Source organism: Marinomonas posidonica IVIA-Po-181, assembly GCF_000214215.1.
GTDB classification, from domain to species: Bacteria; Pseudomonadota; Gammaproteobacteria; order Pseudomonadales; family Marinomonadaceae; genus Marinomonas; species Marinomonas posidonica.
The window spans coordinates 2,533,566-2,591,236 of sequence record NC_015559.1; the positions used below are offsets into that span (position 1 = coordinate 2,533,566).

Annotated in this window: 50 protein-coding genes (2 of these 50 cut by a window edge); 25 read left to right on the plus strand and 25 right to left on the minus strand. The window is 45.0% G+C overall.

The window, feature by feature from the left end; genetic code table 11:
* From MAR181_RS11775 to MAR181_RS11795, 5 genes are all read right to left on the minus strand, one after another.
* Positions 1–456, minus strand: partial view of a branched-chain amino acid ABC transporter permease gene (locus tag MAR181_RS11775; protein ID WP_013796820.1) — the 5' portion only. The gene continues 453 nt to the left of window position 1, outside the view; 456 of the gene's 909 nt are visible here — the first part of the coding sequence; the start codon lies at positions 454–456; its stop codon lies beyond the left edge, outside the window.
* Complete coding sequence (locus MAR181_RS11780) at positions 453–1,172, minus strand: ABC transporter ATP-binding protein (RefSeq protein WP_013796821.1); 720 nt, start codon at positions 1,170–1,172, stop codon at positions 453–455. Before MAR181_RS11780 ends, MAR181_RS11775 begins: the two co-directional genes overlap by 4 nt.
* A complete protein-coding gene (locus tag MAR181_RS11785; RefSeq protein ID WP_013796822.1) occupies positions 1,159–1,905 on the minus strand; it encodes an ABC transporter ATP-binding protein in 747 nt (248 codons plus the stop codon). Before MAR181_RS11785 ends, MAR181_RS11780 begins: the two co-directional genes overlap by 14 nt.
* A 10-nt stretch (positions 1,906–1,915) precedes the next feature.
* A complete protein-coding gene (locus tag MAR181_RS11790; protein ID WP_013796823.1) occupies positions 1,916–3,205 on the minus strand; it encodes an ABC transporter substrate-binding protein in 1,290 nt (429 codons plus the stop codon).
* A 72-nt stretch (positions 3,206–3,277) separates the two neighbouring features.
* On the minus strand, positions 3,278–4,783 hold the full coding sequence (locus MAR181_RS11795; protein WP_013796824.1) for an aldehyde dehydrogenase: 1,506 nt from the start codon (positions 4,781–4,783) through the stop codon (positions 3,278–3,280).
* Positions 4,784–4,934: 151 nt separating this feature from the next.
* Between MAR181_RS11795 and MAR181_RS18120 the strand changes: the two genes are divergently transcribed.
* Positions 4,935–5,825, plus strand: coding sequence for a helix-turn-helix domain-containing protein (locus tag MAR181_RS18120; RefSeq protein WP_013796825.1), 891 nt, complete (start codon positions 4,935–4,937; stop codon positions 5,823–5,825).
* Between the two features lie 382 nt (positions 5,826–6,207).
* Positions 6,208–8,205: a methyl-accepting chemotaxis protein gene (locus tag MAR181_RS11805; protein ID WP_013796826.1), complete on the plus strand. Its 1,998-nt coding sequence runs from the start codon at positions 6,208–6,210 to the stop codon at positions 8,203–8,205.
* A gap of 371 nt (positions 8,206–8,576) precedes the next feature.
* On the opposite strand, the gene arfB is transcribed toward MAR181_RS11805, so the two are convergent.
* Positions 8,577–8,990 (minus strand): alternative ribosome rescue aminoacyl-tRNA hydrolase ArfB, encoded by a 414-nt coding sequence (arfB, locus tag MAR181_RS11810; RefSeq protein ID WP_013796827.1) that lies wholly within the window; start codon positions 8,988–8,990, stop codon positions 8,577–8,579.
* 139 nt (positions 8,991–9,129) lie between these two features.
* On the opposite strand from arfB, the gene hisA reads away from it, so the two are divergent.
* The 4 genes from hisA (at position 9,130) to MAR181_RS11830 (ending at position 12,764) form a co-directional block, all read left to right on the plus strand.
* Positions 9,130–9,891 (plus strand): phosphoribosylformimino-5-aminoimidazole carboxamide ribotide isomerase, encoded by a 762-nt coding sequence (hisA, locus tag MAR181_RS11815; RefSeq protein ID WP_013796828.1) that lies wholly within the window; start codon positions 9,130–9,132, stop codon positions 9,889–9,891.
* Positions 9,892–10,042: 151 nt separating this feature from the next.
* The gene (locus tag MAR181_RS11820; protein WP_013796829.1) at positions 10,043–10,795 is read left to right on the plus strand and encodes a hypothetical protein; all 753 of its coding nucleotides are present in this window, start codon (positions 10,043–10,045) and stop codon (positions 10,793–10,795) included.
* A 56-nt stretch (positions 10,796–10,851) separates the two neighbouring features.
* The gene (locus MAR181_RS11825; protein WP_013796830.1) at positions 10,852–11,163 is read left to right on the plus strand and encodes an antibiotic biosynthesis monooxygenase family protein; all 312 of its coding nucleotides are present in this window, start codon (positions 10,852–10,854) and stop codon (positions 11,161–11,163) included.
* Positions 11,164–11,408: 245 nt separating this feature from the next.
* Positions 11,409–12,764, plus strand: coding sequence for a sigma-54 interaction domain-containing protein (locus MAR181_RS11830; RefSeq protein WP_013796831.1), 1,356 nt, complete (start codon positions 11,409–11,411; stop codon positions 12,762–12,764).
* 57 nt (positions 12,765–12,821) lie between these two features.
* Here the strand turns inward: MAR181_RS11830 and MAR181_RS11835 are convergent, their stop codons facing one another.
* Positions 12,822–13,145, minus strand: coding sequence for a hypothetical protein (locus MAR181_RS11835; protein WP_013796832.1), 324 nt, complete (start codon positions 13,143–13,145; stop codon positions 12,822–12,824).
* A gap of 1 nt (position 13,146) precedes the next feature.
* Between MAR181_RS11835 and MAR181_RS18495 the strand changes: the two genes are divergently transcribed.
* The 5 genes from MAR181_RS18495 to MAR181_RS11860 all read left to right on the plus strand — a co-directional run bounded on the left by MAR181_RS18495 (position 13,147) and on the right by MAR181_RS11860 (position 19,257).
* Positions 13,147–13,302 (plus strand): hypothetical protein, encoded by a 156-nt coding sequence (locus MAR181_RS18495; RefSeq protein ID WP_171810321.1) that lies wholly within the window; start codon positions 13,147–13,149, stop codon positions 13,300–13,302.
* Between the two features lie 213 nt (positions 13,303–13,515).
* On the plus strand, positions 13,516–15,381 hold the full coding sequence (locus MAR181_RS11840; RefSeq protein WP_013796833.1) for a cation:proton antiporter domain-containing protein: 1,866 nt from the start codon (positions 13,516–13,518) through the stop codon (positions 15,379–15,381).
* Between the two features lie 76 nt (positions 15,382–15,457).
* Positions 15,458–15,985 (plus strand): menaquinone-dependent protoporphyrinogen IX dehydrogenase, encoded by a 528-nt coding sequence (hemG, locus tag MAR181_RS11845; RefSeq protein ID WP_013796834.1) that lies wholly within the window; start codon positions 15,458–15,460, stop codon positions 15,983–15,985.
* A gap of 421 nt (positions 15,986–16,406) precedes the next feature.
* Positions 16,407–17,831, plus strand: coding sequence for an SLC13 family permease (locus tag MAR181_RS11855; protein WP_013796835.1), 1,425 nt, complete (start codon positions 16,407–16,409; stop codon positions 17,829–17,831).
* A 70-nt stretch (positions 17,832–17,901) separates the two neighbouring features.
* Positions 17,902–19,257 (plus strand): YdgA family protein, encoded by a 1,356-nt coding sequence (locus tag MAR181_RS11860; protein WP_013796836.1) that lies wholly within the window; start codon positions 17,902–17,904, stop codon positions 19,255–19,257.
* Between the two features lie 90 nt (positions 19,258–19,347).
* Here the strand turns inward: MAR181_RS11860 and MAR181_RS11865 are convergent, their stop codons facing one another.
* Both MAR181_RS11865 and MAR181_RS11870 read right to left on the minus strand, forming a co-directional pair.
* Positions 19,348–20,127, minus strand: a complete 780-nt coding sequence (locus tag MAR181_RS11865; RefSeq protein ID WP_013796837.1) for an SPOR domain-containing protein — start codon at positions 20,125–20,127, stop codon at positions 19,348–19,350.
* Positions 20,128–20,207: 80 nt separating this feature from the next.
* Entirely contained in the window at positions 20,208–20,639 is a 432-nt protein-coding gene (locus tag MAR181_RS11870) for a YqaA family protein (RefSeq protein WP_013796838.1), read from the minus strand.
* Between the two features lie 158 nt (positions 20,640–20,797).
* On the opposite strand from MAR181_RS11870, the gene MAR181_RS11875 reads away from it, so the two are divergent.
* The 4 genes from MAR181_RS11875 (at position 20,798) to glgX (ending at position 30,261) form a co-directional block, all read left to right on the plus strand.
* Positions 20,798–22,408 (plus strand): methyl-accepting chemotaxis protein, encoded by a 1,611-nt coding sequence (locus tag MAR181_RS11875; protein WP_013796839.1) that lies wholly within the window; start codon positions 20,798–20,800, stop codon positions 22,406–22,408.
* Positions 22,409–22,860: 452 nt separating this feature from the next.
* A complete protein-coding gene (locus tag MAR181_RS11880; protein WP_013796840.1) occupies positions 22,861–25,986 on the plus strand; it encodes a glycoside hydrolase family 15 protein in 3,126 nt (1,041 codons plus the stop codon).
* Positions 25,987–26,009: 23 nt separating this feature from the next.
* Complete coding sequence (gene glgB, locus MAR181_RS11885) at positions 26,010–28,202, plus strand: 1,4-alpha-glucan branching protein GlgB (protein ID WP_013796841.1); 2,193 nt, start codon at positions 26,010–26,012, stop codon at positions 28,200–28,202.
* A gap of 28 nt (positions 28,203–28,230) precedes the next feature.
* Complete coding sequence (gene glgX, locus MAR181_RS11890) at positions 28,231–30,261, plus strand: glycogen debranching protein GlgX (protein ID WP_013796842.1); 2,031 nt, start codon at positions 28,231–28,233, stop codon at positions 30,259–30,261.
* 32 nt (positions 30,262–30,293) lie between these two features.
* Here the strand turns inward: glgX and MAR181_RS11895 are convergent, their stop codons facing one another.
* Complete coding sequence (locus tag MAR181_RS11895; RefSeq protein WP_013796843.1) at positions 30,294–31,862, minus strand: methyl-accepting chemotaxis protein; 1,569 nt, start codon at positions 31,860–31,862, stop codon at positions 30,294–30,296.
* A 199-nt stretch (positions 31,863–32,061) separates the two neighbouring features.
* Here MAR181_RS11895 and MAR181_RS11900 point away from each other — a divergent pair, with 199 nt between their 5' ends.
* Genes MAR181_RS11900 through MAR181_RS11910 form a run of 3 tightly spaced genes read left to right on the plus strand, consistent with a single transcriptional unit; the run spans position 32,062 to position 36,317 of the window.
* On the plus strand, positions 32,062–33,327 hold the full coding sequence (locus MAR181_RS11900) for a response regulator (RefSeq protein WP_144011240.1): 1,266 nt from the start codon (positions 32,062–32,064) through the stop codon (positions 33,325–33,327).
* A 60-nt stretch (positions 33,328–33,387) separates the two neighbouring features.
* On the plus strand, positions 33,388–34,356 hold the full coding sequence (locus MAR181_RS11905) for a serine/threonine protein kinase (protein WP_013796845.1): 969 nt from the start codon (positions 33,388–33,390) through the stop codon (positions 34,354–34,356).
* Positions 34,356–36,317, plus strand: a complete 1,962-nt coding sequence (locus MAR181_RS11910; RefSeq protein ID WP_013796846.1) for a RecQ family ATP-dependent DNA helicase — start codon at positions 34,356–34,358, stop codon at positions 36,315–36,317. Before MAR181_RS11905 ends, MAR181_RS11910 begins: the two co-directional genes overlap by 1 nt.
* Before the next feature lie 51 nt (positions 36,318–36,368).
* Here the strand turns inward: MAR181_RS11910 and MAR181_RS11915 are convergent, their stop codons facing one another.
* From MAR181_RS11915 to MAR181_RS11930, 4 genes are all read right to left on the minus strand, one after another.
* Entirely contained in the window at positions 36,369–36,773 is a 405-nt protein-coding gene (locus MAR181_RS11915) for a VOC family protein (protein WP_013796847.1), read from the minus strand.
* 84 nt (positions 36,774–36,857) lie between these two features.
* Positions 36,858–37,175: a GIY-YIG nuclease family protein gene (locus tag MAR181_RS11920; protein ID WP_013796848.1), complete on the minus strand. Its 318-nt coding sequence runs from the start codon at positions 37,173–37,175 to the stop codon at positions 36,858–36,860.
* A gap of 18 nt (positions 37,176–37,193) precedes the next feature.
* Positions 37,194–37,796 carry a LysE family translocator gene (locus MAR181_RS11925; RefSeq protein ID WP_013796849.1) on the minus strand — a complete coding sequence of 201 codons (603 nt, stop codon included), beginning with the start codon at positions 37,794–37,796 and terminating at the stop codon, positions 37,194–37,196.
* 9 nt (positions 37,797–37,805) lie between these two features.
* On the minus strand, positions 37,806–37,997 hold the full coding sequence (locus MAR181_RS11930; RefSeq protein ID WP_013796850.1) for a hypothetical protein: 192 nt from the start codon (positions 37,995–37,997) through the stop codon (positions 37,806–37,808).
* Between the two features lie 236 nt (positions 37,998–38,233).
* On the opposite strand from MAR181_RS11930, the gene MAR181_RS11935 reads away from it, so the two are divergent.
* Positions 38,234–39,643: an aminotransferase-like domain-containing protein gene (locus MAR181_RS11935; RefSeq protein ID WP_013796851.1), complete on the plus strand. Its 1,410-nt coding sequence runs from the start codon at positions 38,234–38,236 to the stop codon at positions 39,641–39,643.
* Between the two features lie 66 nt (positions 39,644–39,709).
* Here MAR181_RS11935 and MAR181_RS11940 read toward each other — a convergent pair whose 3' ends face one another.
* The 5 genes from MAR181_RS11940 to MAR181_RS11960 form a co-directional block, all read right to left on the minus strand.
* A complete protein-coding gene (locus MAR181_RS11940) occupies positions 39,710–40,510 on the minus strand; it encodes an ABC transporter ATP-binding protein (protein WP_013796852.1) in 801 nt (266 codons plus the stop codon).
* A gap of 46 nt (positions 40,511–40,556) precedes the next feature.
* Positions 40,557–41,636 (minus strand): FecCD family ABC transporter permease, encoded by a 1,080-nt coding sequence (locus MAR181_RS11945; protein WP_013796853.1) that lies wholly within the window; start codon positions 41,634–41,636, stop codon positions 40,557–40,559.
* The gene (locus MAR181_RS11950; RefSeq protein WP_013796854.1) at positions 41,633–42,652 is read right to left on the minus strand and encodes a FecCD family ABC transporter permease; all 1,020 of its coding nucleotides are present in this window, start codon (positions 42,650–42,652) and stop codon (positions 41,633–41,635) included. The genes MAR181_RS11945 and MAR181_RS11950 overlap by 4 nt, the downstream gene beginning before the upstream one ends.
* A complete protein-coding gene (locus MAR181_RS11955) occupies positions 42,652–43,599 on the minus strand; it encodes an ABC transporter substrate-binding protein (protein WP_013796855.1) in 948 nt (315 codons plus the stop codon). The genes MAR181_RS11950 and MAR181_RS11955 overlap by 1 nt, the downstream gene beginning before the upstream one ends.
* A 175-nt stretch (positions 43,600–43,774) precedes the next feature.
* Positions 43,775–44,839, minus strand: a complete 1,065-nt coding sequence (locus MAR181_RS11960; RefSeq protein ID WP_013796856.1) for an MBL fold metallo-hydrolase — start codon at positions 44,837–44,839, stop codon at positions 43,775–43,777.
* A 131-nt stretch (positions 44,840–44,970) separates the two neighbouring features.
* Here MAR181_RS11960 and MAR181_RS11965 point away from each other — a divergent pair, with 131 nt between their 5' ends.
* On the plus strand, positions 44,971–45,885 hold the full coding sequence (locus MAR181_RS11965) for a LysR family transcriptional regulator (protein WP_013796857.1): 915 nt from the start codon (positions 44,971–44,973) through the stop codon (positions 45,883–45,885).
* A gap of 66 nt (positions 45,886–45,951) precedes the next feature.
* Here MAR181_RS11965 and MAR181_RS11970 read toward each other — a convergent pair whose 3' ends face one another.
* The 4 genes from MAR181_RS11970 to MAR181_RS11985 form a co-directional block, all read right to left on the minus strand.
* Positions 45,952–47,673, minus strand: coding sequence for a tannase/feruloyl esterase family alpha/beta hydrolase (locus tag MAR181_RS11970; RefSeq protein ID WP_013796858.1), 1,722 nt, complete (start codon positions 47,671–47,673; stop codon positions 45,952–45,954).
* Positions 47,674–47,780: 107 nt separating this feature from the next.
* Positions 47,781–48,584, minus strand: a complete 804-nt coding sequence (locus tag MAR181_RS11975; protein ID WP_013796859.1) for a cyclase family protein — start codon at positions 48,582–48,584, stop codon at positions 47,781–47,783.
* Entirely contained in the window at positions 48,574–49,569 is a 996-nt protein-coding gene (locus tag MAR181_RS11980) for a fumarylacetoacetate hydrolase family protein (RefSeq protein ID WP_013796860.1), read from the minus strand. The genes MAR181_RS11975 and MAR181_RS11980 overlap by 11 nt, the downstream gene beginning before the upstream one ends.
* A gap of 29 nt (positions 49,570–49,598) precedes the next feature.
* Positions 49,599–50,822, minus strand: a complete 1,224-nt coding sequence (locus MAR181_RS11985; RefSeq protein WP_013796861.1) for an MFS transporter — start codon at positions 50,820–50,822, stop codon at positions 49,599–49,601.
* 269 nt (positions 50,823–51,091) lie between these two features.
* Here MAR181_RS11985 and MAR181_RS11990 point away from each other — a divergent pair, with 269 nt between their 5' ends.
* Entirely contained in the window at positions 51,092–51,997 is a 906-nt protein-coding gene (locus MAR181_RS11990) for a LysR substrate-binding domain-containing protein (protein WP_013796863.1), read from the plus strand.
* 66 nt (positions 51,998–52,063) lie between these two features.
* Here the strand turns inward: MAR181_RS11990 and MAR181_RS11995 are convergent, their stop codons facing one another.
* The gene (locus MAR181_RS11995; protein ID WP_013796864.1) at positions 52,064–53,215 is read right to left on the minus strand and encodes a porin; all 1,152 of its coding nucleotides are present in this window, start codon (positions 53,213–53,215) and stop codon (positions 52,064–52,066) included.
* A gap of 415 nt (positions 53,216–53,630) precedes the next feature.
* The gene (locus MAR181_RS12000; RefSeq protein WP_013796865.1) at positions 53,631–54,536 is read right to left on the minus strand and encodes a LysR family transcriptional regulator; all 906 of its coding nucleotides are present in this window, start codon (positions 54,534–54,536) and stop codon (positions 53,631–53,633) included.
* Between the two features lie 176 nt (positions 54,537–54,712).
* Between MAR181_RS12000 and MAR181_RS12005 the strand changes: the two genes are divergently transcribed.
* The 4 genes from MAR181_RS12005 to MAR181_RS12020 all read left to right on the plus strand — a co-directional run.
* Positions 54,713–55,699 (plus strand): 2Fe-2S iron-sulfur cluster-binding protein, encoded by a 987-nt coding sequence (locus MAR181_RS12005; protein WP_013796866.1) that lies wholly within the window; start codon positions 54,713–54,715, stop codon positions 55,697–55,699.
* A gap of 109 nt (positions 55,700–55,808) precedes the next feature.
* The gene (locus MAR181_RS12010; protein ID WP_013796867.1) at positions 55,809–57,065 is read left to right on the plus strand and encodes an aromatic ring-hydroxylating dioxygenase subunit alpha; all 1,257 of its coding nucleotides are present in this window, start codon (positions 55,809–55,811) and stop codon (positions 57,063–57,065) included.
* 2 nt (positions 57,066–57,067) lie between these two features.
* Positions 57,068–57,541, plus strand: a complete 474-nt coding sequence (locus tag MAR181_RS12015) for an aromatic-ring-hydroxylating dioxygenase subunit beta (RefSeq protein WP_013796868.1) — start codon at positions 57,068–57,070, stop codon at positions 57,539–57,541.
* Positions 57,542–57,563: 22 nt separating this feature from the next.
* Positions 57,564–57,671, plus strand: partial view of a non-heme iron oxygenase ferredoxin subunit gene (locus MAR181_RS12020; protein WP_013796869.1) — the start only. Its footprint extends 207 nt past the window's final position; the window shows 108 of its 315 coding nt (coding positions 1–108); it begins with the start codon at positions 57,564–57,566; its stop codon lies off the right edge, out of view.

Here is a 57,671-nt window from a genome sequence, read left to right on the forward strand (position 1 = left end):
AATCACCACAATGGCGCTGCCTAAGATGATGACGGGCAACTTGCCAATCCATAGACCAAAGAATTGATAGGATTCCCAGCTTAAATCGCCTACATAGGAGGCAAGGGAACGAGTATTGGCACCAAAATGTTGAAACAACAGGTTATCAATCACAATCGATAGACCAAAGGTGCTCAAGACTGGCAGTAGCTCTCCGCCCTTGGTGGCCCGCTCTAAAATAACGCGCTGTAATAACCAACCAATCAGCGCCATGATAGGCAATACCAAAAGCAAAGAGGTAAAAGGTGATAAGGCCAAAGCGTCGGTAATCATCCACACCATATAGGCACTTAAAATAGCGAGTGAACCGTGCGCCAGATTGATAATGCGCATTACTTGAAACATAAAGGCAAGACCACAGGCAATGAGCGCATAGTAGCCACCTAATAAAATCGCCTGCACGAGACTATTGATCATGAAGCCTCCTGCGTCGTGTTTTTTTGCAAACCAAAATAGGCCTGAGTGATTTCATGACGGTCTGTATCCACCGTGAGTTTATCCAGCACGATGCGGCCTTCCAGCATGCAAACAGCACGTTTAGCAAAGCTTATTGCCCTATCTAATGCCTGCTCCACTAAGATAATCGTGGTACCTGTGTCACGCAGTTTTTCTATAGAGGCATAGACCTGATCAACGACCAAGGGAGATAAACCTAAACTGACTTCATCCAAAATAAGCAGCTCAGGATTGGACATCAAAGACCGACCTATGGCGGTAGCCTGTTGCTCACCTCCTGACAAACTGCCCGCTTTGGCGTAACGTCTTTTGACCAGATTAGGAAAGGTCTCAAATACCCGCTCAAGGTCCCACTCCCCAGGCCTATGAATGGTTTGACCCAACAATAAATTCTCTTCGATGGTCATGTCGGTAAACAAGCGACGGCCTTCTGGTACCAATGACAAACCTTGTTTAACCCGATCACAGGAAGGCGCATGAGTGATGTCATCCTGTTTGAATAACAAGGCCCCAGAATGAATGGGCAAGGCCCCAGCAATGGCTCTTAACAGGGTGGATTTACCCGCCCCATTCGCACCAATTAAGGCAATCGTTTCGCCCTGTTTCATCTCTAGGGACACCTCACGTACCGCTCTAAATTGTCCATAGCGCACATCTAATGCTTTAGCCAACAACATCAATGCTTCCTCCCATGTACGCCTGTATGACCGCTTGATCTGACATCACCGCCTGCGGTTTGCCTTGGGCAATGATCTGGCCGCTGTCCATACAGATGAGGCTTTTCACCACACGCAGCAGGATATGAACAATATGCTCGATCCACACTATGCCAATGCCGCGCTCTATTAAGATCAAAATGGTATCCACCAGCTCCAGGGCTTCTGCTTCCGTGAGGCCGCCACCGATTTCATCGAGGAACAACAGCTTAGGCTGAGTCGCCAAAGCACGAGCCAGTTCCAAGCGCTTGCGATCTAACAGACCTATGCTGTCTGCTTCGCGATTCGCAAGCGGCAACATGCCACACAGCTTGATCGACTCCAACGCTATGTCATAAGCCTCTTCACGGTTATTAGTCGCCGCATGAATCGCGGCGACAAAAACGTTTTCAAACACTGTGATGCCAGAAAAAGGCTTGGGGATTTGATGCGTTCTAACCAACCCCTGCTTCGCCCTTTGACGGGCTGGGGCATGGGTAATATTTTGATTATTCAGAATAATCTCGCCTTCACTTGGCGCCTGCGCCCCCGACAAAACACTCAGTAAGGTGGACTTTCCTGCCCCATTGGGTCCAACGATGCCAATGGCATCCTTGGAGTCCATTGCGAAATCGATTCCATTCAACACTTGCACTCGACCGAAAGACTTATAAATTCCCGTCGCTTGGAGTTGTGAATAAGAGGTATTTTCCACGAAGTCGCTCCTAGCGGTTATACGGAAGAAGCTTATGGGTAACCGGCACATTCGTATCGGTTACATTCTCTGTAATCACATAGTCTAATTTGTGCTTTCCTGCGCCTTTCACCCACTGGGCACCAATAATTGGACCGGGAGATACGTTAGGGACAGGGCCTGAAGTGAAATCGACTTTCCCGCCTATGGTCGTCACATTCAATGCAGCAATGGCATCACGGATGTCGGTATGTGAGGTCGGACTTTTAGCCCGTTTTAAGGCTTCTGTCGCAGCGTCCAATAATGACAAGGTTGCCCCTAATTGCTGAGTCCATTGCTCACCGGATTCTTGCTCCCATAGGTTCGCTAGTTGCGTACCATTTTGGCCCGTTAATGTAGAGGTATAAGGAAAGCTTTTATGCCAGTAGGCGGCAGAAGCAATTTTTGGCCCCAATGACCCTAACACTTCAATGTCAGCTGGAAACAACCCTGTCTTAGCAACTTGGATGATCTTCACCTGACGGTTAAGCCCCTGTTGTGCCGCTTGACGCCAGAAAGCAGCAAAGTCCGGTGGAATCGGAAAAGTATTAATAATTTCAACGTTTTCGGCTTTAAATGTCGCAATCTGGCTAGAGAAGTCCGTGGTGCCCGTTTCATAAGCACCTGGGTCTATTACGGTATAACCCGCCTTTGTAAAACGTGGCACTAAGGCCCCTCGAATCGCGCTGCCATCCGCATCATTCGGGTACATTACACCGACTTTTTTATTTGTGTCGAGTAACGCCCATTGAGACATATAGGTTTTGTAAAATTCACCTGTCCCAAAGCCAAAATGATACGTCCATTTGAATGGACTAGGCTGACCCGGTTTTGCACCTCGACCGTAATACCAAGCTTCCCATGGCATGACAGTCGATAAGGTAGGAACGCCCGCCGCTTCGCCAGCATCGGCAACAGGGTTAATGACCTCAGGGGTTGAAACCGCCAACATTAAATCCACCCCTTGGTTAATTAGCTCCTTCGCTAATTGTCCTGCCCGAGCAGGGTCTGATTGGCTATCACGATCAAGAATGTTGACCTTATAATGCTTACCCTGAATGGTCATGCCATCCACTAAGGCTTTACGCGCTTGTTCTAAAATAAAGCCATCGGTTTTACCAAAGCTTGCCAAAGGACCTGTCCTTGGGCTAATAAAGCCGATGTTAATGGTATCGTCGTCTGCTGCGATGACACTGCCAGACAAGGTTAAGCTAGCCGCCAACGCTGGAACCAGTAACTTGGTAAACCTAGCACTCAGGCTATTTCGTCTATTACTTTTCATAAAAACCTCTTATTATTTTTGTGGTTAAAGTATTTTTATTCACTTAACGACATGGCTTTAAAGACACAGCGCTTAAGTCTGTCGGTTCACTGTAATCCAGCGTACCTCGGTAAACTCATCGACACAGGCATCACTACCAAAGCGCCCATAGCCACTCGACTTCTGCCCGCCAAAAGGCATAAAGGGGTCATCCTTTACCGTGGCACCATTAATATGACAGATGCCAGATTCAAGTTGATTTACTAACGTTTCCGCCAATTTCAGATCATTCGTAAAGACGGCGGCGGCTAAGCCATACTCGCAATTATTGGCCACCGTAATGGCTTCTTCTGGGGAATCAACACGATAGATGCCCGCAATAGGACCAAAGCATTCTTCAGAGTAAATGCGCATCATAGGGGTGATATGATCCAGCAGCGTAGCGTCTATAAATTGACCTCGTCGGGACGCCCCTGTCAGCAAGGTAGCACCTTTATCAATGGCATCTTCAATCAGAGCCGATAACCGCGAGGCAATCGAAGGGGTGGCGACTGGTCCCAGCTTGACGCCTTTACGCCGTGGGTCGCCGGCCACCAACTGAGCTGCCATGTCGGTTAATAGATCGATGAATTCATCGGCAATGCTTTGCTCGACTATGATTCTGTCCGTTGCCATGCAAATTTGCCCTTGATTTAGAAAAGCACCATAGGCTGCCTCTTTGGCGGCTAATGCTAAATTGGCATCTTTCAAGACAATCAATGGCGACTTGCCGCCCAGCTCTAAAAGACAGCGTTTCAAATATTTGGCAGCAATGCTGGCGATGATTCTTCCAACCCGGGTCGAACCAGTAAAATTCACCCGACGTACCGATGGATTGGAAATTAAGCTGGTAATCACTTCTTCGGAATGCTCTGAAGCATTGGTCATCACCCCAACCACCCCATTCGGGATCCCCGCCTCATGAAGTAATTCGGCTAACAACACATGCGTACCAGAAGAAAGCTCCGAGGCCTTCAAAATCACTGTATTACCAAAAGCCAACGGAAATACAATCGCTCGCATACCGAGCACGATAGGCGCATTCCATGGAGCAATGGCAAGGCACACACCAGCGGGTTTGCGAAGGATGTAAGAATCTTTAGATTGGTGAGATAGGCATTGCTGAGAAGCCGCTTTCGGTTTTTTTTCAGGACACTCTTCAGATAAATGGTAAACCGCCAGATCAACCGCCGCATCAATGGCGTCCATTGCAACTGTCATATTAAAATCTACCCATTCCTGCGTCGCGCCGATTTCCCTTAACATGCATTGTGCAAAGCGATCGCGATATTTAGGCATCAGGGTTTTAGCGAAAAGAAGTATTGCAGCACGTTCTTCCACCTGAGTAGCAGACCAGGCTGGAAAACTCGCCGTTGCGATAGCAACCATGTGCTCGGCATCGTCACGTCGGCCACAGGCAACACGAGAAGCAAGCAAATCGTTGCTCGGATCCAGACGGTCAAAATACCCCCCCGCCATCGCTGGCTGGTGCTGACCATCAACAAACAAATTTACTTCAGGGACGGGACAAGCGCCCATGCTTTCACTGGCAATGTTCAAAATGTCATGCTCCCTATTATTAGATTTTTTGTAGGTAGATGAGCTAGTAACAAAAGATTAGCAGCAATCCTCCCGATAAAAATGTCAATTTATGGGTTATTATTGCTAAATAATGGTTTGTTGATGGGCTCTGTTAATAAAAGGTGAGTGAATGCTGACGAATATTATTGGCTCTATGGTGCGTTTCGAAGCAATTCAACCGGGACTGCAACCTCGTACTTTTAGCACTGGCAGCGGAAATTTTACCAACTTTAATTTGATTGGTGTGGTACAACGAGGCGATGTTTCCGTCCTCTATGAGGACGAACAACATAATGTGATAGGGTCATCTATTTTCTGCCTACCCCATAAAGCCAGTGCCAAAATTTTGGTCCCCGCTGGCAGTCAAATTTGGCTCATTGGCTACAGCAATGAATTGACCAGCTTGGTCATGGGAACAGAGTTAGACAGTACCAAGCTAGAAATATTAATGCATCAACTTACCCTTACCCAATGTCAAACAAGCGATATTAATGACACTTTTTTGCCCCTGTTAAAACTGCTTAACCTAGAAATAAGCTTTACCAAGAACCGCTCTCAAACCATCATTTGTGCCATCATTCGTATCCTGCTCATCAACACTTACCGACTCACCAATATCCAATCCATTAAGCTCAACAACTCCCCTGATGAACTGGTGTTACAACGCTTCAGACAGCTGGTCGAAATCGAATTTAAAAACCGTCAGCCCGTGAGCTATTATTGCAATGAACTCAATGTGACCTATGACCGTCTGCATGCTATTTGTCAGCGTAACTTGCAAAAACCCCCATTACAGCTAATCAATAATCGAGTGCTGATTGAAGCCACCAACCGCTTAAAAAAACCATCTGATTCCATACAAATGATTGCCAGCCAATTAGGCTATAGCGATGCGAGCCAATTCAGCCACTTCTTTAAAAAAGAAACTCGACTTTCACCAAATCAATTCAGAAAAAACAACACCACAAAGGGCACCTTGAAGGGATCAAACTATGAATACAACTTTTTTGACTGGCCATAAAGACATGGACTTGGGGTCAGATAAACAACATCACTATTTTTCATCGGTACTCAAACCTACAAATTCAACGACCAAAATCCCTGTTTTCTCTTCCAGTATTACTGAATTAAAACGTTAACTCGCCTTAATGTATAACATCCAAAACAACAATGGCGAAGCCAGTCAACTGTCAGAACGATGCGACCTTGTATAAACGCGATTAAGAATATGTCTAATCAAATTGACGAATCAAGAGTGTTATACCATTTTTAATATATGCAAAAATGACATACGTCGATTCTATAAAATACTGTTATAGATAAGGTTCTTTTCATGCATATCACAAATAGGGCTATTTTTCGTAATCGTTAATTAGATTTTATCTGAGTAACAAGGAGCAAATATGAAATCCTTTTTGAGTCAGTTAAAAGTGTCTCAAGCCATCGCCCTCGTGGGTCTAATTCAGTTTCTATTAGCCACCACAGTCACCGCCATTTTGATTTATCTCTTGATGGAAAAAATACGAGAAGGAAAGATAGCAGAAGACATGGTGATCATGTCGGAAGTGCTGGATGCCATTGCACACAATCATGCTGTGGAGCGCGGCTTAACCGCAGGATACCTAGGATCTAACGGCAATAACGGAAGAGAAAAACTGACTCAGCAACGTATAAGAGCTGATCAAACGGAACAAGTACTTCGCTCACTTAGCTCAAAGGATTTCAATCACATTGGAGACGCTTATATCGATAAAATCCGTGCTCCTATATTAAGTCGATTGGCAAAAAAAGATCAGATAAGGCGTTCCGTTGATGCACTCTCTCCTAGTAGCGGCGCATTTGCGTATTACTCTGATTTAAATGCCCATGCTCTAATTGAAATCCGACTTCTAGCATCCAATATCACGGATCGTAATGTGACGCAGGCACTTGAAGCACGCTTAAGCCTACTTTGGATGAAAGAGCGCATTGGACAATATAGAGGCGCATTGAATGGCGTGTTTGCATCAGGAAAAGCCACGGCCGTGCAAAAAAGCAAAATCGCGTCGTTCTTACAGGAAGAACAGAACTGGCAAGAAAACTACGAAGAGATCGCGACACCAGATAAACTCGCATTGTTTGAGAAAATCAAAGATTCTACAGATTGGAAAAATGTAGCGAAAATAACAAGTGATTTCAGATCGTTAACCGATTTAGACAATGTTCCTTCTGTTCCTAACTGGTTTTCAATGGCCACGGCTAAAATTGGACTGACCAAAAACGTTGCAGATGAAATTGGCTCACAAATTAAGGCTCAAGCAACCAAATTGGTTCAACAAGGTTACCAAAATGTCATCTACCTAGTGATTGCTTTTGTTGTCGCCGCAATTCCTACCATCTGGATCATGTTAGCTGTCATTAAATCCATTTCAGGCCGTGTTCAACTAATCCAAAACGCCCTTAATCGAATTGCAGAGCAAAAAGATTTAACCCATAACATTCCTAATACAAGCAATGATGAAATAGGTATCATCATTGATGCCTTTAATCGACACCTTGAACACCTATCCGCTACCTTCAGTCAACTGCAACAAAAGTCCAGCCATGTAAAATCCAGCATGGATTATTTATCAAGCAAATCAAAATCAGCGCTTAAAGAAAACCGTGAACAGCAAAATCGAACCGACCAAATAGCCGCAGCAGTGAATGAAATGTCGTCTACCAGCGCCGTTATTTCACAAGATATGAGCCTAGCGTCAGACGAAACACTCAATATGCAGGAACAAAGCACGGTTGGCCGAGATCGCATGCAGGCTATCCTAACGTCAATTGACTCTCTTAGTGAAGAGGTGGCTGGGGGCTTCAAGTCTGTCGAGGTCGTTACCAGTCAAACCGATGAGATTGGATCCATTCTACAAACGATAGAATCCATTGCAGAACAAACCAACTTGCTGGCGTTAAACGCCGCAATTGAGGCGGCCCGTGCTGGTGAGCAAGGGCGCGGTTTTGCGGTTGTGGCTGATGAAGTTCGGAGTTTGGCTAAACGAACTCAAGGCTCTACAGATGAAATACGAAAAATGATTGAGTCTCTCATCGAAAGCAGTGGCAGCGCACTGACATCCATGAAAACTTGCTCTACTATGTCAACAGAAACCGCCAGTACAGTCTCGGAGAATGTTGTCATGATTCAGGCGTTGTTCAACTCAATTGACTCCGTCAATCAAGCAATTGAAAGAGTCACATCCGCATCGGAATCACAGTCTCAAGCCTCAGAAGAAATCAATAAAAACGTTCAGAATGTAAATGAGCGATCTGAATTTATTCTTGAAGCCGTGTCTGAAGTGGAAAACACAACGAATTCTGCAAGTGACCACATATCTGATGTCATCACAGAAATCGAATCTTATAAGTTGAAATATTGACCTCTATGGAGGCCCATTATTTGCAAGAACAAGATCGAATAAGAAACGCTAACCTTGAATTGATAACCAGCTACCCATTATGATCAAAAGGCATGCGTCTACGCCACCTATGGCTCAAAACCGGACAAAACAAAAGGCGCCTTCTATTTGGGAGCCAACCCCATGCCCTCCAAACGCAGCAGAATGTCTGTTTCTTGAGTCTGAGCGGTTGCCGAGGAGCACATTGCCGTAGCCAGTGAACTTGTTCGTACCTGCCATAAACGCCCTGTTGCGTTCCTTGAGATAAAAAGGGTTTGTGGCGCTACTCGTTATTTAAAATAAAGAAGTCACCCGCTCAGAAGAAATCAAAACACTCTCGGCAGAGAAAAACCCTAATCCCAATTACTCCTTCTTAGGCTCTTAATCTGTCCTTTTTTCTTTTTGCTATCAACACGCTTCTTCTGTGAAGAACGAGTCGGTTTCGTTGGACGTCGAGCCTTCTGTACCTTGATGGCATCCAGGATGAGTTCTTTCAGACGTGCTAAGGCGTCTTCTCGGTTCAGTTCCTGAGTACGATGCTGCTGAGCTTTGATAACAATGTCGCCGTCTTTGGTGAGACGTGAGTCTTTCAACGCGAGCAATCGTTCCTTATGAAATTCCGGCAAGGAAGAGCTGGCAACATTGAAGCGTAAATGGATGGCCGATGACACCTTATTTACGTTCTGTCCCCCTGCTCCTTGAGCACGTATGGCGGTCAGTTCGATTTCATCGTCGGGAATGGCTACCGCGAGGGATATTTGCAACATAAGTCTGTTATTTCTTTGTCTATTTAATTGATAACAAAGAGTATATCAGTAAACGCACTTTGTGACGTTGCGGCATCGTGTCGGACAAAATTATCCGCTATACTGATTGTTTTATTTCGGCCAAATTTAGGGGTGATGTGTGACTCAATTCCGTCCTTGTATCGATTTACACCAAGGCAAGGTAAAGCAAATTGTCGGCGGCAGCCTGAATGATCAAGGTGCTAAAGAAAATTTCATCAGTGAGTACAGTGCGGAACATTACGCCCGTTTGTACCGAGAGCATGGCTTAACCGGAGGTCATGTTATCGCGCTTGGCAAAGGCAATAAAGACGAAGCAATGAGCGCCCTACGCGCTTACCCTAATGGCCTGCAATACGGCGGTGGTGTAAAAGACAGTAACGCCGCCAACTATTTAAAAGCGGGGGCATCCCATGTCATCGTCACCTCGTATTTGTTTGAGAATGGCGAATTCTCTTGGGACCGCTTAGATAAGATTAAACGTGAGACGGGCACAGATAACCTTGTACTGGATTTAAGCTGTCGCCGTACAAAAGATGGCTGGTTCATTGCCACTGATCGTTGGCAAACCATTACCTCGACTCAAGTCAATCACGATAACTTGGTGGAATTGGCCAATCATTGTGATGAGTTTTTGATTCACGCGGCCGACGTAGAAGGTTTGCAAGCAGGCATTGACGAAGACTTAGTCAGCCTACTGGGTCAAGCCTGTCCAGTGGCGGTAACGTATGCCGGTGGCGCACGCGCTTTGCAGGATTTAAAACGTGTTCATGAATTGTCCGCTGGCAAGGTGGACTTAACCATTGGCAGTGCGTTGGATATTTTTGGCGGTAAAGGTGTGACGCTGGATGAGTGCATCCAGTGGAATCAATCCCAAGCCTAACGATTCGCCGTAGCGATAGGAGAGCACTAACAAGCTTTACACTTTATTTAATCAAATCCGACTGGGATCTCGGCTTGGCTTATCTCGACATCAAGTACAGCATGCCGCATACTTGGTGTCTGTATTTTTTCCTAATTGTCAGGACGGTTAGATGTCAATATTTCGTAGTGGCCTGTTGCTTGTAACGCTCTTTTTGAGCGCTTGCTCGATGCCCATGTTATCTCCTCAACCAGACACCACGGACCAAGCAGAAAATACCACAGCAGATTTGATTACACCGAATCAGCGAGGTGTGGTTATTGAAGAACCCGCGAAAGCTACAGGCTACGTGGAAGCTACAGGCTACGCGGAAGACTTGGCCGATTTAAACAAGTATCAACTAAGTGCTAAAAAACATTATCAGGCATTAAATGATCGCCTTGGTAGTGCGACTAAGCCACCAAGAATCATTGAAGCCAATCTGTTGTCCCGTGAAGCTTTACAAGCCAGTATTCAGCAGTTACGCACTTATACCAGTCAAACCAATACCGAATTAGCCGCGCTGGATGCCCGCATTCGCGAACGCCAAAAAATGCCGATCAATGGTGATCTGGTACGTTTGTTTTTGTCTGAAACCACAGTCAACGAAGCGGTGGCCAGCTTTAAAGCGCAGCCTCTGATTGGTCAATGGGTACGTGGTGAATCTCGGGTAATACGCTTAAAAGACAACTTTTTGTTTGAAAGCCCGAACTCAGAAGACGTGACCATTACTTTTTCAGAACGTTATCAGGTTTTAATTAATGGCCAAGTGGTGATGACGGTGTCACCACAAAGAGCCAAGAATACAGCTAAGTTCCAAGTCCCTACGCAAGATCAAACCGGTTCACTGATTGGTAAATTGGATTATCGTTTGGTTAACCACTAATCGCTTACCCTTTAATGTCATCACTTGTTTTAACTTGGCTGCAGTATGGAGTTTGTATGATAGCAAGAGAATGGAAAGCAACTTGTCCGAAAGAGCATGAAGAAGGGTTTATTGCTTACCTATACAAAACCGGCATCAAAGACACATCAGGCACCAAAGGCTTTCTTGGGGCGCAAATACTGAATCGAGATTTAGAGGGTGATGCTGAAATCACCTTGCTGACCTATTGGGAAGATCTTGATTGCATTAAAGCGTTTGCTGGTGAAGATATCAGTGTGGCTAAGCTGTACCCAGAAGACGATAAATACAAATTAAACCCTGATCACCATGTAAGCCATTATCACGTCCGAGAAAACATGTGGTTATAAGACAGGCATCAAACAGGACTTAGCGCCCGTGACGTTTTCTTCTTTAGTCCCATGCGTCTATCATTTTTTCGCCATGATGTGTGACGTTCTTCTTTCCAAAAGTTGTTTTCAATAAAGGGTGAACTTTGTGCAAACAAGTTTAAATAAACGGAGAGTTAGCGCAAAGTCTCAAGGGGTTACCTAGGCTTATTCCCTGCGCTTATGATTTCATTGAGCTTGGTTCATTAAACTGACGCAAGGAAATCATGAAAACAGCGCCGAAGTTATTCTTACAAATCCAACAACCAGAGCTCGCTACCGAGTTACTCGCTCTGCCCAGCCTGCGGCAATTTGAGCTGACCATCAGCCAACAAGGACACTGTTGGTTAGCACAACTGGCCGACAGCCAATGCGATCTGGCGATCATCGAAGCCAATGCTGAACAGCAAAATCAACTTCAAGCACTCAGTCAAAGCTCAGTCTTGGATAAGGTGCAATGCCTCTTCCTTAGCCAAGGAGAACCTTCTATGATCATGGATCATTTAATGGGACAAGGGGCTGGTGTTCACTACCGAGCGCCTTTTAACTTCACGCAACTCAAAGCCAATCTGGATGAGTTATTTTGGGCATTAGATCCATCACCACAAGCCCCTTCGCCACAAACTAGTTATCTCGATCAATTCGGTTTGCTCGTTGGCTCTTCACCTTGCATGCATCAGCTGTATCGAACACTGCGTAAAGTCGCCGCCACTAACGCCAATACTTTTTTAATTGGAGAAAGCGGAACGGGCAAAGAACTGGTTGCCAATACCTTGCACTTATTCAGCCAAAGGTCTGATCAAGCTTTCATTGCAGTAAACTGCGCAGCGTTAAGCCCAGAGTTAATCGACAGTGAACTCTTTGGTCATGTTAAAGGTGCGTTCACCGGAGCGCATAAAGACCATATTGGCGTGTTTGAACAAGCCGAAGGTGGCACCCTGTTTCTTGATGAAGTGACCGAAATGCCCTACGAGCATCAAGCTAAACTATTACGGGTGTTGGAGTCTGGCGAATATCGCCCGGTTGGCTCGCAATCCTTCAAACAAGCCAAGGTGCGCGTGGTTGCCGCCACCAATCGAACACCGAAAGACGCCATTGATGAAGAGAAGTTCCGCGAAGACTTATACTTTCGTCTCGCCCACTTTCCCATTCAAGTTCCTCCTCTACGTAACCGTCAGGGTGACGCCGTTGGTCTTGCCCAACATTTTTTGGCGTACCGCAATACTCAAGATCACAGCAATAAAGCCCTGTCTTCTCAAGCAATCAATAAAATTGCTCAATACCAATGGCCTGGTAATGTACGTGAACTGAAACATACCATTGAACGCGCTTTTATCTTGGCGGAACAAACGATATTGCCCGAACACATTGTGACCGGTGGTTTGGCTGATGCGGCCAGCGATTCTCAATCACACATTCCAGCGGGCATGCCGCTAGAAGACATTGAAAAAATGGCCATTTTAAAAACCTTGGCGGACAACCAGGGCAATCGTAACAATACCGCACAACAACTTGGCATCAGTGTCAAAACCCTCTACAACAAGTTAGACAAATACGGGACTGACTCACTTGCTCATGTCTAACGAAAGAAAAAGACTTAAAACAAACAAGGACTCAAATGAGCCCTTGTTTGATTGGCCTTAGCAATTTGTGTCTTTGCTGTCCATTTTCTCTTTTACTTTCTCACAAGTATCTTCCACAGCCTTGCTCGCATCTGTCATGGTACTTTCTAGATTGTCACCCGCTTCATCCATAGTGTCCTGCACGCTTTCACCCGCACTGTTTAGCGCGTCACCGGCATGAGATAAAGAGTCTTCAACGTTACTCGATAAAGAGTCTTCAACGTTACTCGACAAAGTGTCTTCAGCGGTGTTTTTGTCTTCCGCATCCTGACCACAAGCCGCCAATGTTCCTGCCGTTACCAAAACCAATGCGGTGTTTAAAAGTGTACGTTTGATGTTCATAATGTTCTCCATTTTAGTTTCTCGTCCTTTAGTTTCTCGTTCAAGAACGATCATTCAGGCCAAATCGGCTGTGAGTATTAAAACGCTTATCATCGCAATCGATGTCTTACCGATTCGCTGTAATCTGTATATTGCTAAGCCTGTGCCAATTCCTTAATAAAAACATAAGGTATTGTTTTTATTTATAATAATTTATTTTAAGGGCGTTTTTAGGGCCTTGTTCACGGGGTTCTATCGGTTATTTTTACGGATTAGCTCGGTAACAATTTCCGTCGAATAAATGTAAAGACGCAAAAAATATGGCAAAGTCCGGAGTTACTGGTTGACGCTATGACTCGCCACCTTTGATGTTCACAGAATAGGATCCTCCATGACTGATGCATTACTGCTGACTTTTATATTTCTCGTTGCTGGTGTGGTTTCAGTTCCCATCGCGGCACGTTTGGGTCTCGGGTCAGTGCTGGGTTATCTATTGGCGGGGATTTTAATCAGTCCCCTATTATCTTGGTTTCATGTGGACATAGTGTCACTGCAACACTTTGCAGAGTTGGGTGTGGTGCTGATGCTGTTTTTAGTCGGACTGGAGCTGCATCCGAAAAAACTGTGGTCGATGAAAGCCCGCTTGTTTGGTTTAGGCGGCGGACAAGTCTTGTTCTGTACTGGCTTTATTATGGCGGTAGCCCTGCTGTTCGATTTGCCTTGGCAATCCAGTTTGGCGATTGGCCTAGTGCTGGCTCTATCTTCAACCGCCATTGTCATTCAGTCATTAACCGAAAAAGGCTTGATGAAGTCCGATGGTGGTCAATCATCTTTTGTGGTCTTGTTGGCGCAAGACATTCTCGTCATTCCTATGTTGGCAGTCATTCCATTATTAACCCTACCTGAGCTACAACATTTAGCACAAGCAGGCGATGCTGCAGATCATAACGCCGTGTTATTAGCAGGCTTAGCTTCTTGGCAAGTGCCCTTGGTAATCATTGCCGCCATCGGGGTCATCATCATAGGTGGCAGTTATCTGGTCACGCCCATTTTTCGTTTTATTGCAGTGGCGCAACTGCGTGAGCTATTCACCGCCACGGCCTTGATGTTTGTGGTTGGCACCACTTTGCTGATGTCTTTAGTCGGTTTATCACCCGCATTAGGCACCTTTTTAGCGGGCGTGGTGTTAGCCAACTCGCCTTATCGCCATGAGTTAGAAAGTGACATTGCGCCATTTAAAGGCTTGTTACTTGGCCTGTTCTTTATGACAGTTGGTGCTGGCATAAATTTTGGCCTACTGACGGATAAGTTATTCCTCATTGTTAGTCTGACGTTAGGATTAATTCTACTCAAAGGCTGCGTGCTTTGGTTACTCGGTTGGGCGTTTAAGATCCGTGGTTCTAATCGTTGGTTGTTTGCGCTGGGCTTGGCTCAGGCTGGTGAATTTGGCTTTGTGCTCTTGTCTTTCACTGTCAGCAACGGTGTGATTGCTGACGCTGTTGCGGATGTGCTGCTATTGGTGGTGGCCATTTCCATGCTGCTGACACCAATACTGTTTATTCTGTACGATAAAATCATTGCGCACCATTACGCCAAAGATAAAAGCGCCAAGCCATTCGATGACATGCCAGACGGCAATAAGATTCTAATAGCTGGTTCTGGTCGCGTTGGCACCATCTTAGACAGCATCTTACGCTTAGCAAATTACCATTCCACTGTGATTGATTTCAGTACCAAGCGTTTACAAGCTTTGGAAAAGTTTGGTGTAAAAAATTACTTCGGTGACGCCACTCGTCCGGATTTACTGGAGGCCGCTGGTATTGAAGAAGCCAGTGTCTTTATTATTGCCATTGATAACCCTGAGCAAGTGACTCAGTTAGTCAAGCACGTAAATCACCACTATCCGCATATTCACATCATTGCGCGCGCCTTTGATAACCATCATGTTTACGACCTGTGGTCTTACGGTTGTCGAGATATTATTCGTGAAACCTTTGACAGCAGTTTGCGCATGGGACGCTCCGCTTTTGAAGCACTTGGTATGAGTCGTAGCACCGCCGAACAAATGATTGATGTGTTTGTCCAGCACGACAAGGTGTCTATGGTGGAGGTGGCGGATGCTCATGAAATTGGTGTGCCCTTCCATGAAAACCAAGCCTTTATTAAACGCTTGCGGGAATATTTGGAAGAGAAGAACCCGCACTTACAAGCCGCCATGGATAAAATCAAAGCGGAAGACAAACAAGACTCTCTTTGACAGCTCAAGTGGGAATGTTTATAACAAGATCCCAATTGCACAATTATCATTAGATGAGGCAGATTTCTGATCTTTTATGGCGAATATTTTATTTGTTTACTCCACAACGGACGGCCACACCCTGAAAATCAGCCAAACCATGCAAACTGTGATGGAACAAGCAGGTGAGCAAGTTCAGCTGCTGCCACTCGATCAAGTCAATGCAGAACAATTGTCCCAATGTGACAAACTGGTGATTGGCGCGAGCATCCGCTACGGTAAGCACCAACCGAGTCTGGTGCAATTCATCACAGATAATAAAAGCTTGATCGAAAGCAAACCCAGTGCTTTTTTCACCGTCAACCTAGTCGCTCGCAAGGCCGAGAAATGCGAACCTCATACCAATCCTTATATTATCAAGCTGCTTGATCAATTAGCTTGGCAACCCAGTTTACAGGGGGTTTTTGCTGGTAAGTTACATTATCAGCAATACGGTTTCCTTGATCGAAATATGATTCGTTTCATTATGTGGGTGACGAAAGGACCAACGGACCCAACCACCAATCAAGAGTTTACCGACTGGCAAAAAGTCGACGAATTTGCCCAGGCCGTTTGCCAGCTTTAAGTCACGTGATTTTTGGGCGTTTTTAGTGGGCTAAAGCGGATCCACTTGTGTTTAGCAACCCTAGTTTCAATCAGTTTATTGGCTTGCAGCACATCACCTATGGGCAGAAAGCAGTGTATTTTATTGCCCGACTCACAACTTGATGAAATGGGCGTAGCGTCTTTTCAGGAAATGAAAGCCGAGCAGCCACATACACCAAATGAGGCCAATATTAAGAAAGGTACGAATAAGACTTCAGAATAAACAAATTAGGGGGTAGTAGAACCCAGAATTCTGATCGACTCACCCCGCCAATGGCACACGAATCAAGAATTTGAACTTTGAGATGGCGTCACCACTTGCCAAGTATCTCAAACTAAAAGAACATAATGAGACAGCACACTGTGACTAATTGAACATCCAAAAATAAAGGGCTTTATTTATGTCAGATAAGATGGCATCGAATGTTTCAGGATCTAACCAAGTATCAGTGCCAGCCAATAAATCTTGGCTCTTATATTTGATCATCATCAGTGCCCTTTGTTTAACATCCATTAGTCAGCTGTATTTAACCTGGGCACAAAGCCTCACCGCAGGGTTACTGTTCGCCTGTATTACCCTTTGGGCGACCTCAATCGTACCTGCGTATTTACCCGCGTTGGGATTATTTGCCTGTGCCACGGCCACTGAATTGGCGCCCAATCAAGTGGTCTTTGCGGGCTTCCATTCATCCACCTTCTGGTTGCTATTCAGTGGTATGGTCTTCGGGGCCGCCATTAAACACACGGGGTTAAACCAGCGCGCCACCTTCTTACTCACCCGTATTCTGGGTAACAGCTATCAAGGTACCATTATTAAGATTGCGTTCTTCGCTATGGCTCTGGCGTTCTTAATTCCTTCGGGCGTTGGCCGCGTCGTACTCATTATTCCCATCGTGGCGACCTTAGCGGATCATTTTGGTTACCAAGAAAATTCGAATGGCCGAACCGGTATGTTGTTAGCGGCCGCCTTTGGCACCTTTTCTCCCGCATTTGCTATCCTTCCCGCCAATGCCCCAAACATGCTGTTGGCTGGTATGTTAGAGGCCCTTTATGACTCACCTGTGTCCTATTGGCAATATTTAACCCTGCATTTTCCAGTACTAGGTTTGGGGAAATTGGTGATGATTACGGGGATCATTTTGTGGCTATTCCCTGATCAAGACCCTGAGAAAAACCTAACCCATAAAGTTGAAGAAACCAAGATGAGTCAAATCGAAAAACGCTTACTCTGGGTGTTATGCGTTTGTTTTGCCTTCTGGTTCACGGATACCTTGCATCAGATTTCCCCCGGTTGGATTGGTTTAATCGCCGCCATTATTTGCCTATGGCCTAAATCCGGTTTAACCAATAAACAATGCATTGATAAAGACATCCAATACGGTACGCTGTTCTTCGCAGGTGGTGTGATCGGGCTAAGTGCTATCACAGCTTACTCTGGTTTAGGCGATATTTTGGTCAATACCTTAACCAGTGCAGTGCCCTTTTCAGCGGACTCGTCTTTCATTAATCTTGGGTTACTCACCTTAATTTCCACCTGTGTTGCCGTGGTGACCAACTTAACTGGTGTACCAGCCATCATGACACCCATGGCGGAGCATTTGGCGGACATTACCGGCTTGTCAACTCAAGCGGTACTGATGAGTCAGGTTCTGGCCTTCTCTAACGTCTTGTTACCCTATCAAGCCCCCCCACTCATTACCGCCATTGCCCTTGGTAAATTGTCCATCAAAGCCGTTTCCAAAGTGTGCCTATTGAGTTTTTTGTTTACCAGTATTTTGTTATTACCTTTAAATTTACTCTGGTGGCAACTGCTTAATATGATTTGAGTTTTCTTTTAAATCGACAAAACGGTATGATTTGCGTTCTTCTATCTAATACCATGAAAAGGAATTTTCAGTGAAAAAAAACCTCGCTGTGTTCGTATTTGTTTTGCTTGCCGCTTGTCTAATCGCACCCAAATTTGTTGCACCAAAATACCAAGAACAAGTGTCACAGATTGTGACCAAGTTAAACCTGGCTCCTGGCTATAAAGCGAGCTTAGACAAGCTCGAAGAGACCTGGTTTACGTCTAAAAGCGTATTACACCTAAGCTATGATTTAAGCATGATTGACCCAAACTTATATGGTCAAAAAATAGAAGCGGATGTGGTTCTCGATACTCACTTCGGCCCTCTGCTGATATCGGATGCGGGTCTGGTTGGTTGGTACACTACTAAGGCACACTACGCTGGTGATCCATTGCGAGACAAGTTGCATTGGGCAGCGGATAAAGCCTTTTTTGAAGCCTCTATTGTCATGGACTTACTGGGGAATATTAGCACCCAAAACCAGATCCCAGAATTTGATTTAGAGAATGGTCTACTCACCTTCAGTGGTTACCAGGGCGAAGGCACACTTGGTTCAAATGGCGTTTTATATGATGGCAAAGTTGACCTGATTAAGCTGGATTCGCCACAACAACAAGTCTCGCTTAGCAATAGTCAAATCAACATTTCCATTGAAGACAGTTTGACGACTCTGGCGTCTGGCGGTCTTTATAACGGTAATATCTCAGTCGGCTTTGATGATCTAACCATTGGGCCTGATGTGAATGTCTCAGGGACTAAGCTTCTAATCACCTCCATCCTTAATGCTGATACTCAATTAGGCGAGGTAATAACAGACTACTCAATTGATCACTTCAGCAGCCCAGAATTGATGGTTGATGATCTGTCTTTTGTATTGGAAATGAAACATTTGAGTAATCAGTTCTTTTTAGATTACAAAACATTTTCAGAAAGCATGTTAACGGACACCAACAATCCAGAAGAAATATACCTGCAGTTATTCTCTTTTCTAACAGACAACATGGGCGAATTGCTAGTCCATAACCCAGAGATGAACGTCACAGATTTTAGTGGTCGTCTAACTGAAGGGGAATTCTCTGCCACTCTGCACAGTCGTTTAAAAGAAATGGACGCCCCCAGCTTAGAGCAACTATTAGATTCTCAATTCTGGCTTTGGAACATGATTGTAGATACTAAGATTCAAGCTGATGACACCCTAGTGACACACTTAGGTGAGCGTTTCTTAGCCACACAGATGCGCACCACAACAGACTCTCCTCAGTTAAAACAGCAAGTTCAAATGATGATTGCTAACTTCGTTCAACAAGGTTTCATAAAACGTGATAACGATAAGCTGATGACGGAAATCAACATCGCCAATGGGCAAGGGAAAATCTACGATTTCCCGTTCCCACTGACGCAATAAAAAGCCCATAATGGCGCCTGTATCGTCACAATAAGCAAAAAAAAGGCGTGTTCTACAAGAACACGCCTTTTTAATGTGTCATAAAGCCGATTAGAAAGATTCACCATTGTATTGGTTAACTAGGCAATCTTTGCCCTTTTCTTTCAGCATCATGCAAAAATCGACACTAAAGGATTTTTGTAAAAATGGCCCGACTTTAAGCTGATACATAGTGCGACCTTTGACTTCTTTTTGATTAATTTTAGGCACTAACCCATTATAAGCCGTCGGATCGCGTTTCATTAACACCTGCCATCCACGGACGGCTTCATCACGATTCGAATAGGCTGCTAACTGTACACCATAACCATCATCCGCCATCGTGCTGTTTGTCGATTTTGTCGACGACTGAGACATGTTTGTTGCGGCCAACGGCGCCGCTTGAGCCATATTCATATTGTTCTGTTCAGCCCCTGCCAAAGGCGCTGCAGGCATGGTTTCTGATGACATTTTCTCTGTCGACATAGAGGCTGACATGGTTTCAGCTGGATCCTCCATCGACGCCATTGTGTCTGTTGAAGTCTCTACCGCGGGCGCAACATTGGTTGCCGCCATACTGTCGTCCACATCAATCATGGTCGATTCAGTGGCATCTGGCATTTCCTTGGCCGCTTCTAGGGCCAATTTTTCCTGCTTCAAGGAAGCCACTTCCGCTTCAAGCGCATCGATTTTATCTAGTTTAACTTGCGCAGCTTGCCACTGTTCATCATGCATTCGGACTTTAGTCTGTAAGTCTTCATAGGTCATGAAGGTATTATTTCCACCAGTTGATGAACAAGCCGCTAATACTAATCCCATTTGGACTACGACTAGTTTTTTTGTTATTCCCATTACCATTCTCTCCATCCAGACGAATTATCGAGCTTACAAGTAAGCTTTGTTGACTTAAAGCCCACAAGCTAAAAATACCTTCAGCCAGTATATATAACCTGCTGTCCCCACAAAATCAAAGCGTAGCGGCCAGCTTTTCCTAGCACCACCAAAGGAATAAAATACCAAAGCGAGGTTCTAAAGACACCTGCTGCTATAGCAATACCATCGCCTATAATGGGTAACCAAGTAAAGAGCAAACTCCATACCCCATAACGATTAAAGTAATATTCTGCTTTTACCCGCCTTTTTTTGTCGACCGGAAACCAACGACGCCCTTCAAAACGAGTAAGGTAAGTCCCCAATAGCCAATTGGTCATTGCACCTAAACTGTTCCCCATGGTAGCCCAACACCATAACAAAAGAAGGCTGTTGGCTTCTTGCGCTGTATAAAACAACAATAAGGCTTCTGAGCCCAATGGTAATATAGTGGCCGACAAAAATGACACAATCAAAATGCTGATATATTCCAAGTAACATCTTACCTTTTAACAGGCTTTCCGTGCCATTCGCCAAAACCATGATCTAGCTCATGAAAGTCAGCTAGTAATAATTATAAAAATAATTAATATTGCTAGCTGGATGAATTCTATATAACAAAATCAAGAGAGCCAAAGCACGGAGGCACATCATGCTCAACCGTATAAATGATATCAAAATTCGCTATAAACTCTGGGCCATTATAGGCCTAATGTCATTAGGGACAACGGCATTAATTTTGGTGTCTCTGTCGTCGCTCTTTTACAGTCACGTGGAGGCGCGGAAAGAACGCACTGCCGACATTCTCGACATTGTAAACACTTCTCTATTATCTCTTTTTCAGCAACAAGAAAACAATCAAATATCCCCTCAACAAGCAAAGCAAGATGCCTTAACACTCTTATCAGAATTTCGTTATGGTGAAGAGCAAAGTGTTTGGGTATTGGCAAACAATGGGCGCAAACTATTAAACGCCCCAGACAACTTTACTAGCCAACAGCCCCCATCTTCATTATTAGAAGCGTTAAAAACGAGCAATAAATCGAACACAGACCACCAAACCATTGAATTTCACTACCAAGATTCCTCAGGCGGTGAGCACAGTATGATTGCCAGCGCGTTGGATTTTACCCCATGGCAACTAACGGTTGTCACCACCACATCAATGGACGCCGTGACGAATTTTTTCCTAGTTGCTTTAGTGGATTACGCTATTCTGGTGGGGATTTTAACCTTAGTGGTCGGCGGTACAGCCTTGTTTATTATTCATATGGTAACGACCCGTGTTACCAGCTTATGTCACACCATGACGACCGTTCAGCATTCAGGAGACCTGACTCAAAGGGTAGAATTTAGCGGTAAAGATGAAATGGGGGCCATGGCAAAAGCCTTTAACAGCATGATGAATGATTTTCAAAGCATCGTACGCAATGTCACGCACTCCAGCGAGACCCTAGATGGCATTGTTGGTCAAACCAACCAATCCACACACAAAACTGTTGAAGGGGTTGCACGACAACTTTCTAACACAGACCAAGCTACCGAATTAATGCAAAGTGTGATGACGTCGGTTGAAGAAGCCTTGGGGATTGCCGAGCAGGCGAAAAACAAAACACAAGAGCTTGGCCAACATTCAAAGCAAGGCTTGGGAGTGATGAATAAAGCCAACCAGGATATTCAACAATTATCCCATGAAGTCGGTCAGGCCGCTCAGCAAATACAAACCTTGCGAGAAGAGGTCACACACATTCATGAACGACTGGGCATCATATCCGAAGTCGCCGAACAAACCAATTTGCTGGCGTTGAACGCCGCGATTGAAGCGGCACGAGCGGGAGAACAAGGACGTGGCTTTGCTGTCGTGGCTGACGAAGTTCGTCATCTAGCACAAAGATCACAACTAGCCGCGACGGAAATTGGCGGTTTGATTGATCGCTTAACAGAACAAACCGATACTGCTGTTGGCGTAATGGAGTCTGCACAAAATACCGCCAACCAAGGTGCGAATCAAACGGCAGAAGCTGGGCAAGCCTTTTCTGAAATTGCCGACGGGGTGATTTCCATTTCGCAATTAAATAGCCACATCAGTCAAGCGGCTGATCGTCAACATGAATCCTCTCAAACCGTTCACCAAGCCTTAGGCGACATTGCGGTGATTTGTCAGGAAAACAACGACAATTCAACGGATATCCGTACCTCTGTCGATCATTTACAAGACTGTGCTACGCAACTGCGTCAACTCGTACAACAATTCAGTACCTAAGCTGATTAATCAGCTTAGGTAGCTTAAAGAAGGTGCGAATAAGTCTTCTATACGTCAGTCTTATCAGAGAAACTGTCAATCACGCTTAACACAGAGCGGCCGTTTCTCTGAAAGCCCGAAGGGCGTGGGCTAAGCTCTCTTTATTCTTTGTTAAGCTTGCTGCCCCCTACATGGATCTAGGGGATTAGAGCAACGCATAACCACATGGATATGGAGTAGTAGAGCAACGCAGGAGCGGTTGCCAAGGAGGACTTTGTCGTAGCCAGTAAACTGGTTCGTACCTTACTTAACAAAAGCTGATTTTCCCCTTATTAAACAAATAACTTGCAAAGAGAAGGGTTTACGTCTTTAACTTATTGGTGAGTTTCATTTTATTTGGGTATAGTGATCCAAGTAAGAGCTTGTTCGAAGAATTCCTATTTTCATTACGCTATTAAAGGGTATAAATAGAAATGCCGTCTGACACACAAGATACGCTAGAGTCTCTTTACCAACACATTCAAGCGGTAATTTTATCCCGCCAACATCCAGTAACAGGCTTATTTCCAGCCAGTACCAGCATCAATAATCATGGTAATTACACTGATGCCTGGGTACGTGATAATGTTTACAGTATCCAAGCGGTTTGGGCTTTGTCTTTAGCCTATAAACGTGCTTCTGATACGGACAAACGGGCTCATGAGCTGGAGTTTGCTTGCATCAAGATGATGCGTGGTTTGCTGTTCGCCATGATGCGCCAATCCCACAAAGTTGAAGCCTTTAAACACAGCCTCGACCCAAAAGACGCCCTGCACGCCAAATACGACACAAAAACCGGTTTAGAGGCTGTTGCAGACGATGCATGGGGGCATTTGCAAGTTGACGCCACCAGCTTCTACTTACTGATGATGGCGCAAATGACCAAGGCTGGCAGCAAACTCATTTTTTCCCGTGATGAATTCAATTTCATCCAAAACCTCATCTATTACATTTCGCGAACCTATCGCACACCAGATTACGGTATTTGGGAACGTGGTAACAAGGTAAATAACGGCAAGGAAGAAATCAATGCCAGCTCGGTTGGCATGGCCAAAGCCGCCATGGAAGCCATGGATGGTTTGAACCTGTTTGGAGACGAAGGTCCTGAATGGGCCGTGGTCCACTCCTTCGCCGATGCGGTCGCACGAGCTGGTTCGGTTTTGCAATCATTGCTGCCAAAAGAATCTCGTTCCAAAGAAGTGGATAGCGCTATCTTAAGCATTATTGGTTTCCCCGCGTTTGCGGTGAACGACGAAAAACTGACCCGTCGCACACGTCACGAGATCCTCAATAAATTGGGCGGTGAATATGGCTGTAAGCGCTTCCTACTGGACGGTCACCAATCGGCCTTGGAAGACAAAAATCGAATCCATTATGAATACGACGAGCTGATTAACTTTGAGCACATAGAATCAGAATGGCCGCTGTTTTTTACGTATTTATATATCGATCGTCTGTTTGCTCGTGATTGGGAAAATGCCAATTATTATCGCCACAAAATCGAAACCTTAATGATAGAGAAAGACGGCCATAAACTCTTACCTGAACTCTATTATGTTCCAAAAGAAAGCATCTTAGCAGAAAAGGAAAAACCTGGATCACAGCGTCGTTTGCCGAATGACAATTTACCCTTGGTATGGGCGCAAAGCTTATACCTTGTTGGTAAGATGCTTGATGAAGAACTGATTAACACCGATGACTTAGACCCACTCGGCCTTCACAAAATCCAACATAGAAAACATAAAACCACTACCTCCATGGTCATTTTGGTACAAAATGACAGAGTCAAACAAAAACTGATGGACGCGGGCTGCTTGTGTCAAACTCTTGAGGAAATAGCCCCTCTCAAAGCCATCACGGCAGAGCAATTGGTGGAAACCTACCAACATTTGGGCGAATCCACCTCGCTCGGCTTAACTGGTCGTCCTAATCGTGCTCTTAACAGTTTGGCCACATCACAGGCGTTTAGCATCAACAACGAGCATTATCTGTGTCTCTCTTGGATACAAAACGAAGACAAAGATTACCGTAAGATTGACCCTGATTTATTCCAGGCACACATTCGAAATGAACTCACGAGCTTAGCAGACCATTGGTATTACCAAGCCAACGCAGTGTTTACCATTTTAATTGACGAATCCATGAGTGAAATGAGCAACAGCCATGAACTGTTTGAATTCATTCGGCTCCTACAAAAACGTGAAAATGACGCCTATCGAGTCATCCCTCAATCCGCAAAAAACGCATTCAAATCGGGCAATCGTCGCGTCATTACTATGAAACCAAATGATTCTCTGCAATTGGGCATTCAATTGAGTCATCATGAACGCAGCTGGCCTCTAGCCGACGATGACCAATACTTCTCCCTTGACCAAGAGCACGCGACCACCGACGCCCTTTTGGCACAGTTGTCGGAAACCCCCTCCCTTAACCAAGCCGTTCATTGCCTTACCTTGCTAGGTGAGCGTAAAGCCTTGATGAATACCTTGCCAAATTCAACCCCAGCCACCACCGCCTACAAGGTGCTGCACAAGGTCTATTTGCAAACCCTTATCTCCGAGAACTGGCGGGCTGCTCGACAACTCTATGCTCTGTTAATCACCCCAACCACAGATTTAGCCACCTACATTGCCGACATTACCGTGAGACAACGCTTCCTGGTGATTGGTGAAACCCCAGACACCGAAATTGAGATCAGTTTACCCTTGCACCAAGATGACATTCTTGAGGCGATGAAAAAGGCGTCTAGCAGTGCCGTCAGTCTGGTTCTATGTCACGAATTGATTGCCATCGCTGGCACCTTAATACGCACTCAACCTGACTTCTTTTCTGGGATTCGCACCATTCGCATTCACAACCTTGTGATGCTGTGTGCTCGATACTTTAATCAAGATGATTCAGCTCCCCTCTATGATACTTTGGCAGAAGTGTCTCCAAGCGCCCTCTATTCAGCTTTTGAACATGTGCTAAAACAAAAACACGATGAATTCGCTCACGTTTCAACCAGCTTACGATACCATCACACGACAGACGCTCAAGGCAGCTTAAATGACATTGACTGGTTTGATTGGCGTTCTGAACAAGGCATGATCACTAAGCTACCAGATAGTTTATTGCTGCAATTTTGGGAAAGCCTGAGTCACGTCAATACCATTGTCTTTGGGGACTTACAAAGTAATACACGACTAGACTGTAAACGCGCCTTAAACTCCATGACACCAGGGGAAGACACTTTTGCTCTGCTTGTCGAAGGCCTCACATCTGACATTCACCCTAGCTGGTATAAGAGTTTAATTTTTGAGTGCTTATATGCTTTCATCCAGTTCTGTCAGCAACATAAAAATTGTCAGTTTGAACAAGAAGTGAATCTTCCCATATTAGTGTCTCAAGCGGCTATGGACTATGCTAGACAGTATCTGGCTGAACACCCTGAAGAAGATGCAATTTCAACGGCTGTGGATGACTTTGCCCAGATTACGCCAAGCAAGGCCAATCAGTTCTTACGCTGGGCAGTCAGCAAACTACATAGTCATCAGCACCAACATTCATCAAGTAAATAATTTTACCCTGACTGGAGAATTAAATGGATTTAGTCAAGCACGACCTGTTTCAAGATTTAGCGAAAACACAATGTGCCGACCCTTTTGGGTGTTTAGGATGCCACCCAGACCCAGTAACTCAAGAACCAACCTTATACGTTTGGCAACCCGAGGCAGAGTCCATTGTGGTTCTTGGCCTTGATCACGATCAAATACTAATGTGCCTGACGCCCTCGGAACTAAATGGGTTATTTGTGGCCCCTTGGCCAGATGACATAAGCAGTCAACATTATCGATTAAAAGTCCAATATCGAGATGGCAATCATCATACTTTGGTCGATCCGTACCAGTTTGCTGACAGCAGTTTCAAAGACCCTGAACACCACACGGCTAACCTCTTTAAAAGCCAAGGGGCTATCCATCGAAGCGCGTATATTCATGATAAGTTAAGCATTCAAGGCACTCGCTTTGCTGTCTATGCGCCAGCCGCACGTTCCGTGTCTGTGGTAGGAGACTTTAACGGTTGGGATGGTCGTGTTCATCCAATGTCGAGTAATGGCGATGGCATCTGGCGCTTATTTATACCCGACGTCAATCATGGTGCTCGTTATAAATTTGAAATTCGTGCTCATGATGGTCAATTGCTCCCCCATCGAACCGATCCTTATGCACAACAAATTGAACAATTTCCATCATTTGCCAGCATCACATGTTTTGACCGCCATCATGTTTGGAGCGACTCCGACTGGTGCCAACGCTCGGTTGAAAATCTTTACGAACGCCCTATGAGCATTTATGAAGTACACCTAGGTTCATGGCGACGCAAACAAGGTAATCAAGCTCTCAGCTATTTAGAACTCAAAGACCAGCTGGTGCCTTATGTCAAAAGTATGGGGTACACCCATGTAGAGTTATTGCCCATCACCGAGTACCCTTTTGATGGCTCTTGGGGTTATCAACCCGTTGGTCTGTATGCCGTGACATCTCGCTTCGGTCATCCTGAAGACTTTAAAGCCTTGGTCGACGCGTTTCACCAAGCAGGCATTGGCGTGATTATGGATTGGGTGCCAGCGCATTTTCCAGCTGACAGCCACGGCTTGGCAAATTTTGACGGTTCCAAACAATACGAATACCCAGACCCTAAAAAAGGTTGGCACCCAGAATGGAACTCCTTAATCTATGATTTCGGTAAGGATCATGTGGTCAATTACCTAATCAGCAATGCGGTTTATTGGTTGGAAGAGTTTCATATTGATGGCTTGCGAGTCGATGCCGTCGCTTCCATGCTATACCTTGATTATGCCCGTGAAGAGGGTGAATGGATTCCAAATCAAGATGGTGGTAATCACAACTATGAAGCCATCGCGTTTCTGCGAAAATTGAATGAAACCATTTACCTTAATCACCCCAGATGTTTTACCGTGGCCGAGGAATCCACCGCGTTTCCTGGCGTGTCTAAGCCAACCTTTATGAATGGTCTAGGCTTTGGGTTTAAGTGGAACATGGGCTGGATGAATGACACCTTAGATTACATGCAACGTGACGCCATTTACCGTCAATATCATCAAGGCGATTTGAGCTTCAGCATGGTTTACGCTTTTGATGAGCAATTTGTTCTGCCCATTTCCCACGACGAAGTGGTCCATGGAAAATGCTCGATGATCGACAAGATGCCTGGCGATGCTTGGCAAAAGTTCGCAAACTTACGTGCCTTTTCGGCTTACATGTACTGCCATCCAGGTAAAAAGCTGAACTTCATGGGAAATGAGTTCGCACAGGGACAAGAATGGAGCCACGAACGTTCGCTCGACTGGCATTTGCTCGACATTGCTTATCATAAGGCGCAACAAGATCTCACCAAAGACTTAAACCAGCTCTATCAGCAGCAAACCAGTTTGCACTGTGATCATTCTGCCGACGGCTTTGAATGGATCAGCCACGATGATAGTCAGAACAGTATTCTCGCCTTTGTACGCCGTACTAAGGGCTCCTCGCAACACCTTTTGGTTATCATCAATTTCACCCCCACCCCTCATACCCACTATCGCATAGGTGTACCCGAAACCGGGCAATATCAGGTACTGCTGAATACCGACGACGCCAATTATCAAGGCAGTCAATTTACCCAACAGTCGACTTATTCAACCGACCCTATAGCGCATCATGGCCGTGCGAATAGCATCGAGGTACAGGTTCCCCCTCTGAGTGGATTAATCTTCACTTGGCGACAGGATTGATTCAGCGATCAAACAAGGAGAATTCAAGGTGAGCGAATATCAAGTGACCCAAGGTCAAACATTTCCGTTGGGCCCTTCAATTCATCCAGACGGCATCAATTTCGCCGTGGTGTCAGAAGATGCAAATCAATTGTATCTCTGCCTGTTTGATTCTCATGATCAAGAGTTGCAATCCATCCCATTTATTGCCAAGCACAGAGGCATTTGGCATATGCTAGTGTTGGGATTAGAAGAAGGACAAAGATATGGCATTCGAGCCGAAGGGCCATTTGAGCCTGAAAAACAACTCATGTTTAACCCAACCAAACTGCTCATTGATCCTTATGCAAAAGCACTCACAGACCGGCTAGTTTGGCATCCAGATCAAGCCGCCATCACCGAACAGGGTGTTATCCAGTCACAAGATTCCGCTCACTGTGTGCCCAAATGCCTCGCCATAGAACCCAAGGTTCAAACAACACGTCCTGCCAGAGTGCAAGTCGTGAACCATGAGCGCAGCCTTTATGAACTCCATGTAAAAGGCTTTACTCAACAGCTGGACATTGATGAACAGCACAAGGGAAAATATTTAGGCGTCATTTCCCCCCCTGCTATTGCCCATTTACAGTCTCTTAATATCACCACCATTCAGTTGATGCCTTGCTTTGCCTTTATGACGGAAAAGCATTTGCAACAACTAGGGTTAAGCAATTATTGGGGATATAACCCTATTAATTTTTTTATCCCTGAACCTTCCTACGCCCAAAACGATGCGGTAGCAGAATTTCAAGCCATGATCGACGGACTCAGAGAAGCCGGATTCGAGGTCATTTTAGACGTGGTGTATAACCACACATCTGAAAGCGAGTTGGATCAATCTTGCGTGAGTTTTCGAGGGTTAGACAATGCACAATATTACCGCCATCAAGCGGGACAATACTTAAACTACACAGGTTGCGGAAATTGCTTTGATACCTTTAACCCTGCCAGTATTCGATTAATTTGCGACAGTATGCGTTATTGGGTTGATGTCATGGGAGTGGACGGTTTTCGCTTCGATTTAGGCGTGGATTTAGGCCGCACTGACCATGATTTCACCGCGAATGCACCTTTGCTACAAGCCATACTACAAGACCCCATATTAAGCCAAACTTGTCTGGTGATGGAGCCTTGGGACATCGGACCAAATGGTTATCAGGTCGGACAATTCCCCAAAGGTTTTCTGGAATGCAACGACAAATATCGCGACTCGGTGAAACGTTTTTGGCATGGCGATTCAGGCATGATAGCCGAATTCGCCACACGGCTTCTAGGGTCAAGAGACTGCTTCCATAAAGGCCACAAGAGTGCCTTAAATTCCGTTAACTACATTACCTATCATGATGGTTTTACCTTAGAAGATTTAGTGTCTTACAAGGAGCGCCATAATCTTGCCAATATGGAAGACAATCGGGATGGCCATGGTGATAATATCAGTCAAAATTTCGGCGTCGAAGGCGAAACCCAAGATCCAGAAATACTTGCCCTGCGTCTCAATCAAAAAATTTGCTTTCTTGCGACCTTAATATTAAGTCAAGGAACCCCTCACCTATTAGGAGGCGATGAGCTGTCTCACAGTCAACAAGGCAATAACAATGCTTATTGTCAGGATAATGAGATTACTTGGCTCAATTGGTCTAAAAGTTCGCAAAGCCAAGCATTAAAAGACACCATCAGCAAACTCATGTCTTTGCGCAAAGCCTACCCTATCTTGGCAGAAGTACACCTTGAAGATGATGCTCTGTTCCAACATTTACCGGCCGATCAAGTCACTTGGCTAAATGAAGACAGTGAAACCATGAGTCATGAAGATTGGCACACACCGGATCGACATTTTATCGCCTTAATGCTCACCACCGCGAATCTGGGCAGTCGTTTATGGTTGGTCTTTTACAACCAACCAACTCTGATTAAAGTGCCTTTTCCCTCCCTGTCTGATCATGACGCTGAGGTCGAGGTTTTATTTCAATCGCCTAATGTCCAAGTAGAAGACAAGCATTTAGCCTGCTCAGGCGCCTGCGTGGCCTTAGTAAAACTTTAAAATAAAAAGCGGAGCTCTACCCCCTTAAAAGTCTATGCTCTAGAGGATTTAAAGCCCATCCGAAAACCACCCCAATGCTGACCTTGCACATAGATGGGCACGGATAAATCATGAAGAATTTCTCCCGTGTCACGCTTATAGGTTTGCAATAAAAAACTCTCTGTATGGGCGCCACAGCGACGACCTGTCGGGTCGTCAAAAATGCGTTTCGTACGGTTACTGACTAAGTCCCTGTCATAATCCCCTGTTAACGGCTGGCTGAATTTCTTATTATGGGTTGGAAAGTAACCATTTACATCCACAGCGCCTGCAAACATGACTTCATCATGTTGTTCTAAAATCCCTTCTTGAATCACTGGAAAAGCCTGATCACTGTAAGCATCATAGGCCGTGCTGTATTTTATTGGATTGGTGCCTTGAATGGGCTGATAGTCATGAGAGAAAATCTGCTTCATCGTAAGCTGATTTTGATCAATGGCGGCCTCCAGAACGAGACCGATTTGTTGAGCAGCGTGTTGCGCACTTTGCAACAGTTTAGAAAAAAACAAGTCTGAATCCACTTTATCCAGTTCGCGGAACACGATTTCAGCGCCATTGCTGAGACTAGCCGCTTCTTCAGACAAACGATCACTTCTCTGAGAAATGTCTTGTAAGGATTGACCAATCCGATTGATTGAGCCGCTTATTTGCGAACTGACGGTACCCAGCTCTTCACCACTGCTTTCCACCTCAGATAACACGAGTGACGCGCTCTGTACTTCAGCCGTTAACGTCATGAAGCGGTCAGTTTCTGCCAACAAGGTTGCTGACAAAGAGTCAGAAAGGCTTTTCAAAGCATTCATTTCTTGGTTAGTGCCCGCACTGTTATGTCGGACTTCATTCAATAAAGCGGATATTTGTTCCGAAGCATCGGCGCTTTTTCCTGCCAAGGCTCGCACTTCATCCGCTACCACAGCAAATCCACGCCCCTGCTCTCCTGCCCTTGCCGCTTCAATCGCGGCATTCAACGCCAGCAAGTTCGTTTGCTCTGAAACCCCTTTAATGACTTCGGTAATACGGTCAATGTCATCAGCACTTTTGGTCAATTTGGACAGTTGCTCATTAGCACTCTGCACTTTTTCTATTAGTCCATTAATCTGATCTGTGCTTTGTGATAAAGCGGTTTGTGCTGTCTTGCTTGATTGCGCTGTATCCGACATGGTTTTAGCAAGCTGACCTAGGTTATTGGATAAGCTAAAACCTGTATGTGAAAGCGTTTCTACCGCTTGAGTAATTTGTTCGCTGTCGTGGTGCGTATGATGAATATCCTGACTCAATGAATCCACAAAATGAGACACCTCCGCGGCACCAATGGCCATACGAGAAGTGGCTTGAGTAACATTTTGACCGATTTCAGAATAAGACGATGCTGAATAAATGGCTGACGCACCCCCAGCTTTATCCGGCATATTAAGCCGGTTTTCCATATAAATTCGCCACCAAGCTAAACCCGCTAACAAGACACCGATAAGACTATAGGGAAGAGAAATGTCACCAGAGAAATACCCCAAAGAAAACAGGGTAAAGAGCCCCAATACGCAGCTCATTTGAAAATACAGCATAATTTCGTCCTTTATTATAATTATTTTTTTATCCTAGGCTCAGAATAATTTGGGTCAATGTAAATCAGACTAGATGCGACTAAAGTCTTAGTCATAGGTGTGGCTCAGATACGATCCTTTACATTGCATTTTTAGGCTTTTATGTATAAATGTGATACTGTAACAAAACTCTAATGGACTTTAGGTATTGGGTAGTAGCTTGTCAGATGTAACTATGTTAGGTGCCGACAGTAACAACGGCATACACCAAGAAATAATGGACCTTTCAAAAAAACGTGTTCTGATCATAGAAGACATTGGCGAAATGCGCATTATGCTTAAGTCACTAATGAGCTCGCTGGGTTACAGCAAGATTGATGTGGAATACTCTGGCCAAATGGCCATCAAACGAATTCTCGAAAAACATTATGATGTCATCCTTTCTGACTTCAATCTTGGCGGCAGTGTAGACGGCCAACAAATTCTAGAAACCTCTCGCAAAAACTACGCTCAAGACCATTCCACAATTTTTATCATGATTACCGCTGACACGGCGTATGAGAGTGTGGTCAGTGTGTTGGAGTACCAGCCTGACAGCTATTTGGTTAAGCCCTTCCCGCCAGCCGCTTTCTTCCGTCGTCTTGAAAAAGTTCAAAAGCAAAAAAAGATATTTGAAGGCATTAATACCGCACGTAAGCTCAATGAACACGAAAAGATGGAAGCACAAGCAAAAGCCATCATGGCGGACTACCCTCATTTTGCCAACCAATGCTTAAAAATCATCGGCGAATCTTTGTATGCTCGAGGTCGTTATAAAGATGCGAAAAGCCACTACATGTTGATTATCCAGAATCATAAAAATCTCGCATGGGCTCATTTCGGCATAGCGCAATGTGAAATGAAACTTGGCGCGGTGGGTGCCGCTATTGATAAATTGGAGCAGACCGTTGAATTAAGCCGCCACTTTCTGTCTGCTTATGACCTTCTGGCCGAAGCGCACGAAGAGCAAGGCAACCTTGAAAAAGCACAATCGACAATAAAACGAGCTCTCGAAGTCTCCCCTCGCTCCAATGAGCGTTGTTTACGCCTCGCTGAATTAAGCGTTAAAATCACTGACTGGGAAACCGCAGAACACGCCTACTCCCGTATTATCCGCCTCACTCGTGACACCATTAATGAGAAAGTAGAATACTATTACGAGTACCTCAAGTGCCTAACCAGTATGATGAATGTTGTTGGCGACAGCGCGAAATTAGCCGATAAATTTAAACGTTCTTTAATACGTTTACGCTCCTTTGGTAAAGCTAACCCTACGGCCATCTCCAATTCATTTCGCATTGAAATACAACAATATCTCGCCCGCGAACACACTGGAGAAGCCATTAAAGCATGGCATCAATGGAACCGATTGATCGAATCCGGTCAGGCCTCACCTCTCACAGAGGCTCAAGAACACACACTGAAAAAGCGTCTTGACTTGCTATAAACCCCATTTCCTTTTACTGTCTGGGCGATATCCATTAGCCAATAAGAGTGTGTCCATTTTATGTCATCCAACCAAGATTTTTCGAATCTCATGCCCGACGTCATCCTCGATGCGGTGGAGTCACTAGGCTTTTGGACAGACGCCAGAATTTATCCTCTGAACAGTTATGAAAACCGTGTCTATCAAGTGGGTATTGAAGAGGCTTCGCCTCTCATCGCAAAGTTCTATCGCCCCAACCGTTGGACACAGGCCCAGATTCAAGAAGAACACGACACCTTAATCAAGCTGGCCCATGATGGACTGCCTGTCGTCGCTCCCCATATGGTTGAAGGCAAAAGTGTATTTACTCACCAAGGTTTATTGTTTTGTTTGTCACCAAGATTAATCGGTCAGCACCCAGAAGCTGAAAACCTAGACCAACTGTTTCAGATCGGTGAACTGATTGGCCAACTCCATCAGAGTCTTGGCAAAGAGACCTTTCAACATCGTATCCAGGTGTCTCCCCTAGAACAAATCCGTTCCGCCGCCACTCGAATTCTTGACAGTACCGCACTGCCCAAGGCACTAAAAGCACCTTATCAACAACAGATTTCAAACTTGTACGATTTGTGTGAACAACAAATTCAACGCTATTGGCCAACTCAATTACGACCCATTCACGGCGATAGCCATCGCAGCAATCTCATCCTCAGCAACGAGCAATTCCACCTGCTGGATTTTGATGACTGTCAAAATGGTCTGGCCATTCAGGATTTATGGTTACATCTGACTCAGGTTAATCTCGCCAAACAACAGTTAAGTGAATTACTAGAAGGCTATGAAAGCTACCAGACATTTGACACGAGAGAATTGGCGTTAATCGACGTATTTAAATGCACCCGTGTGATTTGTTACGCCGCTTGGTTACTTCAGCGACAAACAGATCCAGCCTTTGCCAAAGCCTTCCCCTGGTTTGCTAGTGAAGAATACTGGCTTAACCACTTGAATGAATTAAAAGAATGCCAAAATGAGTGGGGACAGATTCTCTAATGACAGCACGGAATACCAACCTTAAGTCGCTATTTGGCTTTGAGTCCTTTCGTCAGGGACAAGCCCCTGTGGTCGAACAACTTTTAGCGGGACACTCTTCTCTTGCCGTCTTTCCAACAGGTTCAGGTAAGTCTTTGTGTTACCAATACACAGCAACACAGCTGCCCCACCTAACGCTAGTGATTTCACCGCTGATTGCCCTGATGCACGACCAATTAGCCTTTCTAAAAGCCAAAGGCATTGCTGCTGCCAGCTTGGATTCCACGCAAAGCCGTGAAGAAAGCCAAGCCGTCATGGCAGGGGTAAAAACAGGTCAAATCAAGATTTTAATGATTTCAGTGGAACGTTTTAAGAATGAAAATTTCCGCCGTTTTATTCAACAGATCGCCATCTCTCTACTCGTAGTAGACGAAGCACATTGCATTTCTGAGTGGGGGCACAATTTTCGTCCGGATTATCTGAAGCTGCCGTTTTACCAACAAGAATTAAAGATCCCATTGGTGTTATTGCTCACCGCCACCGCCACTCGTCGAGTGCAAAAAGACATGGCGCAAAAATTTCAAATTCAGCCACAACACATAGTTCAAACAGGCTTTTACCGATCCAACTTAGACATTGAATTACAACCCATTCCAGCCGAACAAAAAGCCAATCAGCTTGATCAGATTTTAAGGCACACTCAGGGGGCGAGCATTGTTTACGTCACCTTGCAAAAAACCGCCGAAGACGTCGCCCAGTTTCTGATCCAGCAAGGCCATCAAGCTCAAGCCTACCATGCTGGCTTGAGTAGTGACGACAGAGCGCAAATACAACAGCATTTTATGTCTGGTCAGACGCGCATCATTGTCGCCACCATTGCCTTTGGCATGGGGATAGATAAAGCAGACATACGTTTGGTAGTCCATTATGACTTGCCTAAATCCATTGAGAATTACAGTCAAGAAATTGGCCGTGCTGGTCGTGATCAAAATCACAGCCAATGTATTTTGTTGGCGAATTTAGAGGGCCTACACACCTTAGAAAATTTCGTTTACGGCGACACACCTGAACGTCATAATATTGCCTGTTTGCTTGAAGCTATCCGCCAAGAAACGGACCAACAAGAATGGGAAACACAAGTTTATCATTTGGCCAATCACACCAATATTCGCTCGTTGGCTTTGAAAACTCTGTTAGTCCAGCTAGAACTCAAGCAAGTTATAACCCCCAAGTACAGTTACTATGCAGACATTAAAGTAAAATGGGAAACGGATCCTCACCAGTTTATGCAGCAGTTGCCAAGCCATTGGCAGATGAGCTTTCCAATCTTGTTAGAAGGCATTCACTTCAAAAAAATTTGGGGCGTACCTGACTTTGACTGGCTGCAACACAACGCCAATTTAAACCGTCAACAAGTATTGGAAATGCTTGAGTTTGCAGAACAGCAACAAGCGCTCATCATAGACAGCAAAAGCCTCACCGAGGTCTATCAGGTGAATCTTGATAGGTTGCAAAACACACTTTTGCTTGAGCAATTGGACGAATACGTAAAGCAGAAAGAGACATCCGAAATAGAGCGTATTGCGACCATGATTCGCTTCTTCGAATTAGACCGTTGCCTGAATCACAACCTAGCACGTTATTTTGGCGATCAACAGGCCCCTGAGCACTGTGGACACTGTTCGGTTTGTCGACAAAATGCATTACGCTTCCCTCCACAGCATCCATCTCTAGCGTCTTCTCTGACACAACTTGATGAGTACATAGCGGCGTTTTGTCAGGCCGTGCAAAAGAAAGCCCCCAATACCCTTGTCACAGCGACCTTGATAACACGCTTTTTAACTGGACTAAGTCAACCTATGTTCACTAAGATCAAAGCTCGTCAACTGCCAGGCTTTGGTTATTTTGAGGAAGCATCTTATCAAACGGTTCTTACTCAGGTGACTGAACAGTTTCAAAAGCACAAGTCGCCTTCGAGGTAGGAGGCGCTTTTTCTATTGATTTCCCTATTGCTTCTTTATTGATTCGGGGGCTCACTGTTCTTCAATTCGAGGATCTAGTGTGGTTTCGGTTTCCAACACACTGACTTCAATCAAATTATTATCAGGATCATTAAAATAAACCGATTGAATGGGGCCTGTAGCACCAGACTTTGCCACTGGGCCTTCGATGATGGTGACCTCACAGGCTTGAAGATGGGCGACTAGCTTTTCAAGTGACCAATGGGTGATCAAACATATGTCGCCCGAGCCTTCCATAGCATGATTTCGCAACTCTTGGCCCAATAGCTGAAAATTGATTTTTTGCTCACCAAAACGCACGGCTCGTCGACCTTCAGCGAAGGTTATCGCTTCCATTTCAAGTACTTTTTCATAAAAGGCGACGGCGTTTTCAATGTCTGAAACGGTTAATACTATATGGTCAATATGACTAATCATCCGCGCTCAATCTCCTGTACAAATCCGTTGGGGCCAAGCCATGCTACGAGGGATAAGCAAGAAAAACAAGCCTAAAAAGCTAACTCATTTCAACAAGGATATGGGGTCCAATTGACCTTCTATTAAACCTTGTTTTTGACGCCGATTAAGTTTTTTAATTCGACTTTCAATCATCAAGGCTTCACTTTTTGAGCCAACCGCATGCTGCCAGACTAATTCTAATGGCCCTTTCCCTCGCAGATACCGTGCCGCTTTTTTGCCATCACCAGAATGTTCTTTGAAGCGTCTGTCTACATCAGTGCTTATCCCAGTATATAAGGTATTTAAGCGGGTCTTAATGATGTAGAGACTCCAACTTGTGTCTACCTTATTAGCCACCTTTATTTGACTTGAATCCGTCACCTTATCTCCTTAGTTCACTTATCCAATAATCATAAACAGTGTCAACACGGTTGCCAGTCCCATAATGTAATTAAAGCCGCGCTGACGTCTGGGATCCGTCAACCAGATACGTATCTTCATACCTGCCCAAGCCCATATAGAAATGGCAATGAAGCCCAAACAAGCAAACGCCAATAGAATCGACATTCCCGATGCCAAATACTTATCGCCAGCAATCGCAAAGCTACTGACACAGCCTAAGGACATCATCCAAGCCTTTGGATTGACGTATTGAAACAAAGCGGCCTGCCACCAACTCATTGGTTTAGCCACATGCTTGCCTGCTTCAAGCTGGCCAACAGGCGCACTGGCAATCTTCCAAGCCAACCACAGCAAATATAAGCCCCCCATCCATTGTAAAACTGAATATAAAGGGGGATACACACTGAACGCGGCCCCTAATCCCAACAAGGTCGCCAGCAACAAACTGAACATACCAATGATAATACCCAGCATATGTGGAATAGTGCGATGAAAGCCAAATTGAGCGCCAGAAGCCAATAACATGATGTTATTTGGCCCAGGCGTTACCGAAGTAATAAAAGCAAACATGGCCAAAGCTACAAAATATGACGTATCCATCTGCTTACCCTAATCCATTTGATGCTGAAACAGGTCCTGCAAAAAGCCTTTAACACTGGCTTTATTCGCTTCCAAACGCTGCTCTTCTGGGGTCACGCCAATGTCTATACCCTGCTCTCGTGTCATTGTTTTTAATGCTTTACGAGTTTTAAAACGTAAAACACAGGCTTGTAAATGAGCTAAAAAACCGATTACTAACATGACTTATCTCCTTGCGTTAACGGTGTATCCTAAAAATACCCCTTTGTGTAGGTTCATATACTTTAAAGCAGGAGCAATACTCAATACAGATTCAAAAAAACGCTTATTTAATCATACAGTTTGATATAAAAGTCTCTGTATGCTCACATTAACCCACATCTGTATGGTTATTTTCTGCATTCAAGCACCTTACAATAGTCACAACGCAACACAGTTGAACAGTTTGGGAGAAAAAAATGACTCTGTATGAAAACCTAGCCATTCGGCTACGAGAGCACATCGAGCTTGGTTTCTATAAACCAGGTGATAAGCTCCCCTCGGTCAGACAACTGGCGAAAGAGCATGGCGTCAGTATTTCTACCGTTCAAGAAGCTTACCGGCAGCTAGAGCAAGAACTCTTAGTTGAAGCCAGACCTAAGTCTGGTTACTTTGTTAGCGCTCAAAAGCAGGACAACTTACCAAGCATTTCCCGTCCACCGCAACGACCTTTGGAAGTATCACAATGGGAAGAAGTGCTCAATATGCTGATGATTCGCAGCCGTACCGATGCGGTACAATTACAGCATGCCATGCCTGACATGAAAGCACCGACCTTAAAACCTCTGCTAAAGGATTTAACCAAACAGGACCCTGAGATTGGTCTAGGCTATTCTGATATTCGGGGGACAGAAGAACTAAGAACACAATTATGTCGTTTGGCGGTGGCATCTGGCTGTCAACTTCACCCAGATGACCTAGTCATCACCTCTGGGTGCCAAGAAGCCCTATCAGTTTGTTTACGTGCGGTAACGGAACCCGGCGACATCATTGCCATTGAGTCACCCAGTTTTTATGGTTCCATGCAGGCCATTAAAGCCGCCAATCTAAAAGCCATGGAAATACCCACTCACCCAGGCACAGGAATCAGTCTAGAAGCATTAGAGTTGGCGTTAGACCAGTGGCCAATCAAAGCCATTTTTGTCACACCAACCTGCAATAATCCAATAGGTTACACCATGCCTGAGGACAAAAAAGAGCAGCTTTACCGATTAGCCCAAAGCTATGACATCACCATTATTGAAGATGATATTTATGGTGATATTTCCTTTCAATTCCCTCGTCCAAAAACCATCAAGTCATTTGATACCGATGGCCGAGTATTACTCTGCTCATCTTTTTCTAAATCCATTGCCCCTGGCATGCGAGTCGGCTGGATAGCGCCGGGACGTTATCGTGATAAAGTCACTCACATTAAATACGTATCAAGCTCGATGTGCCCAGTTATGCCACAATTAGCCGTGGCCAAATTCATTCGTTTAGGCGGCTATGCAAAACACATTCGGCAAATGCGACAAAACTATGAAAAGCAACGAGATCAATTATTAAAAGCAATTAAAACCTACTTCCCTAAAGACACACGTGTGAGTTTTCCTGACGGCAGCTTTATTCTCTGGGTTGAGTTAAATCAGCACATAGATAGCATGAAGCTGATGAAAAAATGTCGAGAACATGGCGTCGGATTTGCACCAGGGCCACTTTTTTCAGCAACCGGAAAATACCGTAATTGCTTTCGTCTAAATTACAGTGAGCAGAGCAGTGAAAAACGCGAATGGGCAATTAAAAGCCTAGGAGAGGTTATCAATACTTTTCAACCACAAGAATCCTAAAAGCAAGAAGGTTAAATACGAAAATGCAGCCGTAGTGGCTGCATTATTATAAGCTTATGGCATGACTTAAGCTTTAACCCGTTTGATGTTAATTAAAATTGGGCTACCTGTCATAGGATCTGGTATCAAGTCACACTCGACGCCATACAGTTCCATCACCAACTCTTTAGTCATCACTTCTTTTGGACTGCCCTGGGTTATGATCTTACCTTGTTTCATCGCCACAATATGATCAGCATAACGACAAGCACTGGGTAAATCATGCACCACCATGGCAATGGTTTTGCCCTCTTCAGACAGCTCTCGGATTAATTCAAACACTTCAATTTGATGACCCAAGTCCAAAGCCGAGGTCGGCTCATCTAAAAGCAATAAAGGGGTTTCCTGCGCTATGGACATGGCGATCCAAGCACGCTGCCTTTGACCACCTGACAAGGTGTCCAACAAACGCTCTTTCAAATCACTCAAGTCTGCCGCTTTAAGAGCGTAATCAATGGCTTCTTGATCGCTCATGGCCCATTGCTTAAGAGCACTTTGATGCGGATGACGACCAAAGCGAATCAATTCACTTACCGTTATGCCATCCGGTGCAATGGTATCTTGCGGCAATAACGCCAAACGTCGCGCCACTTCTTTCGAAGGCAAACGGTGAATGTCTTTGCCATCCAGTAACACAGCACCACCACTTGGCACATGGATACGGGATAAACCATTCAATAAAGTCGATTTACCACAGCCATTTGGTCCAACAATAGCGGTTACTTTGCTACTGGGTAAACAAATGTCCAACTCTTCAATTATCGTGGTTTTACCATGCTTCAAGGTTAACGCTTCAGCAACTAAAGAAACGGTATCAGACTGACTCACGAAACACTTATCCTTTTAAAATGGCCTTATCAAAAGGCCTTATCATTTATATAGTCGACTTAGAACGCTGGCGTATCAAAATCCAAATCAGATACGGGCCACCGACGACCGAGGTCACAATGCCAACTGGCAATTCGATGGGCGATAATATGGTTCGTCCGATCAGATCAGCGGCCACCATAATAAAGGCACCCGCCAAGGCGGATCCGATCAATGGAATACCGCGATAGCGTGCAAACACACGTGCCATTTCGGGGCCAATTAACGCCACTAAGCCCACAGGCCCAGCCACCGCAACCGCTAAACCGGTTAAAATAATCGACAAACTTAAAGACGACAGACGCAGCCATTTAGTACTGGAACCCAGGCCCGTAATTACGGCATCCGAAAACGGCAACAAGGAAAATAAGTGGGTTAACAGCAAGCACGCCACCAAACACAACAGCAGTCCACCACCTAAGATATTCACCATCAGTTCAGGACGCGCACTCAAACTGCCGACCGTCCAAGGGTAAGCCGCATTCGCTGTGTCAATGTCCACTTGACTTAGCATCAACTGTGTCATTGCTCCAGCAATGGCACCAATACCAATCCCAGCCACGATAAAACGATAACCACGAGTGCCACTGCTGCCCGCCAAACCAAAGGCCAACGCGGTTGCAGTGGCGGCACCCGCCAAGGCCATTGCCGAAGGCGCAATGGAAATGGCGGTACTAACCACAGAAGAAACAGCAAATGCCATGGCGGCATTATCAATGCCAATAATACCAGGAGTGGCTAAGCGATTACGGGCCAAGGTTTGCATCAAACAACCTGCCAGACTAAAGGCGGCTCCGGTGTAAATGCCAGCCAACAAGCGCTGCAAACGCAAGTCTTGTACAACAAATTGGCTCAAGGCGTCCCCTTGACCAAATAACGCCTGAATGACTTGCCATGGTGACAAAGCCACTGTGCCAATGGCCAAAGAGGCAATACTGGCAACCATCACCAAGCCCAATAACAAGAGGTTGCGACGAATAGCACGACGATCGATTAAACAAGCAAATTGCCCCAAAGCAATTTTCATGTAACCTTCAGGCACTTGAGCCTGAGTCGACCCAGTAGAAGAAGTAACGCTGTTCATCATAATGTCGGTAACCTATGCGCCCTAACAATGGCCAATAAAACAGGCGCCCCCACCATAGCCGTTAATACACCCAGTGGCATTTCAGCAGGCTGAGCCACCAATCGTGAAAATACATCCGCACTTAAAATTACCAAGGGCCCAATTGGCAAACACAAGCATAAGGTTCGGCGGATGTCTGGGCCGACTAACGCCCGAGCCGCAAATGGCACCACTAAACCAACAAACATCACAGGTCCAGCGATGGCCGTCGCCGCACCAACAAGTAAGGCTACAGCAAACACCACAAGCAGACGAATTCGACCGGGCTTATAACCTAAACCAATCGCCACCCGCTCTCCTAAAGCCAAAGAAGCCAGTGGTCTGGCCACGTAGACAACGCATGCGATCGCAATGACAAAAGAGGGTAATAAAGACAAAAGCTGATCCACATTACGCCCTGCAATACTGCCGGTAACCCAGAAACGGATTTCATCGGCCGCGCGCTCGTTATAGAGTAACAATAAAGACGTCATGGCAATCAGCAAACTGGATAATGCCGCACCAGCTAATACCAAACGAATGGGATCGTTGCGTTGGCCTTGCATTTGCGCCACACCAATCACACAAAAACAACCGATCAAAGCACCTAACTGTGCAAGACCAACTGATAAGGTCGCCGTACTGGCACCTAGGGCTAAAGCAATTGCGACGGCAAAGGCACTGCCCGAACTGACGCCAAGCAAACCAGGCTCAGCCAGAGGGTTTCGAGCGACCGATTGCATAAGAGCGCCCGCCACACCAAGACTTAGGCCTGCGAAAATACCAATCAAGGTGCGCGGCAAGCGTAATTCTGTCACCACGAAACGAGCGTCGTCGGATCCTGCGCCCATTAACACAGCCACAACCTCACTGGGCCCTACGTCACCAGCACCATAAAACAGGCTCGCCAGACAGCAAAATACCAGTAGTAACACTACTGGTATCAAGGTGCTCTTAATAGACCGCTGAGCCGGCGGGGATTGAAACCAAAATCTCATTATGGGTATTGAACCTTGGTATCCAACAGGTTTTGAATGTCATCAAGAATCGCATTCGCCGCAATGGGGCCAGATGCGCTAGTCCACAATTGACCGTCTACTGGAACAACCTGATCTCGTTTTACCACATCAAGACGCGCAAAGGCGGGTGACTGCTGTGCAGCAGCCAAGGCTTGCTGCCCTTCTTCATCCAACGTAGCCATAAAGATCCAGTCATTATCGATTTTTGACAAGTTTTCCAAACTCAATGGACTGGAATGTGGACGGCCACGCTTAATCAAGTCAGCGTCTGTCACATCAAAACCGGCCTGAGCCAATAAGCCATTTGAGAAAAATTGAGTGGTTAACACCAACGCCCCTTGTGGCATCCAACGGATCAAAGAGGTTCCTCGTTTGTCTGCTGGTATCTTAGCCTCTAAAACGTGCTTTATGTCTGCAGCTCGATCACTCACTTGAGCAATAATCTCTTCTGCTTTTTGCTCACGGTTAAGGGCTTTTGCATACACTCGCATTTCACGGATCCAACCATCAGGGCGAATCCCCTTTCCTTCTGGGACGATAGTAGGCGCAATTTTAGACAGTAGCGCATATTGTTCAGCGGGCAAACGATACGAGGCAAGGATGATATCTGGACGCTGGGCAATCACAGCTTCCAGATTGGTTTCTCTCGAGGTTCCAACAATATCAACCTTCTTTGCGATGTCTTGGATGTAGCTGGCGACACCATCACCACCACGAGTCGAAATGGCGCCCACTGGTTCAAATCCTAATGCAAATGCTGCATCCAAAGCCCCTTCATGGACCGTTACGATACGCTGTATTTGATCGCTTACTTTCACATCACCGTATTTTGTTGCCACCGTAATGTCATCGGCTAACACAGGTAAAGCGCACAACATACCAATCGCCAAACTTGCTGAACGACCTAATCCACGTAACAAGGACATATATACCTCTAACTTCCATTGATCAATAAAACGGGGAGCGGATAAGAATAATAACCTTTATCATTTAACAGATAAAGTTAGATCCTCTCAAACTATCGCCCTTCCCTTACTAAAAACTGTATTCGACTTACGCCTATGATGATTTATGCGTTTTGTTGCTGTCTCATAAAAGAAACTATGATTCGTTCGAATTCTGCTTAACACGCTCTTGATAATTGGCAATTTTTACCACGCGCGCCAAACTGCAATCTCGCAATAATGCAAACGCATCCGTGGCATGATCATCAACAAATGGATGGGGAGCATTCGCCCCACGCTCTGCCAATTTTGCCATGCGCTCTATGCTGTTATCACGGGTGGGATGATTGGATAAGAAGACATCAACCGCTTTTGCATCGCCTAACTGTTTAAAGCGCGCAGCAGAATCAGAATACATTTTCAGGCGTTCAATGTTAGGCCCAAAATTTAATCCTGTGCCTCCCCAAAGGGCCGCCATATGAGTTTGCTGACCGTCTTTTACAGGAAAAATAAGTGAGATGGTTCCTAAGGTATGGCCAGGGGTCACATAAAGCTCGACTTTCGTGTCTCCCAATTCAATCACATGGCCGTCTTCAATACTGATGTCACGGGTTGGAGCCAGCCCCCATTTGGGATTAAAAATTTCAGGCTCTGGCTTTTCCAGCTCCGTCCAATCCGCATCACTCATCACGACTCGCGGTTTAAATTCATTTACGATGTATTCTTGACCACCGTAATGATCCCCATGGGCATGAGCAATGATCAAATAGCGAATATCGTGCGGATCCATACCCAGTGATTTAATCCCTGCCGTAATCACCTCCTCAGCTTGGCGATTACTGTTCATTGCATCCAATAAAATCAGACCATCTGACGTTTTAATCACCCAACTAGCAACAGATCGGTTGCCGACAAAATACAAGTTATCAAATACGGCTTGAGGAGCAACATACGACCGTTTAGCGCGTCGCGCTCTTTCTTCGTCTGTTAAGCTGCGCTTTTTTCCCTTAGACTTTCTTGAGCCAGCCACCCTAAGTGGTTGATCAATGGCACAAATATTGGCCAAACCTGGGTAGTTTTTACCCGCTTCTAACCCTTGTCGAACTAAGGCATCAGGTGTTGTCGTCTGTGCTGAGGCCGCACTGGCAAACGCGACAGATGTGAGGCATAAGATGAAAGCGCAAATCCGTTTTGGAAAACAAATAATGCCGTGAAATGTCATAAAGATCTCAACTTTATAAATAAGATTGGTTACTATTTACATTCTCACACAAAAACACAAGAATGACTCGGAACAATGCGTTCCGAAATATGCAATACTTACATGATAGTGACATTTTTAGGTATCCCCAGATGTATGATATGAATGACTTACAGAGCTTTATCACCTTGATAGAGACTGAAAATTTAACGCAAGCGGCGAAACAGTTAAGCGTTTCCAAATCCACTTTAAGTCGTCGTATTACCAATTTAGAAAATCAGTTAGGTCAACCTCTCCTACTGAGACAAGCAAACCGCATGATTGCCAATGATGCTGGTCGTGCCTTTCATCCTTTTGCTTGTAAAATCATTGATTCTGCAAAGCAGGCGCAAAAGACCATAGATTCGCTACAAGATAGTGTGATAGGTGACCTAAGTATTGCCGCCTATTCTGGTCTAGCACGCTCTTGGCTACCAAAAGAAATTATCCACTTTGCTGGGGAACATCCTGAGATTAATTTTTCCCTTAAAACCACGTCGAAATTCGCCGAGCTAGAACAAGCTGATGTAGGCGTATGGTTAGGCTCTCCTGAACCATCACGCTTCAAAGAAGAGATGGTGGGCTATCTCACTTGTGGCTTATATGCTTCTAAAAAATTTGTGGCCGAAAACCAAGATTTAGTGGACATAGATGAACTGGAGAAGATTCCGTGGGTGAACTTTCACCACTTTTATCAACCCGCTGGCGATCTGGAATTACATCATTCAGAAGATGGCGCTAAACGTATTCAGATCCCAAAATCGCAGATCTGGACGGATCAAATCGCCATGCAGTTGGAACAAATTGCCAAAGGTACGGGCATTGGGGTGTTGCCTGATTACATGGTCACCATGCGAGAAAAACACCATCCTGGCGACTTAATTCGAGTACTACCTCAGTGGCAACTGCCATTGATCCCTGTGTATTTGCTTTACCCTTATGGGACCTTACCAAAACGTATGTCGGCTTTTTTACACCATTTTCGCCATCGTACACGTGAGATTCTCAACAAACAAAAAGCCACCTAGGTCATTCAAAAACAAAAAAGGAAGTCATATCGACTTCCTTTTTTACAAAGCTAAACAGGCCTTAGATTACTGAGCGACACACGCAAAACTCGAGGCCTTTTCAGGATCGCCTTTGCCATCATACGTCGCAACGGTTGGGAAAGGGCACAATGGACGAGTACGATCGCCAGACCAAGAGGTTGGCAACTCAGGGTTTTCACCACCTGGATTATTTGCACCGCGTGCAGAGGCTATCACCTGCTCTGGCTGTTCACCCTTCTCTACCCAGTTAACCAAAGGCGTCAACATGTCAAACTGATCGACAGACTGACCTCCGCGACAATGGGCCATGCCAGGTACTGGATAAAATTGTGCGAACTGACCAGCATCGCCCTGATTTTCTCGCTCTAATGCCTGATACCAATCTTGCGTATCTTGTACCGAGAAAATAGGATCCGATACCCCATGATAGACCATAATTTTGCCACCACGATCACGCATCACACTCAAGTCTTCTGGGTTCTGCGGTGTCATAAAGCTCATACTGGCTTCTTGGTAGATGCCTTCAGTGGCATAAACTTTTTTCACTAACTCATCAATGTCAGCATTAAACACATAATCTGGACCATTGAAGTTACGAATGCTCAGGTCTTCCAGTTCCACTGGCGGAGTTTGGAAAATCATGCTCGTCGCGCCTGAATCACGCTTAATTGGCGCGCTGTATTCCCAATTCATTTGCCCCTTGTTACTGATCCCAACGTCATAGGGGAAGGAAGCATAAACTCGTTCACCATTAGATTGACGAACACCATCAAAAATGGTCTGCACAGCATTTTTTTGATCCGGCGTTAAACAGCTTCCATCACGTCCATCGGTACAACTGGCCACGTGCTTTTCAAGGTCAAATGTCGCCTGACAGGCATTGTAGTCCTGAACCAAACCATCTTTCAGGCCATCTAAACCATCACATTGCTTAATGATGGCATTGGACACAAGCTGACGCTCTTGCAGGGTAAAGGCGGCACTCAAATCCGCTTTTGTTGTACCTGGCACGGATAAATACACTTGCGCACCAGCAATGTTAGCTGTCGCAGCTAAAGGTAAGCGATAACCGGGTGCCCCCACTAAGAAGCCATCGTATTGGTCTGCATAACGAGTTGCCGCCACCATGGCATGACGACCGCCATTTGAGCAGCCAGCAAAATAGCTACGATCTGGCGCCTTACCGTATACTTGCGATACCACAGATTTGACCATAGGCGTTAACGTACCAACCGCTTGATAACCATAATCTAAACGCGCTTGCGGGTCATAACCAAACGTTGGCAGCGGACGATCATGGCCTGCATCGGAACTAATTACGGCAAAACCTTGATATAAAGCGTTGGTGATTGGGCCACCCGCAAAGCCACCTTCGGCAGGCTTCACTGAACCATCTAAACCACCATTTGCTTGATACAACAAACGGCCATTCCAAGATTTCGGTAAGCGAATTTCAAAGCCAATGGCGTATTCTTTACCATCGACGGAACTGACGCGTCGATTCATTTCACCTTTCACCAAGCAATGCTCGCCAATGGCTTTATCGGCTACTTTCATCGCACCTTCAGGTACCGATTCAACAGACAAAATATGGGTATTTTGATAACTCAACTGATTGGCAAAAGCCTCACATTGCTGAGTTAATGCCTCAGGGATAGCAGGCGACAATGACGCCTGAGAGGATGAAGGCGAATGAGAGCAACCACTAATTAACGCAGTGGATAGCAGAGTTGCCAGCGCTGTTTTAGAACAGGACATGGGTTCCATTATATCTCCTTGTGGCCGTTTACCGACCATATTGTTGTTATTTTAAACAGTAAGAATATATAACAAAAATTATTTTGCAAATGAATAACAATATTTTATGGTTTCACTCAATCTTCAAAAATGGCCACGGCTCTGACAAACCCAGCTGAGGCTTTTTCGATCTTGTAGGGAAAGCACGATACGGTAAAACCATAAGGAGGCAATGACTCTAAGTTAGACAATTTCTCCATTTGACCATAAGCAATATCACGCCCTGCTTTATGCCCTTCCCAGACAATGGCCGGATTTTTTTCATCAGCAAAACGTTTTGCAGTGTGACTAAAAGGCGCATCCCAACTCCACGCATCCGTCCCCACAATACGCACTCCCTTTTCCAATAAGAATAAAGTGCCCTCACGCCCTATCCCTACCCCAGAATGCAAGTAATCAGGCGTACCGTATAATTGTCCCGCTCGGGTGTTAATCAACACTATGTCTAATGGTTGAATTTCATAACCAATACGGTCCAACTCCTGTTGTATTTCCTTCGAACCAATCACAAAACCATCTGGATAGTCTCTAAAGTCCAGTTTTATGCCATTTTGCAAACACCAATCCAATGGCATTTCATCGATTCCCCAAGAGGCCCGACCGCCATCGGTAGTCGAAGCATAATGCCACGGCGCGTCCATATGAGTACCACTGTGAGTGGTCAAGACTAAGTCTTCAGCCGCCCAGCCTTCTTGATCTGGAAGATCTTCAGCCGTCAGCCCTGGAAACATAGCCAATAAACTCGGCAATCCTTGCTGATGATCCTGATAGGTAATTTTCGGCAGCAAAGGCGGTGGGTCTGTGTAAGGATTATTATTAAGAGTAACGGACAAATCCACGATACGACGATTAGATGAAACCCTTTGATGTTTATTTTGCAAGTTGATTTCCCCCTGATATAACAACCTGATCAATGGCCCCAAAGATACTTTCTCCGGCGTCATTAATGGATTCCATGTGAATACGATCACCAAACTTCATGAAATCCGTTTGAGCCTGCCCTGTGGCGATCATTTCAAGCGCTCTTTTTTCAGCAATACAAGAACTGCCCCGTTCAGTATTTTTGTTCGACACGGTCCCTGAGCCAATGATAGTCCCTGTGGTGAGTTTTCGAGTCAGAGCCGTGTGCGCAATCAATTCACCAAATGTAAAATTCATTTCATCGCCATTGGCCTCACCAAACCATTGTTGATTCCATGTCACATTTAATGGCAAGCAAACACGACCATCACACCACTGATCACCCAGTTCATCTGGCGTCACCGCAACGGGTGAAAAGCTGGAAGAAGGTTTCGCTTGTAGAAAACCAAAACCACCTTTGATTTCTCTTTGTATAAACCCACGCAGACTGACGTCATTCACTAACATAACCAGTCGAATGTGTGACAAAGCCTGTTCAGCGGTACAACCCATTGGCACCTCATCCACCACCACGGCATACTCACCTTCAAAATCAATCCCATGACGTTCATCGGGTAACTCAATCGGATCATTGGCCCCTAAAAAACAATCAGATGCGCCTTGATACATTAAAGGTATGGTCTCAAAATCATCCTGTGGCGGTAATGAAAAAGCCTTTTGCAGCAGCTCACCATGATTTAAAAACGCCGAGCCATCACACCACTGATAAGAGCGAGGTAAAGGGGCCATCATTTGCTCACTGTGAAAATCAAAACAAGCTTCCAGCTCACCGCCATTCAATGCGTCATACATTGGTTGAATAACGGGCTCTAACGTTTGCCAATGATCTAATAAATGCTGCATGGTTGGTGCGATTGCAGCCAAACTAAAGGCTTTTGATAAATCTCTGGAGACCAGCAGCAGGCTGCCATCCTTAAGATCATTTTTCATTGTTGCAAATTTCATCAAACCTCCCGTCACCTCAACAAGGTGAATTAAACTGCCGTTTTCTCACCTTTCATCGTGTCTGCTGATGACGCTCTTGGCCCAGTAACCGGAATAAATAGCGACAAGATCCCCGCCAAAAACAGTAGACTAGAGGCCGTCATTAACCATGAAATGTAGTTACCGGATACATCATAAAGACGACCAGCCAAATAAGGACCAACAGCGCCACCAACTAAAAACACGGCATATACCAGTCCATACGCCAACCCATAAATTTGACGTGCAAACAAACGGCTAATTAAGAACGCAATCAAATCCACTTCGGCACCAATGGCTAAACCGGTAATAATGGCACCGGACTTAGCGTAAGCTGGTCCACCTAAACCTAGAATCAAGAACCCAGCACTGGCTACCACAAATAATCCTGCGGTAATGTAAGCGGCTGAGAATCGGTCTAACAAGAATCCGACGACCAATCGACCAATAATTACTGACACACCGATTAAGGAAGCAATTGCGCCAGCTTGCGGTGGTGTTAGACCACTATCTGTCAACATCGAAAAGAAATGCGCCACGGTACCGAGCACAGCCAGAGCGGTGAGCAAAAAGATCAAACATAAGTGATAAAAGCGCCAGTTATTCAGCAGACTTCCTATTGGCGTCGTTTTTACTTCCTTGGTGATCTCAGAGTCTTTTGCACCAATTAACAATAACCAGACAATAGGAATGGCGGAGGCAACCACAACCCCGAGGACAAAGTAACCCGCTCGCCAGCCATGAGCGGCCACATAAGGCGCTAATAACTCAGGCAATAAAATGGCACCTGTGCCTGTCCCTGTTAAAATAACGCCCAAGGCTTTGCCACGGTTTTGTTGAAAAGCCACAATCACTAAACGAGTAAAAGGTAACGGGGTTGAGCCCGCTGTTAGCATAGACATAATGGCAATAATGACCAAATAACTGGTCAATCCTGTCGTAAAATGGCCCAATGCGAAAAAAGACAAAGACACCAATGCTAAAGAAATTAACGCTACCTTCGCACTGCCAAATCGATCGACTAGCCAACCTGTGGGAATCACCATGATGGCCGCAAAGCTAGTGCCAATTAATGCACCAAGAGACGAATCAGCTCGAGTCCAACCAAATTCTGCCGCCAACGGTTTCATAAAAATACCGATGGAGTAGAAGTAAATCGAGCTAACCCCGACTGAAATGCCGATGAAAGCCGCTAGTAAAACACGCCAATTTTGTAGAAATTCAGAATCTTTCATTTCACCTCTCCTGTCGATGATCCGTTAATGCACAAGGTTTCGATTGCTAAAATAGCAAACGAAAACATTGCCAAAGAAAAGACATTTACAGTAGGGTAAAGTGAATCCAAAAGACGGGATAATCGTTTCATGATTGAGTTTTCCTCATTTATTTTTATTGTGTCGGTAATCAAATTTCATAATAAATGAAGAATTAGGTATTAAAAAAATCGTATTTCTCGATATCAATCATCTATTTTTTTAAATACTAATAATAAAAAGGAAATTCAATGCGTTTTCATCACTTAGATTTGAACCTTTTAGTGGCACTTGACACTATTTTAACCGAGCGTAATGTTACTCATTCCGCCCAAAAACTAAATATCAGCCAGTCTGCCGCCAGTGGCTTATTGTCTCGATTAAGAGACTATTTTGACGATGAATTACTGGTACAGTCGGGGCGCCAAATGTTACCAACGCCTTTGGCCGTATCACTACAAGAGCCATTAAAACGAGTGCTATTGGACATCAAAACCAATATAGTCGGAGACAAGCATTTCGACCCGCTCGAATCGAATCGTCATTTCAAAATCATGGCATCGGACTATGTTACAACCGTGTTTCTTAGCCCTTTATTTAATCATGTTCACCGCTTGGCTCCGAACATGACTTTCGACATTATTCCCAATAACAATCAATACAATGACGCCATCGCGAGAGGCGACATTGACTTTCTCATCCAACCCAATCTCTATATGAAAAATGATCAGCCCAAAGCATTCTTGTTTGAAGATTCCTATTCTTGTGTCGTATGGCGAGATAACCCTCTAGTAGGCGACACTATCAATAATGAAGAGTACTTAAGTTTAGGGCATGTGGTGATTAATTTAGGGGAGATGCGAGTCCCCAGTTTTGAAGAAGACTTTGCGAAAAAATATGGCCAAGATAGGCGCATAGAAGTACACACCAGCGACTTTAATACCTTGCCACATTTGGTCGTGGGCACCAACCGTATTACCGTCATGCAGACTCGCCTGGCCCGTATTCACGCTAAAACCCTGCCCATTAAGATCATCAATACGCCAGAACCTATTCCAAGCTTACGGGAATACATGCAGTGGAATCGTATTCTTGACAGTGATCCAGCACATGAGTGGCTTAGAAGTATGTGCCATCAAGTATTCTCCCCAGAATAGCCAGCCTAAAAAAGAGGAGGCAGTCGCCTCCTCAAACTCTCGGGAAATCTTATACCCTATTAGGGGTTAAAAAGCGTAACTAACGCCAGTCCCATAACTGGTACCGGAAGATTGATCCGTTACTTCATCTTTCATTAAACGGGTAAACCAAGTAGCTCGCTTGGATAGCGCATAGTCATAGCCTAACGTCATCGTTGTGCGCTGCAGATCTTTTGCCCAGCTTCGTTCCATTGTGCTGTTGGCCAAAGACGCTTTTACCACACCAGGACCAACGGGTGAGGACAGTCCAACTTGCAACATATTAATCTGAAAGTCTTGGCTGACACTGTCGCGTGTGCCCTCTACTTTACTCTGACTAACTTGTCCGTAAAGTTTGAACGTTTTGAAATCATAGGACAAACCTAACTGAGCATTCGAGTAATCTTCAGTGGTAAAGGTTGGCGTTGCCTCAGACAGCGTGGAAAAACCTAAAGGATAGGTAAAGGTCGCACCTTTTATCTCATCTACTGATACCACCGCCGCAAATGGAAAACCACCCACTGTAACGCTCGCGCCATAACGCTCGCCTGTCGTGCCACCCTCATCTGGAGCAGCCATAACAGCGACGCTCATACCTGATATCTTAGGCAATGAATATTGTATGGCGTTATCCCACGCAGAGTCAGTGCTGCCCAATCCTGTTGCCATGGGTTGCGCCGGACTGCCAATATAGGTATGTAAAAAACTCGGACTGTATTCGTTGGACGCCCCAAAAGGGTTAAAACGAATCGTATTGATAAAGTTTAATGACGTCAGGCGACCTGCTTTGATACTCCCCAGAGAACCTTCCAAGCCCCCCCAAGCATAGCGACTGTAGAAACTTTCATCAGTTAACCCTCTGGTGCTATCTCCCTCGTCAATTTGAATAAAGCTCGATATGCCCATTTTCGCTTCCAAGCCATCAGACAACTTGGTCTGGCCAGACAAACCGATATGAGATGTGGTCATCATATTGCTGTCCACAGACACATTCGCATCGTCTTGACTACTCAATTGCCGCGACTGAGCGCCTAAATTGAATACCCCAGAAAAACGTAACGAAGATGTATCCGATGAATACAAGTCTCCGGCCACCGCACTGCCAGTCGCCAAAGCACAGGTAAGAAAAATGCCTAAAGGTTTTAGAGAAATACATAAAGAGGAAAGGTTTACACTAGAATTTCGCGTGACCATGTTCATAGTTTAAGTATCCATATTGTTATTTTTGTTAAGATTGTTTTGAAGCTAAACAATAAATAAGGAAACTTATCTTTAAAAATCGATTATTGTGATATCTTATATCCAATTTTTCATATAACACTTTATGCAATTTTGCCCTGTGCCATTTCTAAATAAAGCACATATTTTGCTTTCATATAAAGGTATGAATCCCTATATTATGCGTGATATATATGTCAAAAAATTACGCTTAAAGTGCTATGAGTCAACAAGACGGTGGCAGCGATACTAGTGAGTTGGGACGTTTGGCTAGACGTTTTAAAAGCAAGTGAATGACGATATTACTCATAATATGAGCCATCGCCATCCTGCTAGAAAGGCCTGCCTTACTGACAATGAGGCTCTTATCAGGATGACTAGAATTGAACTCAGTTTACTATTCTGAAAACAATTCAAAGATCAAATTCCGAAACCAGACATTGCCCGTGTCCTGATGATAACGGCGATGCCAAAACATATTGATTTGTGCTGGAGGAATATCGACAGGATGGGCTTTCACGATTAAATTCAGATTTTCGGCCGTTTGTAGAGCCAGCTTTTCGGTCACGGTGGCAATAAGATCGGTTTTTGCCACAATGTAAGGTGCCGAAATAAAGTGCGGGAGTTTCAATTTACTGACTCGTAATACTCCACTTTTTGCTAATAATTTCTCCACCCTACCATGCCCTGTATCTCGAGCCTCTATTATAATGTGCTCTGATTTAGAGAAGTCTTCTAAGGTTAACTTTCCCGTCGCACAAGGATGTCCTTCTCGCATCAAACAAACATAATCTTGATCGAATAAACGACGCTGATAAAAACCCGCTTCCAGTTGTGGTAACAGTCCAATGGCCAGATCCACACTGCCAGTTTCTAGCTCTTCTTTTAAGGAATGCCCTTGGTCTCTTACCGTGCTGACCGAAATATTAGGGGCGTGCTCAGCAAGGTAGGCCATCAGACGCGGCAACATATAAATCTCCCCCAAATCCGTCATATTGATGCAAAAAGATCGGTCACTCGACAAAGGGTCAAAACGCTCCTGATAATTTAATCCGTCCTGCAATGTACTCAACGAATAGCCAATAGATTCCGCAATACTATCTGCAAATGGCGTAGGTCTCATGCCTCGCGCCGTCCTTTCAAATAACTCGTCATGCAAGGCCAGCCTTAGCCTCGCAAGCGCATTACTGACCGCAGGTTGTGTCAATCCTAGGTGCTCTGCTACCAAACCAGTTTTCCGTTCTCGGTACATTAGTTGAAAAACAACCAGCAAATTTAAATCAATATCTTGTAGTCGAATCATGGTAGAGATCTCACTGATGTGAATAATTATTATTAGGATTATTTTATATCTGAATATCTCAACAACTTCTATAGTCAATTCCATACAACAGCATCGCACATAAATCAAACAATAATAAGAGACCTTTTCACGTCATCACAGTAGCCGTATAAAGATCTCAATAAATAAGAGCGACCATGGAAATACTCATTAAACCTACCAATAAAACGATCAGTGCCTCGCAAGGCAGCACCTTGCTAGAAGCGTTTTTGGAAAATGACATCGCCATTTCCTATAGCTGTCTCTCAGGTCGATGTGGAACCTGCCGCTGTAAAGTTATTGAAGGTTCAGTGAACGGACCAGCAGCTGCAGAAGGACGTTTAGCACAACATGGCCAATTCGTTTTAGCCTGTCAAAGTCGTGTTGAAACGGATTCGATTATTGAAATCCCAGAACCTGATGAAATCGTTACGCACCCAACAAAGACGATAAAAGCGGAAATAGTGTCTTTCGATATATTATCGAATGATGTGCGTAGATTAAGACTCAAAACCAACAAAACCTTCGATTATTCTCCCGGTCAATTCGCCAACCTAACTTTTTGGCGTGAAGACGGTACACGATCTTACTCTATGGCAGGCACAACGGACGATGATTCGTTAGAGTTCCACATTCGTCTTGTGCCGAATGGTCGAGTGACATCCAAGCTCGATGAACAAATCAAGATTGGTGAATCCATCAAACTCAATGGCCCACTTGGGGCCTCTTATCTTAGACGTAAAAATACCGACCCTATGTTGTGTATTGCTACCGGGACAGGGCTTGCACCTATCCTTTCAATTGTCCGAGGCGCACTAGAATCTGGAATGCAAAATAACATTCAACTGGTGTTTGGCGCGCGCACTGAAGAAGACTTATACGGCTTGGATTATTTGGAAAAATTGGCCTCTGAATACGCCAACTTCCAGTACCTAATTGCCTTAGATCATACAAAACCCAATAGTCCACATTTTCGAGGTCTGGTAACCGAGGCCATCACAGAACGTTTTCCAGAGCTTAAAAATTGGCGCATTTATTTAGCGGGAGCGCCAGCGATGGTGGAAGCCGCCTCTTTGGTTTGCAGCAAACGCGGAGCCGATATCGATCGTATATATGCCGATGCCTTTTACCCTAGCGGGGTTTAACAGCATTTATCTAATTTTTTGACATAAAAGTAAGGCCTTTTCAGGAAACCAGTCATTTCTTTTTAAGGCCAATATTCAACCCACAATAAAGACAAAAAGGGCGAATAAAATGAGTCATGAAAATCCTATTCCAATGACACCTATTTGGGAGCATGAAGACACCAGTCGAATTCCCTTTTGGGCTTATACAGACAAAGACATACATAAGCAGGAGCTTGAGAAACTCTTTTATAAAAAACATTGGTGTTATGTCGGATTAGAAGCCGAAATTCCACAACCTGGCGACTTCAAACGCACGGTTATTGGCGAACGTTCCGTCATTATGGTCCGTCATGAAGATAACAGTATTTATGTGGTTGAAAACGTTTGCGCCCATCGGGGCATGCGTTTTTGTCGAGAAAAACATGGCCATGTCAAAAGCTTTACCTGCCCTTATCACCAATGGAATTACGACCTAGAAGGCAAGCTGCAAGGGGTTCCTTTCCGCCGAGGTGTCAAACAAGATGGCAAAGCAAAAGGCGGCATGCCTAAAGATTTCAAAACATCTGATCATGGCTTAACCAAACTACTAGTCGCAACGCGCGGCGGCGTTGTTTTCGCCAGTTTTGACCATGATGTCGAGTCATTTGAAGATTTTCTTGGCCCCACTATGTTGTCCTACTTTGATCGAATGTTTAATGGTCGCAAGCTCACCTTGTTGGGTTACAACAAGCAACGTATTCCAGGCAATTGGAAACTGATGCAGGAAAACATCAAAGACCCTTACCACCCAGGTTTACTGCATACCTGGTTTGTCACTTTTGGCTTATGGCGTGCAGATAACCGCTCTGAGTTAAAAATGGATGAGCATTTTCGCCATGCCGCGATGATCTCAACACGAGGCTCAGGCGGTAAAGACACACAAACCACGAATGTTTCCAGTTTTAAAGAGTCCATGCAGCTCAATGACCCTAGCTTCTTAGATGTCGAAGTCGAGCCATGGTGGGATGGCCCGACCGCCGTCATGATGACCCTCTTCCCAAGCGTCATTCTGCAACAGCAGGTTAACAGTGTCAGTACCCGTCATATTCAACCAAACGGCCATGGTTCGTTCGACTTTGTTTGGACGCATTTTGGCTACGAAGACGATACCCCCGACATGACCGAGCGTCGTTTGCGCCAAGCGAATCTGTTTGGCCCTGCGGGCTTTGTTTCGGCGGATGACGGTGAAGTCATTGAATTTTCTCAACAGGGTTTTGAGCAGAAACCTTTCCATCGTTCACTGGCAGAACTGGGCGGGAAAGAAATAGAAGAAACCGATCATATGGTCTCTGAAACCTTAATCCGAGGCATGTACGCCTACTGGCGCAAAGTGATGGGAGTATGACAATGAAAGCAGACAACTACCTAAAACTGACTCAATTTTACCAAAACTACGCCGCTATGGTTGATCAAGAAAATTGGGACGCGTGGCTCGACATGTTTAGCGAAGATTGCGTTTACAAGGTTCAAGCCAGAGAAAACTATGAACGCAACTTGCCCATGGCCGCATTATCACTCACCAGTAAAGGCATGCTGAAAGACCGTATTTACGGTATCACAGAAACCATATTTCACGACCCTTACCACCAGCTGCATCTGGTTTCATCGCCTCTGATATTAAGTGAATCAGATGACGGCATCATTGAATCACAAGCTAATTACACGGTTTTTCGAACCAAGAATAATGGCATTGCTGAAGTCTATAACGTCGGTCGTTATCTGGATCATTTACGCCTAACGGAACAAGGTATTCAGATCAAATCTCGACTCTGCATTTTTGACAACGAGATGATTCTTAATTCTTTGATTTACCCAATTTAATACTCGAAAAAAGAGGTTTTCCATGAGTGATAACTGGATAGAGACCATCAGCATTGACGATGTTCCTGAAGACGATGTCATTGGCGTTACGGTCAATGGTCATCAAATCGCGCTGTATAAAGTCGAGGAT

Coding starts and splice junctions, on each gene's coding strand:
- MAR181_RS12015 (WP_013796868.1), top strand. CDS start 57,068: ATGAAAGCAGACAACTACCTAAAACTGACTCAATTTTACCAAAACTAC.
- MAR181_RS11905 (WP_013796845.1), top strand. CDS start 33,388: ATGTCATCCAACCAAGATTTTTCGAATCTCATGCCCGACGTCATCCTC.
- MAR181_RS11945 (WP_013796853.1), bottom strand. CDS start 41,636: ATGATGAACAGCGTTACTTCTTCTACTGGGTCGACTCAGGCTCAAGTG.
- MAR181_RS11840 (WP_013796833.1), top strand. CDS start 13,516: ATGACTGATGCATTACTGCTGACTTTTATATTTCTCGTTGCTGGTGTG.
- MAR181_RS11990 (WP_013796863.1), top strand. CDS start 51,092: ATGCGTTTTCATCACTTAGATTTGAACCTTTTAGTGGCACTTGACACT.
- glgB (WP_013796841.1), top strand. CDS start 26,010: ATGGATTTAGTCAAGCACGACCTGTTTCAAGATTTAGCGAAAACACAA.
- arfB (WP_013796827.1), bottom strand. CDS start 8,990: ATGTTGCAAATATCCCTCGCGGTAGCCATTCCCGACGATGAAATCGAA.
- MAR181_RS11880 (WP_013796840.1), top strand. CDS start 22,861: ATGCCGTCTGACACACAAGATACGCTAGAGTCTCTTTACCAACACATT.
- MAR181_RS11830 (WP_013796831.1), top strand. CDS start 11,409: ATGAAAACAGCGCCGAAGTTATTCTTACAAATCCAACAACCAGAGCTC.
- MAR181_RS11930 (WP_013796850.1), bottom strand. CDS start 37,997: ATGTTAGTAATCGGTTTTTTAGCTCATTTACAAGCCTGTGTTTTACGT.
- MAR181_RS11985 (WP_013796861.1), bottom strand. CDS start 50,822: ATGAAAGATTCTGAATTTCTACAAAATTGGCGTGTTTTACTAGCGGCT.
- MAR181_RS11915 (WP_013796847.1), bottom strand. CDS start 36,773: ATGATTAGTCATATTGACCATATAGTATTAACCGTTTCAGACATTGAA.
- MAR181_RS11935 (WP_013796851.1), top strand. CDS start 38,234: ATGACTCTGTATGAAAACCTAGCCATTCGGCTACGAGAGCACATCGAG.
- MAR181_RS11790 (WP_013796823.1), bottom strand. CDS start 3,205: ATGAAAAGTAATAGACGAAATAGCCTGAGTGCTAGGTTTACCAAGTTA.
- MAR181_RS12005 (WP_013796866.1), top strand. CDS start 54,713: ATGGAAATACTCATTAAACCTACCAATAAAACGATCAGTGCCTCGCAA.
- hemG (WP_013796834.1), top strand. CDS start 15,458: ATGGCGAATATTTTATTTGTTTACTCCACAACGGACGGCCACACCCTG.
- MAR181_RS11875 (WP_013796839.1), top strand. CDS start 20,798: ATGCTCAACCGTATAAATGATATCAAAATTCGCTATAAACTCTGGGCC.
- MAR181_RS11835 (WP_013796832.1), bottom strand. CDS start 13,145: ATGAACATCAAACGTACACTTTTAAACACCGCATTGGTTTTGGTAACG.
- MAR181_RS12000 (WP_013796865.1), bottom strand. CDS start 54,536: ATGATTCGACTACAAGATATTGATTTAAATTTGCTGGTTGTTTTTCAA.
- MAR181_RS11965 (WP_013796857.1), top strand. CDS start 44,971: ATGTATGATATGAATGACTTACAGAGCTTTATCACCTTGATAGAGACT.
- MAR181_RS18120 (WP_013796825.1), top strand. CDS start 4,935: ATGCTGACGAATATTATTGGCTCTATGGTGCGTTTCGAAGCAATTCAA.
- MAR181_RS11950 (WP_013796854.1), bottom strand. CDS start 42,652: ATGAGATTTTGGTTTCAATCCCCGCCGGCTCAGCGGTCTATTAAGAGC.
- MAR181_RS11970 (WP_013796858.1), bottom strand. CDS start 47,673: ATGGAACCCATGTCCTGTTCTAAAACAGCGCTGGCAACTCTGCTATCC.
- MAR181_RS11805 (WP_013796826.1), top strand. CDS start 6,208: ATGAAATCCTTTTTGAGTCAGTTAAAAGTGTCTCAAGCCATCGCCCTC.
- MAR181_RS11855 (WP_013796835.1), top strand. CDS start 16,407: ATGTCAGATAAGATGGCATCGAATGTTTCAGGATCTAACCAAGTATCA.
- MAR181_RS11980 (WP_013796860.1), bottom strand. CDS start 49,569: ATGAAATTTGCAACAATGAAAAATGATCTTAAGGATGGCAGCCTGCTG.
- MAR181_RS11910 (WP_013796846.1), top strand. CDS start 34,356: ATGACAGCACGGAATACCAACCTTAAGTCGCTATTTGGCTTTGAGTCC.
- MAR181_RS11925 (WP_013796849.1), bottom strand. CDS start 37,796: ATGGATACGTCATATTTTGTAGCTTTGGCCATGTTTGCTTTTATTACT.
- MAR181_RS11820 (WP_013796829.1), top strand. CDS start 10,043: ATGTCAATATTTCGTAGTGGCCTGTTGCTTGTAACGCTCTTTTTGAGC.
- MAR181_RS11960 (WP_013796856.1), bottom strand. CDS start 44,839: ATGACATTTCACGGCATTATTTGTTTTCCAAAACGGATTTGCGCTTTC.
- MAR181_RS11865 (WP_013796837.1), bottom strand. CDS start 20,127: ATGGGAATAACAAAAAAACTAGTCGTAGTCCAAATGGGATTAGTATTA.
- MAR181_RS11895 (WP_013796843.1), bottom strand. CDS start 31,862: ATGCTGTATTTTCAAATGAGCTGCGTATTGGGGCTCTTTACCCTGTTT.
- MAR181_RS11825 (WP_013796830.1), top strand. CDS start 10,852: ATGATAGCAAGAGAATGGAAAGCAACTTGTCCGAAAGAGCATGAAGAA.
- MAR181_RS12010 (WP_013796867.1), top strand. CDS start 55,809: ATGAGTCATGAAAATCCTATTCCAATGACACCTATTTGGGAGCATGAA.
- MAR181_RS11955 (WP_013796855.1), bottom strand. CDS start 43,599: ATGTCCTTGTTACGTGGATTAGGTCGTTCAGCAAGTTTGGCGATTGGT.
- MAR181_RS18495 (WP_171810321.1), top strand. CDS start 13,147: ATGTTCTCCATTTTAGTTTCTCGTCCTTTAGTTTCTCGTTCAAGAACG.
- MAR181_RS11995 (WP_013796864.1), bottom strand. CDS start 53,215: ATGAACATGGTCACGCGAAATTCTAGTGTAAACCTTTCCTCTTTATGT.
- MAR181_RS11780 (WP_013796821.1), bottom strand. CDS start 1,172: ATGTTGTTGGCTAAAGCATTAGATGTGCGCTATGGACAATTTAGAGCG.